The 57,671-nt window shown below is 66.6% G+C and carries 55 protein-coding genes and 4 tRNA genes (2 of these 59 cut by a window edge); 13 read left to right on the top strand and 46 right to left on the bottom strand.

Translation table 11 applies throughout. The features are described 5' to 3' along the window. Positions 1-60 carry the 5' end (the start) of an FAD-dependent oxidoreductase gene (locus QM693_RS16760; protein ID WP_283352890.1) on the bottom strand. Its footprint begins 1,383 nt before the window's first position, so only the first 60 of its 1,443 coding nucleotides appear in the window; its start codon is at positions 58-60; its stop codon lies beyond the left edge, outside the window. A gap of 106 nt (positions 61-166) precedes the next feature. On the opposite strand from QM693_RS16760, the gene QM693_RS16755 reads away from it, so the two are divergent. Beyond that, positions 167-727 carry a TetR/AcrR family transcriptional regulator gene (locus QM693_RS16755; RefSeq protein WP_280779948.1) on the top strand — a complete coding sequence of 187 codons (561 nt, stop codon included), beginning with the start codon at positions 167-169 and terminating at the stop codon, positions 725-727. Here the strand turns inward: QM693_RS16755 and QM693_RS16750 are convergent. Both QM693_RS16750 and QM693_RS16745 read right to left on the bottom strand, forming a co-directional pair. Continuing rightward, complete coding sequence (locus tag QM693_RS16750; protein WP_283331073.1) at positions 703-1,035, bottom strand: hypothetical protein; 333 nt, start codon at positions 1,033-1,035, stop codon at positions 703-705. The two genes, QM693_RS16755 and QM693_RS16750, sit on opposite strands and share 25 nt — an antisense overlap. Before the next feature lie 82 nt (positions 1,036-1,117). After that, positions 1,118-2,320: an adenylate/guanylate cyclase domain-containing protein gene (locus tag QM693_RS16745; protein ID WP_283331307.1), complete on the bottom strand. Its 1,203-nt coding sequence runs from the start codon at positions 2,318-2,320 to the stop codon at positions 1,118-1,120. A gap of 89 nt (positions 2,321-2,409) precedes the next feature. On the opposite strand from QM693_RS16745, the gene QM693_RS16740 reads away from it, so the two are divergent. From QM693_RS16740 to QM693_RS16730, 3 genes are read left to right on the top strand one after another with little or no spacing between them, the layout of a single operon-like run. After that, positions 2,410-2,973, top strand: a complete 564-nt coding sequence (locus tag QM693_RS16740) for a TetR/AcrR family transcriptional regulator (RefSeq protein ID WP_283352889.1) — start codon at positions 2,410-2,412, stop codon at positions 2,971-2,973. Positions 2,974-2,977: 4 nt separating this feature from the next. Beyond that, entirely contained in the window at positions 2,978-3,406 is a 429-nt protein-coding gene (locus tag QM693_RS16735; protein ID WP_005258207.1) for a PaaI family thioesterase, read from the top strand. A 31-nt stretch (positions 3,407-3,437) separates the two neighbouring features. Then, a complete protein-coding gene (locus QM693_RS16730) occupies positions 3,438-4,382 on the top strand; it encodes a serine/threonine dehydratase (RefSeq protein ID WP_105418824.1) in 945 nt (314 codons plus the stop codon). 12 nt (positions 4,383-4,394) lie between these two features. Here QM693_RS16730 and QM693_RS16725 read toward each other — a convergent pair whose 3' ends face one another. From QM693_RS16725 to QM693_RS16695, 7 genes are all read right to left on the bottom strand, one after another. After that, the gene (locus QM693_RS16725; protein WP_283352888.1) at positions 4,395-5,372 is read right to left on the bottom strand and encodes a pirin family protein; all 978 of its coding nucleotides are present in this window, start codon (positions 5,370-5,372) and stop codon (positions 4,395-4,397) included. A 19-nt stretch (positions 5,373-5,391) separates the two neighbouring features. Continuing rightward, the gene (locus QM693_RS16720; RefSeq protein WP_283331070.1) at positions 5,392-5,838 is read right to left on the bottom strand and encodes a MarR family winged helix-turn-helix transcriptional regulator; all 447 of its coding nucleotides are present in this window, start codon (positions 5,836-5,838) and stop codon (positions 5,392-5,394) included. Then, positions 5,822-6,919 (bottom strand): LLM class flavin-dependent oxidoreductase, encoded by a 1,098-nt coding sequence (locus QM693_RS16715; RefSeq protein WP_283352887.1) that lies wholly within the window; start codon positions 6,917-6,919, stop codon positions 5,822-5,824. The genes QM693_RS16720 and QM693_RS16715 overlap by 17 nt, the downstream gene beginning before the upstream one ends. 145 nt (positions 6,920-7,064) lie before the next feature. Then, entirely contained in the window at positions 7,065-8,594 is a 1,530-nt protein-coding gene (locus QM693_RS16710) for a DHA2 family efflux MFS transporter permease subunit (RefSeq protein ID WP_105418818.1), read from the bottom strand. Further along, the gene (locus QM693_RS16705) at positions 8,591-9,061 is read right to left on the bottom strand and encodes a MarR family winged helix-turn-helix transcriptional regulator (protein ID WP_005574387.1); all 471 of its coding nucleotides are present in this window, start codon (positions 9,059-9,061) and stop codon (positions 8,591-8,593) included. The genes QM693_RS16710 and QM693_RS16705 overlap by 4 nt, the downstream gene beginning before the upstream one ends. Positions 9,062-9,168: 107 nt before the next feature. After that, on the bottom strand, positions 9,169-10,134 hold the full coding sequence (locus QM693_RS16700; protein WP_283352886.1) for an NADPH:quinone oxidoreductase family protein: 966 nt from the start codon (positions 10,132-10,134) through the stop codon (positions 9,169-9,171). Between the two features lie 37 nt (positions 10,135-10,171). Further along, entirely contained in the window at positions 10,172-11,833 is a 1,662-nt protein-coding gene (locus QM693_RS16695; protein ID WP_283352885.1) for an FAD-dependent oxidoreductase, read from the bottom strand. 153 nt (positions 11,834-11,986) lie between these two features. Here QM693_RS16695 and QM693_RS16690 point away from each other — a divergent pair, with 153 nt between their 5' ends. Continuing rightward, positions 11,987-12,766: an acyl-[acyl-carrier-protein] thioesterase gene (locus tag QM693_RS16690; RefSeq protein WP_283352884.1), complete on the top strand. Its 780-nt coding sequence runs from the start codon at positions 11,987-11,989 to the stop codon at positions 12,764-12,766. Here the strand turns inward: QM693_RS16690 and QM693_RS16685 are convergent, their stop codons facing one another. Then, the gene (locus tag QM693_RS16685; RefSeq protein ID WP_283331066.1) at positions 12,767-13,603 is read right to left on the bottom strand and encodes a helix-turn-helix transcriptional regulator; all 837 of its coding nucleotides are present in this window, start codon (positions 13,601-13,603) and stop codon (positions 12,767-12,769) included. Between the two features lie 134 nt (positions 13,604-13,737). Here QM693_RS16685 and QM693_RS16680 point away from each other — a divergent pair, with 134 nt between their 5' ends. Both QM693_RS16680 and QM693_RS16675 read left to right on the top strand, forming a co-directional pair. Continuing rightward, positions 13,738-14,751, top strand: coding sequence for an aldo/keto reductase (locus QM693_RS16680; protein ID WP_283352883.1), 1,014 nt, complete (start codon positions 13,738-13,740; stop codon positions 14,749-14,751). A 9-nt stretch (positions 14,752-14,760) separates the two neighbouring features. Continuing rightward, positions 14,761-15,273 (top strand): SixA phosphatase family protein, encoded by a 513-nt coding sequence (locus QM693_RS16675; protein ID WP_280779936.1) that lies wholly within the window; start codon positions 14,761-14,763, stop codon positions 15,271-15,273. A 5-nt stretch (positions 15,274-15,278) separates the two neighbouring features. Here the strand turns inward: QM693_RS16675 and QM693_RS16670 are convergent, their stop codons facing one another. Continuing rightward, positions 15,279-15,479, bottom strand: coding sequence for a hypothetical protein (locus QM693_RS16670; RefSeq protein ID WP_005258232.1), 201 nt, complete (start codon positions 15,477-15,479; stop codon positions 15,279-15,281). Positions 15,480-15,596: 117 nt separating this feature from the next. Here QM693_RS16670 and QM693_RS16665 point away from each other — a divergent pair, with 117 nt between their 5' ends. After that, positions 15,597-16,157, top strand: a complete 561-nt coding sequence (locus QM693_RS16665; protein WP_283352882.1) for a TetR/AcrR family transcriptional regulator — start codon at positions 15,597-15,599, stop codon at positions 16,155-16,157. On the opposite strand, the gene QM693_RS16660 is transcribed toward QM693_RS16665, so the two are convergent. The 3 genes from QM693_RS16660 to rpoB all read right to left on the bottom strand — a co-directional run bounded on the left by QM693_RS16660 (position 16,154) and on the right by rpoB (position 25,114). Next, positions 16,154-17,386, bottom strand: coding sequence for a M23 family metallopeptidase (locus QM693_RS16660; RefSeq protein WP_349307502.1), 1,233 nt, complete (start codon positions 17,384-17,386; stop codon positions 16,154-16,156). The genes QM693_RS16665 and QM693_RS16660 overlap by 4 nt on opposite strands. Before the next feature lie 146 nt (positions 17,387-17,532). Beyond that, a complete protein-coding gene (locus QM693_RS16655; protein WP_280779933.1) occupies positions 17,533-21,489 on the bottom strand; it encodes a DNA-directed RNA polymerase subunit beta' in 3,957 nt (1,318 codons plus the stop codon). Positions 21,490-21,607: 118 nt separating this feature from the next. Then, positions 21,608-25,114: a DNA-directed RNA polymerase subunit beta gene (gene rpoB / locus QM693_RS16650; protein WP_011594854.1), complete on the bottom strand. Its 3,507-nt coding sequence runs from the start codon at positions 25,112-25,114 to the stop codon at positions 21,608-21,610. A gap of 409 nt (positions 25,115-25,523) precedes the next feature. Here rpoB and QM693_RS16645 point away from each other — a divergent pair, with 409 nt between their 5' ends. Beyond that, on the top strand, positions 25,524-27,686 hold the full coding sequence (locus QM693_RS16645) for an MMPL family transporter (protein WP_283352880.1): 2,163 nt from the start codon (positions 25,524-25,526) through the stop codon (positions 27,684-27,686). Positions 27,687-27,794: 108 nt separating this feature from the next. On the opposite strand, the gene QM693_RS16640 is transcribed toward QM693_RS16645, so the two are convergent. The 13 genes from QM693_RS16640 to rplJ form a co-directional block, all read right to left on the bottom strand. Continuing rightward, positions 27,795-28,658 (bottom strand): hypothetical protein, encoded by an 864-nt coding sequence (locus QM693_RS16640; protein WP_317570098.1) that lies wholly within the window; start codon positions 28,656-28,658, stop codon positions 27,795-27,797. A gap of 79 nt (positions 28,659-28,737) precedes the next feature. Next, positions 28,738-29,334 (bottom strand): hypothetical protein, encoded by a 597-nt coding sequence (locus tag QM693_RS16635; protein WP_317570186.1) that lies wholly within the window; start codon positions 29,332-29,334, stop codon positions 28,738-28,740. 134 nt (positions 29,335-29,468) lie between these two features. Then, positions 29,469-30,716 carry an MCE family protein gene (locus QM693_RS16630; RefSeq protein WP_037233524.1) on the bottom strand — a complete coding sequence of 416 codons (1,248 nt, stop codon included), beginning with the start codon at positions 30,714-30,716 and terminating at the stop codon, positions 29,469-29,471. Further along, complete coding sequence (locus QM693_RS16625) at positions 30,713-32,014, bottom strand: MCE family protein (protein WP_283331060.1); 1,302 nt, start codon at positions 32,012-32,014, stop codon at positions 30,713-30,715. Before QM693_RS16625 ends, QM693_RS16630 begins: the two co-directional genes overlap by 4 nt. After that, complete coding sequence (locus QM693_RS16620; protein WP_280779927.1) at positions 32,011-33,267, bottom strand: MCE family protein; 1,257 nt, start codon at positions 33,265-33,267, stop codon at positions 32,011-32,013. The genes QM693_RS16625 and QM693_RS16620 overlap by 4 nt, the downstream gene beginning before the upstream one ends. After that, on the bottom strand, positions 33,267-34,262 hold the full coding sequence (locus QM693_RS16615; protein ID WP_283331059.1) for an MCE family protein: 996 nt from the start codon (positions 34,260-34,262) through the stop codon (positions 33,267-33,269). The genes QM693_RS16620 and QM693_RS16615 overlap by 1 nt, the downstream gene beginning before the upstream one ends. Continuing rightward, positions 34,259-35,338 carry an MCE family protein gene (locus QM693_RS16610; RefSeq protein WP_164060599.1) on the bottom strand — a complete coding sequence of 360 codons (1,080 nt, stop codon included), beginning with the start codon at positions 35,336-35,338 and terminating at the stop codon, positions 34,259-34,261. Before QM693_RS16610 ends, QM693_RS16615 begins: the two co-directional genes overlap by 4 nt. Next, a complete protein-coding gene (locus QM693_RS16605; protein WP_280779926.1) occupies positions 35,335-36,693 on the bottom strand; it encodes an MCE family protein in 1,359 nt (452 codons plus the stop codon). The genes QM693_RS16610 and QM693_RS16605 overlap by 4 nt, the downstream gene beginning before the upstream one ends. Next, a complete protein-coding gene (locus QM693_RS16600) occupies positions 36,690-37,550 on the bottom strand; it encodes an MlaE family ABC transporter permease (protein ID WP_025433123.1) in 861 nt (286 codons plus the stop codon). The genes QM693_RS16605 and QM693_RS16600 overlap by 4 nt, the downstream gene beginning before the upstream one ends. Positions 37,551-37,554: 4 nt before the next feature. Next, positions 37,555-38,349, bottom strand: a complete 795-nt coding sequence (locus tag QM693_RS16595) for an MlaE family ABC transporter permease (RefSeq protein WP_005252107.1) — start codon at positions 38,347-38,349, stop codon at positions 37,555-37,557. Between the two features lie 9 nt (positions 38,350-38,358). Then, the gene (locus QM693_RS16590) at positions 38,359-39,453 is read right to left on the bottom strand and encodes an ABC transporter ATP-binding protein (RefSeq protein WP_005258257.1); all 1,095 of its coding nucleotides are present in this window, start codon (positions 39,451-39,453) and stop codon (positions 38,359-38,361) included. A 303-nt stretch (positions 39,454-39,756) separates the two neighbouring features. Next, positions 39,757-40,143 (bottom strand): 50S ribosomal protein L7/L12, encoded by a 387-nt coding sequence (gene rplL, locus QM693_RS16585; RefSeq protein ID WP_005252104.1) that lies wholly within the window; start codon positions 40,141-40,143, stop codon positions 39,757-39,759. Between the two features lie 78 nt (positions 40,144-40,221). Continuing rightward, positions 40,222-40,782, bottom strand: a complete 561-nt coding sequence (gene rplJ / locus QM693_RS16580; protein WP_283331058.1) for a 50S ribosomal protein L10 — start codon at positions 40,780-40,782, stop codon at positions 40,222-40,224. A gap of 460 nt (positions 40,783-41,242) precedes the next feature. Here rplJ and QM693_RS16575 point away from each other — a divergent pair, with 460 nt between their 5' ends. After that, the gene (locus QM693_RS16575; protein WP_283352877.1) at positions 41,243-42,862 is read left to right on the top strand and encodes an MFS transporter; all 1,620 of its coding nucleotides are present in this window, start codon (positions 41,243-41,245) and stop codon (positions 42,860-42,862) included. A 65-nt stretch (positions 42,863-42,927) separates the two neighbouring features. On the opposite strand, the gene rplA is transcribed toward QM693_RS16575, so the two are convergent. From rplA to QM693_RS16520, 11 genes are all read right to left on the bottom strand, one after another. Then, positions 42,928-43,644: a 50S ribosomal protein L1 gene (gene rplA, locus QM693_RS16570; RefSeq protein WP_005252097.1), complete on the bottom strand. Its 717-nt coding sequence runs from the start codon at positions 43,642-43,644 to the stop codon at positions 42,928-42,930. Positions 43,645-43,801: 157 nt separating this feature from the next. After that, complete coding sequence (gene rplK / locus QM693_RS16565; protein WP_005252095.1) at positions 43,802-44,236, bottom strand: 50S ribosomal protein L11; 435 nt, start codon at positions 44,234-44,236, stop codon at positions 43,802-43,804. 59 nt (positions 44,237-44,295) lie between these two features. Further along, positions 44,296-45,165, bottom strand: coding sequence for a transcription termination/antitermination protein NusG (nusG, locus tag QM693_RS16560; protein ID WP_283352876.1), 870 nt, complete (start codon positions 45,163-45,165; stop codon positions 44,296-44,298). A gap of 58 nt (positions 45,166-45,223) precedes the next feature. Beyond that, complete coding sequence (secE, locus tag QM693_RS16555) at positions 45,224-45,676, bottom strand: preprotein translocase subunit SecE (RefSeq protein WP_157951354.1); 453 nt, start codon at positions 45,674-45,676, stop codon at positions 45,224-45,226. Between the two features lie 31 nt (positions 45,677-45,707). Then, positions 45,708-45,780, bottom strand: a tRNA-Trp gene (locus QM693_RS16550). Positions 45,781-45,964: 184 nt separating this feature from the next. After that, complete coding sequence (gene hadB / locus QM693_RS16545; protein ID WP_005252091.1) at positions 45,965-46,390, bottom strand: (3R)-hydroxyacyl-ACP dehydratase subunit HadB; 426 nt, start codon at positions 46,388-46,390, stop codon at positions 45,965-45,967. After that, the gene (gene hadA / locus QM693_RS16540) at positions 46,377-46,940 is read right to left on the bottom strand and encodes a (3R)-hydroxyacyl-ACP dehydratase subunit HadA (protein ID WP_009474668.1); all 564 of its coding nucleotides are present in this window, start codon (positions 46,938-46,940) and stop codon (positions 46,377-46,379) included. The genes hadB and hadA overlap by 14 nt, the downstream gene beginning before the upstream one ends. A gap of 89 nt (positions 46,941-47,029) precedes the next feature. Beyond that, positions 47,030-47,197 carry a 50S ribosomal protein L33 gene (gene rpmG / locus QM693_RS16535; protein WP_005252089.1) on the bottom strand — a complete coding sequence of 56 codons (168 nt, stop codon included), beginning with the start codon at positions 47,195-47,197 and terminating at the stop codon, positions 47,030-47,032. A gap of 61 nt (positions 47,198-47,258) precedes the next feature. Further along, positions 47,259-47,331: transfer RNA gene (locus QM693_RS16530), tRNA-Met, on the bottom strand. A gap of 45 nt (positions 47,332-47,376) precedes the next feature. Then, a tRNA-Thr gene (locus tag QM693_RS16525) sits at positions 47,377-47,449 on the bottom strand. Between the two features lie 215 nt (positions 47,450-47,664). After that, a tRNA-Tyr gene (locus QM693_RS16520) sits at positions 47,665-47,747 on the bottom strand. 199 nt (positions 47,748-47,946) lie between these two features. Between QM693_RS16520 and QM693_RS16515 the strand changes: the two genes are divergently transcribed. Beyond that, the gene (locus tag QM693_RS16515; RefSeq protein ID WP_007298080.1) at positions 47,947-48,438 is read left to right on the top strand and encodes a YajQ family cyclic di-GMP-binding protein; all 492 of its coding nucleotides are present in this window, start codon (positions 47,947-47,949) and stop codon (positions 48,436-48,438) included. A gap of 70 nt (positions 48,439-48,508) precedes the next feature. On the opposite strand, the gene htpX is transcribed toward QM693_RS16515, so the two are convergent. Together htpX and QM693_RS16505 are read right to left on the bottom strand one after the other, a co-directional pair. Next, positions 48,509-49,369, bottom strand: a complete 861-nt coding sequence (htpX, locus tag QM693_RS16510; protein ID WP_005252087.1) for a zinc metalloprotease HtpX — start codon at positions 49,367-49,369, stop codon at positions 48,509-48,511. 144 nt (positions 49,370-49,513) lie between these two features. Then, positions 49,514-50,569 carry a polyprenyl synthetase family protein gene (locus QM693_RS16505; protein WP_016882791.1) on the bottom strand — a complete coding sequence of 352 codons (1,056 nt, stop codon included), beginning with the start codon at positions 50,567-50,569 and terminating at the stop codon, positions 49,514-49,516. A gap of 129 nt (positions 50,570-50,698) precedes the next feature. Here QM693_RS16505 and QM693_RS16500 point away from each other — a divergent pair, with 129 nt between their 5' ends. Further along, positions 50,699-51,961: a geranylgeranyl reductase family protein gene (locus tag QM693_RS16500; RefSeq protein WP_283331054.1), complete on the top strand. Its 1,263-nt coding sequence runs from the start codon at positions 50,699-50,701 to the stop codon at positions 51,959-51,961. Positions 51,962-51,964: 3 nt separating this feature from the next. Here QM693_RS16500 and QM693_RS16495 read toward each other — a convergent pair whose 3' ends face one another. From QM693_RS16495 to menD, 5 genes are all read right to left on the bottom strand, one after another. Further along, a complete protein-coding gene (locus QM693_RS16495) occupies positions 51,965-52,663 on the bottom strand; it encodes a demethylmenaquinone methyltransferase (RefSeq protein ID WP_005252082.1) in 699 nt (232 codons plus the stop codon). A 62-nt stretch (positions 52,664-52,725) separates the two neighbouring features. Next, a complete protein-coding gene (locus QM693_RS16490) occupies positions 52,726-54,102 on the bottom strand; it encodes an NAD-dependent succinate-semialdehyde dehydrogenase (protein ID WP_283352905.1) in 1,377 nt (458 codons plus the stop codon). Between the two features lie 56 nt (positions 54,103-54,158). Next, complete coding sequence (locus QM693_RS16485; protein WP_283352875.1) at positions 54,159-55,304, bottom strand: glycosyltransferase family 4 protein; 1,146 nt, start codon at positions 55,302-55,304, stop codon at positions 54,159-54,161. A gap of 72 nt (positions 55,305-55,376) precedes the next feature. After that, positions 55,377-55,817 (bottom strand): DUF3592 domain-containing protein, encoded by a 441-nt coding sequence (locus QM693_RS16480; protein ID WP_283352874.1) that lies wholly within the window; start codon positions 55,815-55,817, stop codon positions 55,377-55,379. Next, positions 55,814-57,439: a 2-succinyl-5-enolpyruvyl-6-hydroxy-3-cyclohexene-1-carboxylic-acid synthase gene (gene menD, locus QM693_RS16475; protein WP_009474677.1), complete on the bottom strand. Its 1,626-nt coding sequence runs from the start codon at positions 57,437-57,439 to the stop codon at positions 55,814-55,816. Before menD ends, QM693_RS16480 begins: the two co-directional genes overlap by 4 nt. Before the next feature lie 93 nt (positions 57,440-57,532). On the opposite strand from menD, the gene QM693_RS16470 reads away from it, so the two are divergent. Next, positions 57,533-57,671 carry the 5' portion of a flavin reductase family protein gene (locus QM693_RS16470; RefSeq protein WP_283352873.1) on the top strand. It continues 458 nt past the right edge of the window, so the window shows 139 of its 597 coding nt (coding positions 1-139); it begins with the start codon at positions 57,533-57,535; its stop codon lies beyond the right edge, outside the window.

Here is a 57,671-nt window from a genome sequence, read left to right as displayed (position 1 = left end):
TCCCGCGAGCATGCATCCGGTGGGTCCCGCGCCGATCACCACCACGTCGATGTGCGTCATGACGTTGCCTCCGATCGAAAGCGTCCCGACTAAGTCAACAACCGTTGACTTCCACGGTAGGCGCATCCCTGCGCGAGGTCAACAGCTGTTGACTTACACTCTGGGAATGCCCGACCGCCGCGCCCGCTCCGCCGTCGCCACCCGCGCCGCGATACTCGACGCCGCCCGCGCCCGATTCGGCACCGACGGCTACGAACGCACGACGATGCGCGCCGTCGCGTCCGATGTGGGCGTCGACCCCGCACTGGTGGTCCGGTACTTCGGCAACAAGGAATCACTGTTCGCCGAGGCCGCCGAATTCGATCTGCACCTGCCCGACCTCCACGACGTTCCCGCGAAGGACCTCGCGGCCGTGCTCATGCCGCGCTTCTTCGCGGTGTGGGAGAACGACGGCGCGTTCCTCCCCCTGCTCCGCGCGGCGGCGAGCAGCCCGCGGGCCGCCGAGGCGATGTTGCAGGTCTTCGCCCGCCAGGTAGCGCCCGCGCTGGCCGTGGTCACGGCGGACCGCCCGGACGAACGCGCGGCCCTCGTCGGGTCGCAGGTCCTCGGACTCGCCTTCTCGCGCTACGTACTCCGGGTGCCCCCCGTGGCGAACATGACGCACGAGCAGCTGATGCGCTGGGTCGGGCCGGTGCTCGAGTACTACCTCACGACGGAACCGCGGTAGCCCTGCCGGTGATGCCTGCCGCCGTTCAGCATCCAGCGGACGTCGAGCTCACTCGTGCTGCGGCTGTGCCGCCTGATCGTGAACGACGTGATCGGCAACCGCTCGACGACGCTCGCCTCGGCACGCGGATCACCCGCGATGCCCTGTTCCAGAACCGAATACGCGGTGTGGTTGACCGAATGCACGGCAAGCCGGAGCGCGTCGAGCGCCGTGGGTCGCGGCCCGAACGCGGCGAGCGTGTGACCGCCGTCCACCGCGGTTTCGACCACCGCGTAGAAATGCCAGTCTGCGCCCGAATCGCCAGTCATGATGCGCCTCACTCGATGTGCTTCTGTGAGCTGTGCCATGACGATATCGCGGGGGTACGACACGTTTTTGGAGCCGCGCCACTCAGGCGACGGATCGGCGGCCGATCCCGAACAGCTCCTGGGGGACGTCGATCCCCTTGAGCCGGTGACTGCCCGCCGGTTCGCCCCAGAACTCGTCGGTGTCGAGTTCGTCGTAGAACTCGCCGGTCACGACCACCTCGTGAGACGGCGCGACCGCGACGACGCGGCTGGCCATGTTCACGGGCCTGCCGAACCAGTCGCCCGCGCTCGGCACGGCTGTGCCCCAGGCGATCCCGGCCCGCAGCGGCGGAAGCCCCTCGGCGCGGGCGGCCTGCACGAGGTCGAGCGCGGTGTACGCCAGCGCGTTGGGATCGGCCGAGACCAACATGACGGCGTCGCCGATCGTCTTCACCAGACGCACCGGCGGAAGCACCAGATCGGTGGCCATCCCATCGAGCCGCTCGGCCACCCGCCCCAGATCGGCGGGCGCCACCTGCTCACCGAGCAGCGTGAATCCGACGAGGTCGGCGAAACAGACGCCGATCTCCTGCGCCCCCCGAACCTGCAGGTTCGAGTCCCTGGCGATACCCACCGCATCGGAGCGCAGTTGGTGGCGCAGAGTGGTGGCGATGAGATGAGCCAGGATCTGCGCCTCGAAATCCGCTATGCGCCGCACCTCCACCGCATACCGCAGGGCCACCTCGGGGTGATCGCGCGTCGCCTCGAGCCGCTCCTGCAGGAGCGCGTCCGCGGCGTCGGCGACCGTCCAGAGGTTGCGGCCGAGGACCCGGGCGGCCGCGAAGATTCCGCTCTCGTCGAGCCCCAGATCCCGGTACTGCTTGAGTCCGCGCGCGAGGTCGAGGTCGCCGTCGTCGTAGAACGTCCCGTCCTCCGACGCACCCCGGCCGATCGCCCGGAACCACCGACGGGCATCCTCCACGGTGACGCCGGTCTTCTCGGAGATCTCGTCGATGCCGTACCGGCCCTTCGGCGCCAGCGCGTGCTCGAGCAGCAGGTGCGCGAGCCGATTGGTCCGCGAGGCGGCGCGGAGTTCGTCGATCGACACCCCGTCCTCGATCAGGGTGTTCAGGACCCCCATGCGCGCAGAGCGATCCGATCCGCTGAGTCCGTCGAGGAGGCCGGCGGCCTCGAACTCGTGGAGTTGCGTGGGCGGCGGACCCGGGCGTCGGAGCGGGCGAGGCGGCGGGGACACCAGACGTCCCGTTCGGGGCGTGATCCGTCGGGGCTGTCGCGGGTTGCGCACGTCCTCATCGTCCCAGGAACGACGTCGCCCTTCGCCGTAAACCTGCGAACTCGCTTCCCCCGCGACCATGACCGAACTATATTCGGTATGTGCCGATTCAAAGTCTGTTGCTGGATGCGGCGGAGGGCCACTTCGCCCGCCGCGGCGTCCTCGCGACCCGGCTCGCCGACATCCGGCACGAGGCCGGTGTCAGCGTGGGAGCCGTCTACCACCACTTCCCGAACAAGGAAGAGCTGTACCTCCAGGTCTGGTTACGCGCGCTCGCCAACTATCAGGACGGATTCCGGGCCGCGCTCTCGGAATGCGCCGATGCGCGGTCGGGAGTGGAAGGCGCTGTCGTCCGCCACCTGCAGTGGGTGTCCGGCAACCCGCAGCGGGCCACCATCCTCGCCGCGCCCCGGCCCCCGGGCATCGACGGGCGGGCCGATTCCACCAACGCGGCGTTCTTCCGCGACGTCACCCACTGGTGGCGGGTCCACGAACACTACGGAACGGTCCGCCGGTTCGACTTCGACGTGCTCTACGCGTTGTGGCTGGGCCCGGCCCAGGAGTACTCCCGCCAGTGGCTCGCGGGCGCCATGACCACCGACCCCACCGCGGTGGCGCCCGAACTGGCGCGCGCCGCGTGGAATTCGCTACGGAACCAGGAGTAGAGGCATGACAGTGGACGTCGCACTCACCGCCGACACCGCGCAGGCCGTGCTGGCGGCCCAGCCGTTCAGCATGCTGGTCGGCGCCCGCATGACCCAGTTCGGCGAGGGCGGCGCCACCCTCGAGATCCCCGTCCGGGACGAACTGCGGCAACAGAACGGCTTCGTGCACGGCGGCGTCCTGTCGTACGCCGCCGACAACGCTCTGACGTTCGCCGCGGGCACCGTACTCGGCGCGAACATCATGACCGCGGGCTTCACGATCACCTACCTCCGCCCCGCCCAGGGCGTGCTGCTGCGGGCGGACGCCCGAGCCGACGCGTCGACCCGGCGGCAGGCGTTGTGCCGGTGCGACATCTACGCGGTGCAGGACGACGGCTCGGAGGTACTGTGCGCCGCCGCCCAAGGCACGGCGACGGTCAAGCAGCCGCGGTAGTCGCGGCCGCACGGGATGGAACGATGGGACCATGGCTGAATCCGTCGACCGCGCATCCGTGGACAGGGCGCGTGAGCGCATCACCGGCCTGATCCGCCGGACACCCACGTTCCGTGCCACCGTCCCCACCGTGCGCGGCGCCGTACCGGTGATCTTCAAACTCGAGTTCCTGCAGTACGGTGGCTCGTTCAAGGTGCGGGGCAGCCTCAACGCGCTGCTCCACGCAGAGGAGGACGGGCGGCTCGACGATGCGGGTGTCGTCATCGCGTCCGGCGGGAACGCCGCCATCGGCGCGGCCTGGGCGTCACGGCTGCGGGGCGTGAAGTGCACGGTGGTCGTCCCCGTCACGGCACCCGACGTCAAGATCGACAAGCTGATCGCGCTCGGCGCGGACGTGCGCAAGGTCGGTGCCCGATACGCCGAGGCGGCCGAGTACGCGGACGAACTCGCGACGTCCTCGAACGCCCTCGCCCTGCACGCCTACGATCTCCCCGACATCGTCGCCGGGGCAGGCACCATCGCCCTCGAGATCCAGGACGACGTCGCTGAGCCGCTGTCCTACGTGATCGCCGTCGGCGGCGGCGGACTGCTCTCCGGTGTCGTCGCAGGCAGCGGCGAGGACGACAGCATCTACGGCGTGGAACCGAGCGGAGCGGCGACGCTGCACTCCGCGGTCGCCGCCCGGCAGCCCGTGGACATCGACATCGACAGCATCGCCGGCGATTCCCTGGGCGCCACCAAGATCGGTTCCATCGCCTGGGACACCGTCCGGTCGCGGCCCGTGTCCAGCCTGATCGTCGACGACGACGCCCTCATCGACGCGCGAACACTGCTGTGGGAGGAGTTCCGGATCGTCGTCGAGCACGGCACCGCCGCGGCTCTCGCTGCGATCGTCACCGGACAGCTCGCCCCCGCCGACGACAAGCCGCTCTGTGTGGTGCTCTGCGGCGCCAACACGTCGATGACCAGCTACTGATTCGCCGACGTCTCAGCCACGCGGTTTCAGCCGGCTGTTCGGCAGTTCGGGTGCGGGCAGCGGATCGCCGTCGTAACCCTCGACCGTGCCGAACCGGGGGTCGGCGGGCGCCGAGCCCCGGAGCTCGGACTGCCACTCGCGGCGGTAGCCGACAATGTCCTCGTGGCTTCGGCCGAGGAAGTTCCACCACATGATCACCTGTTCGCCCAGCGGCTCACCACCGAGCAGCAGCAGCCGGGCCCGGGTCCCGCCCGTGTTGCGCAGCGCCACCAGCGATTCCCCGGGCGGCTGATAGCCGAGTTCCGCCCACCGCAGCGTGGTCCCGCGCAGCTGCACCTCACCCTCGTCGACGAGCACCCCGACCTCGAAGCCGCGCTGGATGTCGAGGGTGACGTCGGCGCCCGGCTCCAGGAGGATCTCCGCGCCGAGCAGCGGCGTGAACGTGCGGACCGGCGAGGTGGAGCCCGCCGTGCTGCCGAGGAACACCCGCACGGTCGCGCCGTCCAGTTCGACCGGGTCGGGTGCGTACGTCTCGAACGCCGGATCCGCGTCCTGCGCCGACGCCGGCAACGCCACCCACAGCTGCGCGCCGTGCAGGATGCGCGTCTGCGGGGTCGAGACCTCGGAGTGCGCGATCCCCCGACCCGCGGTCATCAGGTTGACCTCACCGGGACGCACCATCGCGTGCGAACCGATGCTGTCGCGGTGTTCGATCTCGCCGGTGAACAGCCAGCTCACCGTCTGCAGTCCGGTGTGCGGGTGCGGCGGAACGTTCATCCCGCCCGTGTTCCCGACGTCGTCCGGACCGTAGTGGTCGGCGAAGCACCAGGCTCCGATCAGCGACCGCTCCCGCTGCGGGAGGGTGCGCCGCACCGGCATCGCGCGGGGACCGCCGAGCGGAACCTCGCGCGCGCCGAGCACCTGGATGCCCCCGCCGTCGGGGTGCGACTCGCACCGCTCTTCCACCGAATTCGTCTCCAGATTGCTCACTGTTCCATCGTGCCTTCCGTCAGTCCTGTGCGCCGCGCAGTTTCGCGCAGAGTTCGGTGAGTGTGTCGAGTTCGTCGTCGGACAGTGCCGGGCCGACGTGCCGCCGGATGCTCGCCGCGTGCCTGCGTCCGACGGACTTCTGCACACGAGCACCCTCGTCCGTCAAAGCGACGACGGTCCCCCGGCGGTCGCCGGGATCGCACTCCCGCGTGACGAATCCGGACCGGGCCAGTCGCTCGACGAGCCGGCTCAGCGACGGTTGGCTGAGCAGGATCTCCCGATTGAGATCGTGCAGGCGCAGTCTGTGTCCGGGTGCCCGGGCGAGGGTGAACAGCACGTCGTATTCGCGCATGCTCACCTCGTCCCACACGTCGTCGGCGGCGAGGTTGCGCATCACCGCGACCTGGGCGCGGAAGAGTGCCTCCCACGCCTCGGCCGCGCGTTCGGTCCTACTGACGGGCGGCATCGACCGGCTCGCGATCGGCCTTCATCGACGCGTGCGTCGGCGGGTTGTCCGGCACGCCGGCAGGTCGCCGGGCAGCGAATTCCCTGCGCAGCACGGGCACGACCTCGCCGCCGAGCAGATCCAGCTGCTCGAGCACCGTCTTCAGGGGTAGTCCCGCATGGTCGACGAGGAACAACTGCCGCTGGTAGTCGCCGAAGAAGTCGGCGAACGCCAGGGTCTTCTCGATCACCTGCTCCGGTGTGCCGACGGTCAGCGGGGTCTGCTCGGTGAAGTCCTCGAGGCTCGGCCCGTGGCCGTAGACGGGGGCGTTGTCGAAGTAGGGCCGGAACTCGTCGACGGCGTCCTTGGCGTTCCTGCGCATGAACACCTGCCCGCCCAGTCCGACGATCGCCTGGTCCGCGCGGCCGTGACCGTAGTGCTCGTACCGCTCGCGGTAGAGGTTGATCAGGGCGATGTAATGCTCCTTCGGCCAGAAGATGTTGTTGGCGAAGAAGCCGTCACCGTGGAACGCCGCGATTTCGGCGATCTCCGGGCTGCGGATCGAGCCGTGCCACACGAAGGGCGGGATGCCGTCGAGCGGACGCGGCGTGGACGTGAACCCCTGCAGCGGGGTGCGGAACTGGCCCTGCCAGTCCACGACGTCCTCGTCCCACAGCCGGCGCAGCAGCCGGTAGTGCTCGAGCGCCAGCGGAATCCCCTGGCGGATGTCCTGACCGAACCACGGGTAGACGGGGGCCGTGTTTCCGCGACCCATCATGAGATCCACCCGGCCCTCCGCGAGGTGCTGCAGCATCGCGTAGTCCTCGGCGATCTTCACCGGGTCGTTGGTGGTGATCAGCGTCGTGGACGTCGACAGGATGATCTTCTCGGTCTGCGCTGCGAGGTAGCCGAGCATGGTGGTCGGGGAGGACGGCACGAACGGCGGGTTGTGGTGCTCGCCGGTGGCGAACACGTCGAGCCCGACATCCTCGGCATGCGTGGCGATGGTCGTCATCGCCTTGATGCGCTCGTGCTCGGTGGGGGTGCGGCCGGTGGTGGGATCGGGGGTCACGTCGCCGACGGTGAAGATTCCGAACTGCATAGCTGTTCCTCTCGCGCCAGAACTCCATGCATTTGCATGAACCTATTACAACATTCAACCACTTCGCTCTATTCCGGAAACGGCCGAGGGCGGCAAGCGCAGTGCGCTTGCCGCCCTCGGCGACGATCGGATCGAACGAGCCCGATCAGTGCATCATGACAGTCGGGGCACCTTCGGCCTCGAGCTTCGGGTTGACCGACTTCTTCCGCGGCAGCAGGAACGCCGGGATGAGCGTCAACGCGATCAGCACGGTGGCGACCAGGAACGTGTTGCCGAACGCATCGGCGGCTTGGCTCAGGACCTGATCCACCATTCCGGGAGGCTCCTGCGCGGCAACCTCGGGCACGTGCTGCATCGCGACCGTCTGGCTGTCGAGACCGCGATCGAGCAGCTGGTTGGTGAGGACCACCGACATGACGGCGGTACCGATCGAACCGGCGGTCTGCTGGACGATGTTCATCAGCGTGGAACCGCGCGCGACCTGCTCGTTGGACAGCGTGACGATGGCTGCGGTCATCAGCGGCATCATGGTGCAGCCCATGCCCATGCCCATCACGAACAGCGCACCCATCAGCAGCCAGGTCGGCGAGTCCGACGCCACCTGCGTGAAGACGCCCAGACCGATCAGGATCAGCGGCAGACCCGTCAGCACGATCTTGCCGGGCCCGATCTTGTCGACGAGACGTCCGGCCACCGGCATGGTCAGCATCGCGCCGATACCCTGCGGAGCCATCAGCAGACCGGCCGCGAGGGTGGTGTGCCCGCCCACCTGGATGAAGTAGCTGGGGAACAGCAGACCGGCCCCCATGAACGCGACGATGAACAGCGACGTCGTGATGACCGCGACCGACAGCTGCCGGTTCTTGAACAGGTGCAGATCGATCAGCGGGTGATCCTTGCGGAGCGCGTGGAACACGAACGCGACGATCAGCGCCAGGCCGACCGCACCGGGCACGAGCACGCGAGCCGAAGCAACGGTCCCCACCTCCGGGATGGACGACACACCGAACAGGAACAGAGCCAGACCCGGCGACAGCAGCAGCATGCCGAGGAAGTCGAAGGACTCGGACGGCGACGCGTTGTCGGACGGCAGGATGATGAACGCGGCGGCCAGGGCGATGATGCCGATGGGCAGGTTGATCAGGAAGATCCAGTGCCAGCTCGCCGCCTCGATCAGCCAGCCACCGAGGATCGGACCACCGATGGGGCCGAGCAGCATGGGGATTCCGAGAACCGCCATGACCCGGCCGACACGGTCGGGGCCGGCAGCCTTCGTCATGATCGTCATGCCGAGCGGCATCAACATGCCGCCGCCGAGGCCCTGCAGGACGCGGAAGCCGATGAGCGACGTGATGTCCCACGCGAAGCTACACAGCACCGAGCCGAGCACGAACAGCACGAGCGCCGTCATGTAGAGGCGCTTGGTGCCGAATCGGTCGGCCGCCCACCCGGTGACGGGGATGACGGTGGCCAGGGCGAGCGTGTACGCGGTCATCGTCCACGCGACGGTGGCGTACGTGGTGTCGAACTCCGTGGCGAACGTCGGCAACGCGACGCTGACGACGGTGACGTCGAGGATCGACATGATGGCACCGAGCACCACCACGGACGCGATCTTGAGGACCGTGCCGTCGAGCTTGTCGGGCGCCGCGTTCGCGGCGGTCGGCGATGTCATCCGAGTATCTCCTGGTTGAGTTCTCGCAGGGACTCCCCCGCGAGGATCGGTTGTAGTGCCTCGATCAGCCGAGTCCGCTCGATCTCCGGAACCCGCCATGCGAACCGTCGCAACTGATCACGCTTGCATTCGATGTGCTGGGTAGCGACCTTATGTCCGGCCTCCGACAGGGAGACCCGCTTGACCCGCCGGTCGCGTTCGTCCTCCCGGCGAACGACCAGACCCAGTTTCACGAGTTGATCGACGTTCCGACCCGCTGCGGCCACCGAGAGCCGCAACCGCTCGGCCACCTCGTTGATCGGAAGTGGCTCACCGTGCTGAACCAGCGCGAAGAGCATGCGCACCTGCGAAAACGTGAGGTCCAGTTCGATGAGGTTGTCCATCGACTCCGACTCCCCCGCACTCAACAGTTGGGTGAAGAAATCGTTGAGTAGTTCGAAGAGAAGATCAGGAGATTTGTCGGGCACCCTCGAATGCTAGCGCTCATGCAACTATTGCCCAAGGGCAACTATGGCGCAACCGAATAAATGGTGTCAGGTATCACATCCCCCGGCGGCAGCCTGGACCTGCGGATTCAGTCCTGGACGAGCACCGCTTTACCCAGCACGAGGCCTGCCTCGAGGTCACGCAGTGCGTCCGCGGCCCGCTCGAGGGGATACCGCGAGGTGACCACGGGACGCAGTCCGCGTTCGACGTGCCGGATCAACGCGGCATGCACCTCTTCCAGCGCAGTCGGTTCGGTCCGGATGAACTCACCCCACGCCGCACCCACGATGCTGATGTTGCGGAACAGCACCCGGTTCACCTTCACCTCGGGGATCGTCCCGCCCGCGAAACCGATCACAACCAGCCGGCCTTCCGGGGCCAGCACCCGGACGGCCTCGTCGAACGCGTCGCCGCCAACCGGGTCGACCACGATCTGCGCGCCGCGGCCGCCGGTCAGCTCACGGACCCGGGCGCCCCAGCCGTCGTCGAGGCGGACGACCTCGTCAGCCCCCAGTTCGCGCAGGAAGTCGTCGGCGCCGTCCCGGCGCACCACCGCGATCACGCGGGCGCCGTGCGCCTTGGCCAGCTGGATGGTGGACGTCCCCACCCCACCCGCCGCGCCGAGGACGACGACGGTTTCGCCTGCCCGCAGCCGGGCCCGGCGCTCCAGCGCGAATTCCATCGTCTGGTAGTTGACGATCAGCGACGCCGCTTCGTCGAAATCAAGAATCGACGGACTGGGCAGCACCTGCGCCGGCGGCACCGCGACCCGTTCGGCGTAACCGCCGACCTGCGACGCCGCGAGCACCCGCTGTCCGGGCTCGAATCCGCTGTCGACCGGTGCCGACACCACGACACCCGCAACTTCGGCGCCGGGAACGAACGGCAACTCGGGGCCGAGCTGATACTTGCCGTAGCTGATCAGCAGGTCGGGGAAGCACACGCCGCTGGCCTTGACGTCGATCAGGACGAGCCCCTCGGCCGCCGGTTCGGGTACGTCCTGCAGCGTCATGCCGCCCGGCCCCGACAGCTCCGTCACCACCACTGCGCGCATGCTCGAAACACTAGACGCGCAGGGGCGGCGAGAGGCGTCAACGAGCGAACAGCCGCTTCCGCTTGCGGGCGACGGACACCAGCTCGACCTTGTCGGTCATCTTCACGCGGGGCCGGCCGGACCCCGCCGCGCGGCCGGTCTCCGCCTTGTCGATCGCCCGCCAGCCCGGGAACCCGATCTGCTCCGGCTGGCGCCGCTCGATCAGCTTCTTCACGTCCTTGCGGGTGCCGACCGTGCCGAGGAGTTTTCCGGCCTCGAAATCTGCGAGCAGCGACGACACCGTCTCCTTCGCGCACGCCTTGTTGGTGCCGATGACGCCGCTGGGTCCGCGCTTGATCCATCCGGTCACGTACACCCGGTCGGTGACCCGGCCGTGCTCGTTGGGGATCACGCCGCGCTTCTCGTCGAACGCGACACCACCGACGGGGTTGCCGCGGTAGCCGATGGAGCGCAGCACGAGCGAGGTGTCCAGCGAACCCTCCTCGCCGCGAGCCCGGGCGGACAACGCGCCGGAGTCGTCGACCACCAGTTCGTTGCGTCCGTAGCGCAGAGCCTCGGCCTTGCCGGAACCGGTGACCTCGAGCGGCGACGTCAGGTAGCGGAACACGATGCGCTTGTGTCCGGGCCGCGGGGCACGCTGCGCGAACTCCCGCGCGAGCCGGACCTTCATCGCGGTGGCCGGATCGTCGAGCAGTGCCTCACTGGCCGAGTCGAGGTCGAGATCGGCGTCGTCGATGACGACGTCCACGTTCTCGAGGTCGCCGAGCGCCAGGAACTCGGGGTTGCTGTAGGCGGCCTGCGCAGGCCCGCGGCGGCCGAGCAGAACGACCTCCTCGATGTTGCTGCGCCGCAGCGCGTCGAGAGCGTGATCGGCGATGTCCGTCCGTTCCAGCTCCTCGACGTTCATCGTGAGGATGCGGGCCACGTCGAGCGCGACGTTGCCGTTGCCGACGATCACCGCGCGCTTCGCGGACAGGTCGAACGTGCGCTCCGCGTAGTCCGGGTGGCCGTTGTACCAGGCCACGAACTCGGTGGCGGCGTGCACGCCGGGAAGATCCTCACCCGGGATCCCCAGACGCCGGTCGCTCGACGCCCCGACGGCGTAGATGACGGCGTGGTGATTCTCCAGCAGCTCGTCGTGGGTGACGTGTTTGCCGACCTCGACGTTGAGGTGGAACTCGAAGTTCGGCCGGTCGAGGCTCCACTCGAACATCCGGGTCACCTCCTTGGTGCCGGGATGGTCGGGTGCGACACCCGCGCGGACGAGTCCCCACGGGGTCGGGAGCTTCTCGAACATCTCGACCTCGACGTCGGACCGTTCGAGCAGTTCACCGGCGGCGTAACAGGCCGCCGGGCCGGCGCCGACGACGGCGACCCGGAGCTTGCCGAGGTCGCGGCGCGGCGGGGTCGCGGGTGTGAGGGGGATCCACCCGGTCGGCATGGGGTTGGTCGTGTAGTACTCGGCGTTGATGTCCTTGTAGCGCGTGAGCGAGCCGATGAGCTTGTCTTCCGGGAAGATCGCGTCGACCGGACACGCGTCGACGCAGGCCCCGCAGTCGATGCAGGTTTCCGGGTCGATGTGCAGCATCTCGGTCTGCGCGAATTCCCGCTCCTCCGGTGTCGGATGGATGCAGTTCACGGGGCATGCGGAGACGCAGCTCGCGTCGTTGCAGCACGCCTGGGTGATGACATATGCCATTGCGGTTTCCTCACACCTGTCCGGACCATCGAACTCGTTTGTGTTACACGTAGTAACAGTTATATGAACTGTACTGAGAATCGCGTCCGCAAACAAGCACCGGCGCCGGGATGGAAGAATCGGGGCTCCGTCCACGAGCGAAGGAACCGCATCTTGGCACTCGACCGACCCCTCGCCGCTGTCCCCGCACGCGGCCGCTTCTTCGAGACGTCCTGGCCGGTCCGCACCGGCGACATCGATGCCGTCAAGCGCCTGCGCCTCGACGGGATCGCGCGGTATCTGCAGGACGCCGGACTGGACAACCTCGACGCGGTCGACGCCGCCGACAGTCACCCGCTGTGGATCGTCCGGCGCACCGTCATCGACGTCGTACGACCGGCGGTATGGCCCGAGCGGGTGCACCTCCGGCGCTGGTGCTCCGCGCTCTCTACCCGCTGGACGAACATGCGGGTCCAGATCGAGGGTGAGGCGGGCGCCCTCATCGAGACCGAAGGTTTCTGGATCCACATCAGCGGCGAAACGGGAATGCCCACCCGCATCGACGACGGGTTCATCGAACGCCTCGGCGAGTCGGCGGAGGAACACCGGCTCAAATGGAAGCGCTGGCTCGTCGAGAATGCGCCGGCCGCCGAGGAGGACGGCATCGTGGATACCGAGTTCGTTCTACGCCGCACCGACATCGACCCGTTCGACCACGTCAACAACGCCGTCTACTGGCAGGCCGTCGAAGAACTGCTCGCCGACCACGAGCATCCGGGCGGCGGTCGCCTCGTCGACAATCCCCATCGCGCCGTGCTCGAATACCTTTCGCCCATCGTGTCGACGGACCGGATCGTCCTGCGTTCGAGGCGGGACGAGACGTCGCTGACCGTGTGGTTCCTGGTCGACGACGCCCTGCGGGCCGTGGCCCGGGTCGGGCCACTCACCACCTGATCAGACCATCTGCTGGGTGCCGATCACCCGCAACAGGTCGAGCCGGGCCCGCGCGTCGGAGCCCGGCTGCGGCATGTACACGAGCAGATGCTGGTAGGCGCTCGGGGTCAGCAGCGTCTCGCAGACGAGGTCGATGCGTCCGACCTCGGCGTGGAGGACGGTCTTGGTGTCGGAGCGGCGGACGGCTACATCGTGCCTGTCCCAGAGCGCCGCGAACTCGGCGCTGCTCTCGTAGAGGCGGTCCACCAATTCCGTCACGTCGGCGTCACCGGCCCGCCGGGCAGCCGTCGCCCGCAGATCCGCGACGTGGTTTCCGGCGAGCCGCTCGTGATCGTCCTCGGGGAACATTCCGCGCTCGCCGGGGTGCGCGAACCACCGCCACGGCACGTACCGGTCGAGACCCGAATACCGGGTCGCGTCGCCGAACAGGATCACGTGCATGCGGTTCTGGACCAGCACCTCCCCGAGGTCCGAGATGACGCAGCCCGGGGTGTCGTCGAGCTTGTCGAGCAGGTGCAGCAGTCCCGGTCCGACGTGTTTGTTGCCCGCGGCCCGCATCGGCGGCACCTGACCCGACAACAGGTAGAGATGGTCTCGCTGATCGTCGGTCAGCCGCAACGCCCGCGCGATCGACGCCAGGACCTGCGTCGACGGATGCGGGCCGCGGGCCTGCTCGAGTCGGGTGTAGTAATCCGTCGACATTCCCGCGAGCATCGCCACCTCGTCGCGCCGGAGCCCCGGCGTCCGCCGGCGTACACCCGGTGGCAGTCCGACGTCGGCCGGAACCAGCTGTTCCCTGCGACGGCGGAGGAAGTCGGCCAACTCGGAGCGGTTCATGCATCAACTGTGCCGGACCCACCGGGACGCTGCCAGGGATCGCCGGTCCCCCGATGAACGGTCTCTGGTTGCCGCTCCCGGCGACGGCGACGCTGGTGTCAGTCCGGAACAGACACCGACAATCGGAGCAGAACATGATCAGCACCACCGCACTCGGAACCACCGGTCCCACCGTCAGCCGGCTCGGCCTCGGCGCCATGGGCATGTCCGGGATGTACGGCAGGACGGACGACGTGGAGTCCATCGCCACCATCCACGCGGCGCTCGACGCCGGGATCGATCTCGTCGACACCGGGGACTTCTACGGATCGGGCCACAACGAGTCCCTGATCGGCAAGGCCCTCGCCGGCCGTCGACGGGAGGACGTGACCCTCAGCGTCAAGTTCGGCGGACTGCGCGGCCCCGGCGGCACGTGGGCCGGAGTGGACACGCGACCCGAGTCGATCCGGAACTTCCTCGCCTACTCGCTGCAGCGTCTCGGCGTCGACTACATCGACATCTACCGCCCCGCCCGTCTCGACCCCGACGTGCCGATCGAGGACACCGTCGGAACGATCGGCGAACTCGTCGAGGCCGGCTACGTGCGCCACATCGGCCTGTCCGAGGTGGGCCCCGAGACCCTGCGCCGCGCGGCGGCCGTGCACCCGATCGTGGACCTGCAGATCGAGTACTCGCTCATCTCGCGGGGTATCGAGGCCGAGATCCTTCCGCTCTGCCGGGAACTCGGGATCGGCGTGACGGCCTACGGCGTACTTTCCCGGGGTCTGCTCAGCGACTCGCTGCGCACCGATCAGACCCTCGCGGCCGACGACTTCCGCGCACACAGCCCCCGGTTCCAGGGCGACAACCTCCGGCAGAACCTCACCCTCGTCGACTCGCTCGCCGCCGTGGCCGCGCAGCACGGGGTGAGCGTCGCGCAGCTGGCGATCGCGTGGGTTCTCGCCCAGGGCGACGACATCGTGCCCGTCGTCGGAGCGCGCACCGTCGCCCGGCTCCAGGAGACGCTCGGCGCACTCGACGTCCACCTCGCCGCCGGTGACCTCGCCGCCATCGCCGCAGCGGTTCCCGACACCGCAGTCGCCGGGGACCGCTACGCGCCCGCGCAGATGGCCCAACTCGACAGTGAACGCGCCGGTGTGGGGCGCTAGCGTCTAGCCATGGCCTCGCACAGCTCCTCGCGGAATCGCACCCTGATCCTGATGCGCCACGGCAAGTCGGCGTACCCGGAGGGGGTCGCGGATCACGAGCGGCCGTTGGCGCCGCGCGGACGGAAGCAGGCGGGTCTGGCCGGTGAGTGGCTGCGGTCCACGCAGCCGCCGATCGACGCCGTGCTGTGTTCGACTGCTCGCCGCACCCGGGAAACGCTGGAGGCGACCCGGGTCGGCGCTCCCGCCCGGTTCGCCGACGAGTTGTACGGCGCGTACCCGTCCGAGGTGCTCATGGAGATCGTGCGGGTCGAGCCGTCGGTGCGCACGCTGCTCGTGGTCGGACATGTTCCCGGCATGCCGTCGACGGCACTGGATCTGGCGGGCAACCCCGACACCGGGGAAGCCGACCTGATGCGGGAGAAGTTCCCGACGTCCGCGCTCGCGGTCCTCACGGTGCCGTGCGACTGGGACGAACTCACGTCGAGTGCGGCGTCACTCGCCGCGTTCCACGTCCCGCGGTAGGGGCCTCAGAACAGCTTCCGGCCGACGACGGCGACGACACCCAGAATCAGGACCAGCACGAGGGCCGACCAGAATCCGAACAGCCACCAGACCACCCCGAAGACGACCAGTGCCGGTGCCACGGTGATGAGTGCGATCGTGGGGCTTTCCCGCAGCACTTCGAGTGCCGACTCCGTCTTGACGCGATCGATCTTCTTCTCGGACATCTCGTCTCCGTTCAGCGAACCACGCATATCGGACAGGTGTGGTCGAGGATAGTCTTCACGGGACGAGAACCCGCTCGAGCGAGGGCAGACCAGCGGCGAGGGAGATGGGAAACCGCAGTGACCACCCGACAGGAGAAGGCCGCCCAGACGCGCCGGGACTTACTCGACGCAGCCAGAGTGGTCTTCGAACGCAAGGGTTACCTGAACGCCACCATCACCGACATCACGACCGAGGCCGGCAAGGCGGCGGGTTCGTTCTACAACCATTTCGATGGCAAGGAAGCGCTGCTCCTCGCGCTCGCGGACGACATCGGCGACGACGCGGATGCACTCGTCACCACCTCCCCCGACGATCTGCGGAACCTCGGTCCGCATCTCGCCGTGTTCTGGCAACTGCAGTCGCGGCATCGCACCGTGATGGCCGCGCTCCGCGACGCAGCCCTCGTCGATCCCGAGTTCGCGCAGCGGATGCACGACTTCGGGATCGAGCAGATGAAGCCGTGGGCCGAACTCCTCACGACACTCTCCGCGGACGGCGCACACCTCCCTGCGAGCCCCGACGTCAGTGCCCGGTTGCTCGCCGCGGTGGCGACCGCCTTCGTCGGCCTGTGGGACGGCGACGACGATGCGGGCATCGCCGCACTCACCCGGTTCGTCGAGCGCGGGCTCCTTGGCTAACTGCCCGGGAACGTCACGACGTCGAGGTACAGCGGCATCTCGTCGGTGCGCGATCCGGTCTGCGTTCCCGCCTCGTCGACCACCGGGGCGCCGGCGGTCGCAGCAGCTTCGAGGCTCTCCCCCGTCACCCGCCCGTCGAGGTCGAAGTTCTCGAACTCGAACGGAATGCCGTTCGACGCCAGGTAGTCCGGCCCGTCCATCAGATGGAAGTGCAGATGCGGTGCGTCGGTGTTACCGCTGTTGCCCAGCAACCCGAGCTGGTCGCCCGCCCGCAGGTCCTGGCCGACGCTGATGTCGTCCACGCTGCCGGGCTGCAGGTGCGCGTAGAACGCGTACCGCCCGTTCCCGATGTCCTGGACGACGTGGTTTCCGCCGTACTGGTCGAGGGGCAGTCCTTGCGGACTGGCACCCGGAACCTGTTCGGACAGGTCGCCCACGACGGCGATCACCTTGCCGTCCGACACCGCACGGACCGGTGCGCCGTAGTACTCGTAGCTCGACAGCTGAGTCTTGTCGCCGACGTAGATGCGTCCCTGCTCGTCGAGTTGGACGAAGTCGATCGCGAAGCGCTCGGCCGTGAGCATCCGCCCGTTGATCGGCAGCACGGCCGCGCGGTGGGACGTGACCGTGCAGCAGCCGGTGCCGTCGAGCCACCGCGGACCGTCGAGGGGAGCGCGGATCCGGACGGCGTCGCGGGTGTCGACTTCGGTGTCCGCCACGTTCTCGGCGAGCTGCGACGGCACGAGTGACGTCGCCTGCGGAAAGTTGACGTTCACGACGTGGCCGAGACTGGTGGGCACGTCGTCGGGACTGTTCAGTGTCGCGTCGATCCACACCAGTCCCTGCTGTCCGGGGACGAGGACGGTGCCGGTCTTCGGGCCACCGCCGAGTGCCTGGAACCAGGGCGTCAGCGCATCGCCGCTCAAATCCACCAGCGTGCGGCCGTCGCCCTTCACCTGCAGCGACGTGATCGTCGCCGGCTGCGAACCGGTGTTCGTCAGCCGCAGTTCGTAGACCAGGTGCACGCGACCGTCGCTGCCCGTCACCGGGATCGGTGCGGCCACCACATCCGCGACCACCGGAGTGAGCACCGCGGGACCGGCGGACGCGGCAGGCGCCGCCGACGACGTCGCCTCGCTCTGCTGGGTGTCCGAGGCCGTGCAGGAGGTCGCGGCCCCCACGACGACGGCGAGTAGGAGCGCGATGGCGAACCTCGACCGGGCCATCATCCGACGCTAGCAACGGCGAACACCCGGCGACAAGGCATGGAAACAGATGAAGGCCCCACCCCCGAAGAGAGAGGGGTGGGGCCTTCGTCCTTGGTGAGTGCCCAGCGAGTCCTGGGACTCGTCAACCGCTCACGGGCGCGGAGCGCCTACCGGTAATCGTTGCTGAAGCCGTAATCGTCCAGCGGCACCGCGGCACCGGTGTTCTGGCCGAAGCCGTCCGGGCTGTAGTACTGGTCGTCGTAGGACGGAACCGCGTACGCAGCAGCGCGAGCTTCTTCGGTCGGCTGAACCTGGATGTTGCGGTAACGGTTGATACCGGTACCGGCGGGGATCAGCTTTCCGATGATCACGTTTTCCTTCAGACCGATCAGCTTGTCCGAGCGGCAGTTGATCGCCGCATCGGTCAGCACGCGAGTGGTCTCCTGGAACGACGCCGCGGACAGCCACGAGTCGGTCGCCAGCGATGCCTTGGTGATACCCATCAGCACCGGACGTCCGGCTGCCGGCTCGCCACCCTCGGCGACGACCCGGCGGTTGGCCGCTTCGAAGTCCGCACGCTCGGTCAGCGAACCGGGCAGGAACTCCGTGGCGCCCGAGTCGATGATCGTCACGCGACGCAGCATCTGGCGCACGATGACCTCGATGTGCTTGTCGTGGATCGACACACCCTGGCTCCGGTACACCTCCTGGACCTCGTTGACGAGGTGGATCTGCACCTGACGGGGGCCCATGACACGCAGCACCTCGTGCGGATCGGCAGCACCTTCCATGAGCTGCTGACCGACCTCGACGTGGTCACCGTCGGCCAGAAGGCGTTCGGTGCCGTCGTCGTGCTTGAAGACACGCAGACGCTGACGCTTCGAGAGCTTGTCGTAGACAACCTCTTCGCCACCGTCGTCCGGGACGATGGTGATCTTGTAGAAGCGGTCGCCGTCCTCGAGTTGCACGCGGCCACTGACGTCGGCGATCGGGGCCTTGCCCTTGGGGACGCGGGCCTCGAACAGCTCCTGAACACGCGGCAGACCACCGGTGATGTCGTCTCCGGCGACACCACCCTGGTGGAACGTACGCATGGTCAGCTGGGTACCGGGCTCACCGATGGACTGTGCGGCGACGATACCGACGGCCTCACCGATGTCGACGAGCTTGCCGGTGGCCATGGAGCGGCCGTAGCAAGTGGCACAGACGCCGGTGCCGGTGGTGCAGGTGAGCACCGAGCGGACCTTGACCTGCGTGATGCCTGCTTCGAGCAGCGCGTCGATCGCCGGGTCGCCCAGGTCGTGTCCACGCTCGACGATGACGTTGCCGTTCTCGTCGACCGCGTCGGCGGCCAGGGTGCGGGCGTACGTGCTCGTCTCCACGTGAGCGTCGCGGATCAGCGTGCCGTCGGCCTGCTTCTCGGCGATCGTGGTGACGATGCCGCGCTCGGTTCCACAGTCGACCTCGCGGACGATGACGTCCTGCGAGACGTCCACCAGACGACGGGTCAGGTAACCCGAGTCGGCGGTGCGGAGCGCGGTGTCGGCCAGACCCTTACGGGCACCGTGCGTGTTGATGAAGTACTCGAGAACGGTCAGGCCTTCCTTGAAGGAAGACTTGATCGGACGCGGGATGAACTCACCCTTCGGGTTGGTCACCAGACCCTTCATACCGGCGAGCGAACGAACCTGAGTCATGTTGCCGGCGGCGCCGGACTTCACGATCATCGGGATCGGGTTGTCGTCGGGGAAGTGGGCCTCCATGGCCTTACCGACCTCGTCGGTGGCCTCGGACCAGATCTTGACCAGGGCGCTGTTGCGCTCGGTCTTGTTCAGAGCACCACGCTGGTACTTCTTCTCGATCTGGTCGGCCTGAGCCTCGAAGGACTCCATGATCTGAGCCTTCTCCGGCGGCACGAGGACGTCGGAGATCGAGACCGTGACACCCGAACGCGTGGCCCAGTAGAAACCGGCGTCCTTCAGCTTGTCGACGGTCTGCGCGACCACGATCATGGGGTAGCGCTCGGCGAGATCGTTGATGATCGTCGCCTGACGCTTCTTCGGCATCTGCTCGTTGACGAACGGGTAGTCCGCGGGCAGCAGCTCGTTGAAGAGCACGCGACCCAGCGTCGTCTCCGCGGTCCAGCCGTCACCGTAGTTCCAGCCTTCGGGGAACAGCTCAGACTCGATGTCGCGGGGCGGGCGCTGCTGCGTGAGCCGCACCTTGATCTTCGCCTGCACGACGAGCGCGCCACGATCGACGGCCATCTGAGCCTCGGCAGGCGAGGAGTACACGCCCTGCTCCGCCTCTTCGCTGGTCGACGCTTCGAGCTCGCCGATCGCACCCTCGTCCAACCGGGTCAGGTGGTACAGACCGGTGACCATGTCCAGACGGGGCATGGCGAGCGGACGACCCGACGCGGGCGACAGGATGTTGTTCGACGACAGCATCAGGATGCGAGCCTCGGCCTGCGCCTCCGCGGACAGCGGAAGGTGCACGGCCATCTGGTCACCGTCGAAGTCGGCGTTGAAGGCCTCACACACCAGCGGGTGGAGCTGAATGGCCTTACCTTCGACCAGCTGCGGCTCGAAGGCCTGGATGCCCAGGCGGTGCAGCGTCGGTGCACGGTTCAGCAGCACCGGGTGCTCGGCGATGACCTCTTCGAGGACGTCCCACACCTGTGCGCGCTGACGTTCCACCATGCGCTTGGCGGACTTGATGTTCTGCGCGTGGTTCAGGTCGACCAGACGCTTCATCACGAACGGCTTGAACAGCTCGAGAGCCATCAGCTTCGGCAGACCGCACTGGTGCAGCTTGAGCTGCGGGCCGACGACGATGACGGAACGACCCGAGTAGTCGACGCGCTTACCGAGCAGGTTCTGACGGAAACGACCCTGCTTGCCCTTGAGCAGGTCGCTCAGGGACTTCAGCGGACGGTTACCGGGACCCGTGACGGGACGGCCACGACGGCCGTTGTCGAACAGCGCGTCCACGGACTCCTGCAGCATCCGCTTCTCGTTGTTGACGATGATCTCGGGGGCACCGAGGTCGATCAGTCGCTTGAGGCGGTTGTTGCGGTTGATCACGCGGCGGTACAGGTCGTTCAGGTCGGAGGTGGCGAAGCGGCCACCGTCGAGCTGAACCATCGGGCGCAGCTCCGGCGGGATCACCGGGACGGCGTTCAGAACCATGCCCATGGGCGAGTTCTGGTTGACCTGGAAGGCCGCGACGACCTTGAGACGCTTCAGTGCGCGGAGCTTCTTCTGCCCCTTGCCGCTGCGGATGGTCTCGCGGAGGTTCTCGGCCTCGGCGTCGATGTCGAAGCTCTCCATGAGCTTCTGGATCGACTCGGCACCCATGGCGCCCGTGAAGTACTCGCCGTAGCGGTCGACGAGCTCGCGGTACAGCAGTTCGTCGACGATGAGCTGCTTGACGCTGAGCTTGGTGAACGTGGTCCAGATCTCGTCGAGACGATCCAGCTCGCGCTGCGCGCGGTCACGGAGCTGACGCATTTCGCGCTCGCCGCCGTCCTTGACCTTGCGGCGGACGTCGGACTTGGCGCCCTCTGCCTCCAGCTCGGCGATGTCGGCTTCGAGCTTCTGAGCGCGGGCCTCGAGGTCGGCGTCACGCTGATCCGCGACGGACTTCTTCTCGACCTGCATCTCGGCTTCGAGAGTGGACAGCTCGTTGTGACGCAGTTCCTCGTCGACACCGACGATGACGTACGCGGCGAAGTAGATGATCTTCTCGAGATCCTTCGGCGCCAGGTCGAGCAGGTAGCCGAGACGGCTGGGCACGCCCTTGAAGTACCAGATGTGCGTGACCGGGGCGGCCAGTTCGATGTGGCCCATACGCTCACGCCGAACCTTGGCGCGGGTCACCTCGACGCCGCAGCGCTCACAAATGATGCCCTTGAAGCGGACACGCTTGTACTTACCGCAGTAGCACTCCCAGTCCCGGGTGGGGCCGAAGATCTTCTCGCAGAAGAGGCCGTCCTTCTCGGGCTTGAGGGTGCGGTAGTTGATGGTCTCCGGCTTCTTGACCTCGCCGTAGGACCAATTGCGGATGTCCTCTGCACTGGCGAGGCCAATGCGGAGTTCATCGAAGAAGTTGACGTCGAGCACGTAACTTCCTTTCCCCAGAGGGATTGTGGATCAACGGTCACCCGCCGATACCTGACTGCCAATTCAAATGTGAACTACGCCCCCGGATCCTGATTTCTCAGGACCCGGGGACCGAAACCTAGTTCGCGAGGTCGTCGACCGTCGCCGCTTCGTTCCGGGACAAGTTGATGCCCAGGTTCGCTGCGGCCCGCTCCAGGTCCTCGTCGTCGCCGTCGGCCATCGCGATGGCCGCGCCGTCCGAGGACAGCACCTCCACGTTGAGGCAGAGCGACTGGAGCTCCTTCAGGAGCACCTTGAACGACTCGGGGATGCCCGGCTCGGGGATGTTCTCGCCCTTGACGATGGCCTCGTACACCTTGACTCGACCCACCACGTCGTCCGACTTGATGGTGAGCAGCTCCTGCAGCGTGTATGCCGCGCCGTAGGCCTGCATCGCCCAGCACTCCATCTCACCGAAGCGCTGGCCACCGAACTGGGCCTTACCGCCGAGCGGCTGCTGGGTGATCATCGAGTACGGACCGGTCGAACGAGCGTGGATCTTGTCGTCGACCAGGTGGTGCAGCTTGATGATGTACATGTAGCCGACCGAGACCGGGTACGGGAACGGCTCGCCGGAACGGCCGTCGAACAACGTGGCCTTTCCGTCGGACGCGACCATGACCTCGCCGTCGCGGTTCGGCAGCGTCGAACCGAGGAGACCGGTGAGCTCGTCTTCCTTGGCGCCGTCGAACACCGGGGTAGCGATGTTGGAGTCGGCAGGTGCAGACAGCATCTCCTCCGGCAGCTGCTCCGCCCAATCGGGACGGGAGCCGTCGCCGGCGATCTGAACGTTCCAGCCGGTCTTGCCGATCCACCCGAGGTGGGTCTCCAAGATCTGACCGATGTTCATACGACGCGGAACACCGTGGGTGTTCAGAATGATGTCGACCGGAGTGCCGTCGGGCAGGAACGGCATGTCCTCCTGCGGGAGGATCTTGCCGATGACGCCCTTGTTGCCGTGGCGGCCGGCGAGCTTGTCGCCGTCCTGGATCTTGCGCTTCTGTGCCACGTAGACGCGGACCAGCTCGTTGACACCGGGGGGCAGATCGTCGTCGTCGTCGCGCGAGAACACGCGAATGCCGATGACCTTGCCGGTCTCACCGTGGGGAACCTTCAGCGACGTGTCGCGAACCTCGCGAGCCTTCTCACCGAAGATGGCGCGCAGCAGGCGCTCCTCGGGGGTCAGCTCGGTCTCGCCCTTCGGCGTGACCTTTCCGACCAGCACGTCACCGTCACGAACCTCGGCACCGATACGGATGATGCCGCGCTCGTCGAGGTCGGCGAGGACCTCGTCGGAGACGTTCGGGATGTCGCGAGTGATCTCCTCGGCACCGAGCTTGGTGTCGCGGGCATCGATCTCGTGCTCCTCGATGTGGATCGAGGTCAGGACGTCCTCTTCCACGAGGCGCTGCGACAGAATGATCGCGTCCTCGTAGTTGTGGCCTTCCCACGGCATGATCGCGACGAGCAGGTTCTTGCCGAGCGCCATCTCACCGTTCTCGGTGCAGGGGCCGTCGGCGAGGACCTGTCCGAACTCGACACGCTGTCCCTCGTCCACGATCGGACGCTGGTTGGCGCAGGTGCCCTGGTTCGAACGCGCGAACTTGCGCATCCGGTAGGTCTTGCGGCTTCCGTCGTCGGCCATGACCGTGACGTAGTCGGCGGAGACCTCTTCCACGACACCGGTCTTCTCGGTGACGATGACGTCGCCCGCGTCGACGGCGGCACGCAGTTCCATGCCGGTACCGACCAGCGGAGCCTCGCTGCGAACGAGGGGCACCGCCTGACGCTGCATGTTCGCACCCATCAGGGCACGGTTGGCGTCGTCGTGCTCGAGGAACGGAATCATCGCGGTCGCGACGGACACCATCTGTCGCGGCGAGACGTCCATGTAGTCGATCTCGGCGGACGAGACGAACTCGACCTCGCCACCCTTACGACGGACCAGAATGCGATCGTCCGTGAAGTGACCGTTGGCGTCGAGGGCCGAGTTGGCCTGGGCGACGACGTGGCGGTCCTCTTCGTCCGCGGTCAGGTAGTCGACCTGGTCGGTGACCTGGCCGTTCTCGACCTTGCGGTACGGCGTCTCGATGAAGCCGAACGGGTTGACCCGTGCGTACACCGACAGCGAACCGATCAGACCGATGTTCGGACCCTCAGGGGTCTCGATCGGGCACATGCGGCCGTAGTGCGACGGGTGAACGTCTCGCACCTCGAGGCCGGCGCGTTCACGGGACAGACCACCGGGGCCGAGGGCGGACAGACGACGCTTGTGCGTCAGCCCCGACAGCGGGTTGTTCTGGTCCATGAACTGCGACAGCTGGGAGGTTCCGAAGAACTCCTTGATCGCAGCCACGACGGGCCGGATGTTGATCAGCGTCTGCGGCGTGATCGCCTCGACGTCCTGGGTGGTCATGCGCTCACGAACCACTCGCTCCATGCGGGACAGGCCCACGCGGATCTGGTTCTGGATGAGCTCACCGACCGTGCGCAGACGACGGTTACCGAAGTGGTCGATGTCGTCGACCTCGACGGGCACCGCACTGCCGCCGGGGGCGGTCATCTCGGTGTCACCGGCGTGCAGGCGCACCAGGTACTCGATGGTGGCGACGATGTCTTCCTCGGTGAGGGTCGACGCGACGATCGGCTGTCCGAGGTTCAGGCCCAGCTTCTTGTTGATCTTGTAGCGACCCACGCGAGCCAAGTCGTAGCGCTTGTCCTTGAAGAACAAGTTCTCCAGGAGCGTCTGCGCGCTCTCCTTGGTCGGCGGCTCGCCCGGACGCAGCTTGCGGTAGATGTCGAGCAGCGCCTCGTCGGTGCCGGCGGTGTTGTCCTTCTCGAGCGTCGCCATGAGGATCTCCGAGAAGCCGAAGCGCTCGGTGATCTGCTCGGTGGTCCAGCCGAGGGCCTTCAGCAGCACGGTGACGGGCTGGCGGCGCTTGCGGTCGATGCGGACGCCGACCGTGTCACGCTTGTCCACGTCGAACTCGAGCCATGCACCACGGCCCGGGATGACCTTGACGCTGTGCAGGTCCTTTTCGGTGCCCTTGTCGACGGAGTGGTCGAAGTAGACGCCGGGGGAACGCACCAGCTGCGAGACCACGACACGCTCGGTGCCGTTGATGATGAACGTGCCCTTGTCGGTCATCATCGGGAAGTCGCCCATGAAGACCGTCTGGCTCTTGATCTCACCGGTGTTGTTGTTGATGAACTCCGCGGTCACGAACAACGGCGCCGCGTAGGTCATGTCTTTGTCTTTGCACTCGTCCGTCGAGGCCTTCACCTCGTCGAAACGCGGGTCCGAGAAGGACAGAGACATCGAGCCCGAGAAATCCTCGATCGGAGAAAGCTCCGCGAGAATGTCCTCGAGACCTCCGGAGATTGCGCTGTCGCCACGAGCGGCGGCGCGTTCGCGCCAGCTCTGCGCACCGATCAACCACTCGAACGAATCGGTTTGTACATCAAGAAGCCCGGGAACTTCGAGGGGTTCGCGAATCTTTGCGAACGAAACCCTCTTCGGGGCTCCGGGGATTCCGGAAACTGCCTTGGTCTGGCTAGAGACTGCCAAGATGCGTCCTTCCAGCACCTCACGCGGGCCGCTCTTGCTGTTGCGACCGCCGCTGTATCTGCTTCGAATTTCGCTGGTCACAACCCGAACGAAACTCGTCACAGTTGCTGAAGAGTGAATCACTTCGCAGCGGTGCGGACGAGGGGTGGACAGGAGGCAGCCAGCGCAACGTCCAAAAGTACACCCAAACTCAGTAGATGTCGAGTCGGGCACCCGAAACAGCACCCAGCCGGGCGCTTGGCCACGCGTCACTGCGCATGTTCACGCATCAGAGTGACGCGTGATCATCGCGGCGTCAAGAGTTAGGGGGCGTGTCGCGTCGTTTCGCGAGGCCCGGGACAGTTCACGCCGCCCCTTCCCAGCCGCTGACGGGCGGTGAACAATATGCGCACGCGATCGCCGTCGATTTCTCGAGGGAAGCAGAGCCGTGACGCGCTGGAGTTCGTTCGTCGTCGCCCGTCCGAAGCTGGTCCTGGCCGCCACGGTGCTGCTGGTGCTGCTCGGTGGGGCGTGGGGATCGGGCGTGTTCGACCGCCTGAGCCTCGGCGGGTACACCGATCCGGGCAGCGAATCCGCGGCCGTCGAGCGCCTGATCGAGGGGACGTTCGGACGGCAGACCCCCGATCTGGCGGTCACCTACCACGCACGTCCGGGTGCGACGATCGAGGATCTCGGTCCCGAGGTGGCCGCCCACCTCGCGCAGATCGACCCCGGAGTGCTCGCCAACACTCCCCTGTCGTACTGGTCGGCGCCGCCGCAGGCGAAGGAGTTCCTGCGGTCCACCGACGGCACCGAGGGACTGGTGGTGCTGTCGCTGAGCGGCGACGAGAACACGCGTATCGCGGCGTACCACGTTCTCGAACCCCTGCTGGTCATCGACGGCGCTGACGCGGAGTTCAGCGGCTTCAGCGCGGCAGCCAACGCCTTCAACGAGGTGTCCGAAAGTGATCTGCTGCGAGCCGAGGCGGTGTCATTCCCGCTTCTGCTGCTCCTTCTGCTCGTCATCTTCGGCGGCCTCGTCGGCGCAGCCGTCCCGCTGTGCGTCGGCGGTCTCGCGATCCTCGGCGCCCTCGGCGCCCTGCGCGTGATCTCGTACTTCACCGAGGTCAGCGCATTCTCGGTGAACATCGCGAGCCTCGTCGGGCTCGGCATGTCCATCGATTACGGATTGTTCGTCGTGACCCGGTTCCGCGAGGAGCTGCGGTCCGGCTCCCGCACCGACGACGCCGTCCGCCGGACGCTCGCCACGGCCGGCCGGACCGTGGGGTTCTCCGCCCTCCTCCTCGTGTGCGGTTTCGTGGGCATGCTCGTGTTTCCCCAGGCCATCGTCCGGTCGTTCGCCTACGGCGGGATGGCAGCCATCGGGATCGCCGCCGTGCTGTCGCTGTCGGCGCTGCCCGCGGCACTCGCTCTGCTCGGGCCGCGCATCAACTCGCTGACGTGGCGACCGGGAGTGGTCGAACGCGGCGAAGACCGGGCGCACCGGTTCTGGGGCGGCGTCGCCGCCCGCGTCATGCGGCGGCCCGTCCCGATCGCGACGGCCATCGTCGCGGGGTTGCTCGTGCTCGCCGCGCCCCTCACAGGCGCATCACTGGGTGATCTCGACCACACCGGACTGCCCGCGGCTCACCCGCTCCGGCTCGCCGTCCAGGATCTCGCCACCGACTTTCCACTCGCCAACAACGGGGCGACTCTCGTCCTGCAGGGCAGCGACGGCAAGGCCCCGCCGCCGGCCGCCACGGCGGAGTTCTTCCGGGCGACGGCCGCGGTCGACGGCGTCCAGCGGGTGGTCCCGGTCGGCGCCACCGACACGTTCGTCGCCATCCGGGCCATCTTCGGCGACGCCGACCGCACGACGGGGGCCATGGCGACGGCCGCCGCACTGCGCGACCTCCCGCCCCCGGAAGGCACCGAGAAGATGCTGGGCGGGCTGAACGCCCTCACCGCCGACGGACTGGACGCGATGGCCGCGGGACTGCCGTGGATGATCGGGATCATGGTGGGCGTCACCTTCGTGCTGATGCTGCTGGCGTTCCGTTCCGTGGTGCTGCCCCTGAAGGCGATCGCGATGGCCACTCTGAGCCTCGCCGCCTCGTTCGGCGTGCTCACGTGGATCTTCGAGGATGGTCACGGGGCCGAATTTCTCGGCGTGACGCCGGGACCGCTGCCCGCGACGATGGTCGTGCTCATCATCGCGGTGGTGTTCGGGCTCTCCACCGACTACGAGATCTTCCTGATGTCACGGATGGTCGAGGCCCACGACAACGGTGCGTCGACCGAGGAGGCCGTGCGGATCGGCACCGCACATACGGGGCGCATCGTGACTGCGGCCGCCGCGTTGCTGATCGTCGTCACCGGCGCGTTCACGCTCTCGGAACTGACGATGATGCGATTCATCGGGCTCGGCATGATCGTCGCGCTGCTCATCGACGCCACCGTCATCCGCATGATGCTGGTGCCCGCCCTGGTGAAGCTGATGGGTGAGGCCAACTGGTGGGCGCCGGGATTCCTGGCACGGAAAACACCTACCCCCGGTTCACCAGAGCATCCGAAACCGACACCGCAGCAACAGATTCCCATCCAATCGTGAAGACGATCGGATGCGAATCGGTTTACTCTGCCGGAGAGGGCAATTCAGCACTCACCCGTCCGGAGCGCACGGATCCCGTTCCAGCTCAAATCTTTCCGGGCGGCAGGATCAGCCCTCGCTGTCGGAGATGTCGGACAGCACCCACTTGCCGTCGATCTTCTCCATCTTGATCGACAGCGGGGTCGCAGCACTGCCCTGAGCCACGGCGTCACCGGTGGCGCTGACGTTCATGTGCGCGAGCAGTTCGGCCCGGTCGCCGTCGAGCATCGTGACCCCGATGTCGGTGACGGAGGCCTGGGTGGCCGTCTTGGTCTGAATGGCGGCCTCTTTGGTGGTGCCGGCGGTCGAGTCGAATTCGTCACGCTTGGCGTCGTTGAGGTAGCCGCGCGCCTTCTCGAAGTCCTGATCGATGCTCTCATAGCTGTACGTGTACAGCGTCTCGATCGCCTCCGTTCCCGCCTTGGTCACCTCGGCGGTACCGCCTTCGTCGACCCAGGCGGTGTTCGTGATGTCTGCGCCGGGCTTGAAAGCCGCGACCACCGCGAAGACCCCGAGCACCACCGCCACGGCTCCGAGGATCCCGACGAGCTTCCAGGTGATCCGACTGGACCCGCTGTCGGCCGCCGCGGTCTCGGCGGCGGGGGCCTGCTGCTTGCTGATGCGCGGTTGAAGGTTGGCAACCTTCGCCTTTCCCGCGGACGCGGCCTTCGCCGTCGACACCGGCTTGGCCAACGACACAGTCGTGTCCGTGCCGGAGGTCTTCGCCGTCTCGGTTTCGGCCTTCGCCACCGGTTCCGTCTTCTTCGCCGGTTCCGTCTTCTTCGCCGGTTCCGGCTTCGTCACCGGCTCCGTCTCAGCGACCGGGGTTTCCGGTCGGGGCGGCTTCGGCGTCGACTGACGGGTCCCCGCCACGCGCGGACGCCTGCCCTTTGCAGCGCTGTCCGGCACGTTGTTTCGGCGCTTGGGGGGCATAGTTCACCACTTTCTCATTGCACGACGAGCTTTCGTCGACGTGGACACCGCAGCGACATGCCGCCGCGGCACATCAGGACTACTGACCGCCGCTGTCGCCTTCGGGGGCCTGTTCGGCCGGCGCCTGCTCGGCGGGAGCCGGTTCGGTGGGGGCCGGGGCGGGAGCCGCGCCGTCGGCGGGCACCGGTCCGCTCTCGAGCGGAATACGCCCGCCCACCGGTTCGACCGACGAGGCCTTCCAGACCCCGTCCACGTCCAGGACGTCCATCCGCATCGTCACCTTGGCCTTGTCGAAGCGGTCGGGCCACGTGGTGGTGACTGCCACGACGACCAGTGCCTTCGCGGTGCCGTCGTCGGTGTTCAGTTCCGTGAGTGTGCCCTGGATCAGCTCGGCCTTGCTCGCCGCACCGGATTGACGCATCTGGTCGGTGAACCCGTCCATCGTCGCCTGGAGGTCCTGGTTCATCTTGTCGCCCGTGATCGACGACTTCATGTTCTCGAAGGATCCGTCGAGGTCTTTCGAATCGACCGAGTTGAGGTTGATCGCGGCCTGCTGGGCGCCTGTCAACGCGGAATCGCGTGCGTCGGCGATCGGCTTGTCCACGAAGAGAGCGCGCGCCCACCCGAAGCCAAACCATCCGGCTGCGACAACCGCGATCACCACCAGTGCGGTCACCGCAGCAAACGAGGCCTTCAGAGTTCTGTCCTTCCCCGGAGCCGGTTGTCCCGACTCCGGGGGCGTGGTAATTCGCGTCACACCAATACCCTACTGATTGTTTTCTTCTACTCGCCCTCGGCCGGAACCGAATGCTACTTGGGAGTAACCCCGAGGAGCGGTGCGAGCTGCGTTGCGATGGGATTCAAGTTGAGAGTGTCAGGCATGACCTTCGGCTTGAAATCCCACGGCTGGATCGTGTCCGGATCGGCGAACACGATGCGGTCTGCACTTCGCACACCCGTCACGCTTCCCTGGGGAGCGTCGCAGTTGGCCTTCGTGTTGTACGGGAAGTCCTGCTGGGTGTCGTCGAAGTTCGGGTCCTGCCGCTTCATCTCGGCCAGGATCTCCTGTGTCCCTTCGTAACCGAGTGTGCACGACGGCGGATTGTTGGTTTCCAGGACGATGCCCTGATGCACCGTGCCGTCGCCGGGGGCCACGGTCGACGCGGACGCCGCGATGGCAGGCAAGAACATCAGGATCGGCCGCAGCGCGATCGCCTGCGGAGCCAGCTTGTCGCCGACCGCGGCGAGGTTCGTCAGGTCGGTGGTGAGACTCGGACCGATCTGGTTCACCAGCAGACCGACCTCGTCGCTCGCCGGAATTCCCTTGTCGATAATCGCGCGGAGATCGGGGTCGCTGGTCCGCAGCTGCGCCGCAACCGCGTCGAGATCCGAACTGAACTGGACGATCGCGGAGGACTGATCGGACTGCGTCGCCAGCACCGTCTGGCTGTCCCGGATGAGGGCCAGCGTCTGCGGGAGAACGTCGAGTCCGTCCTTCGTCAGCGTCGACAGAGAGTCCGCGAGCGTCTGCAGATCTTCGCCCTTGCCGTTGAATGCCGTTCCCAGCTGGGTGACGACCGTGCGCAGCGAGTCGACCGGAACCGACCGGACCAGACCGTCGGTGGCCATCAGCACCTGCTCGACCGGAACAGGTGTCGACGTGTCGGCCTCGGTGATCACCGAGCCCTGTTCGAGGAACGGCCCCTGGTCGCTGTCGGGCTGAAGGTCGACGTACTGCTCACCGATCGCGGATCGGTTGGCGACGACGGCCTTGGCCGACGCCGGGATGTCGGGCCCACCCGAGGAGATCTTCAACTCGACGTTGATTCCGTCCGCGGTCAGGGACAAGTCGCCGACACGGCCGACGGGAACTCCGCGGTACGTGACCTCGGCGTTGGTGAAGATGCCGCCGGAGTCCTTGAACTGCGCGTTCACGTCGTACTCACCGAACCCGAGAAGATTGTCGAGGCGGACGTACTTGGCGCCGACGTAAACGAGCCCGAGCATCGCCACGATGGCGAACGCGACGAGCTGGATCCTGACCAGTCGTGACCTCACTGTCCACCCCCTATTCCGAACTGCTCCAGCAGTCCCCCGAGCGGGTTCTGCGGCGGCGGCGCTGCACCGTCCGTCGTGCCGTTCCCTGCGCCACCGTTGCCTGCCGCAGGCGCGGTGCCGGGGAGACCCGGGATCCGCAGGCCCGTCGGGGCGGGGATGATCGGCGGAATCGGCAGCAGCGACACCGTCGGCCATCCCGGCTTGGGCCCGTTGCCGTTGTAGTACGGGTTCGAGGGATCGACGATCGGCTTGGGCTCACCGAACTTCGGCGGCACGTACACCGGGTCGCCCTGACCGACGCCGAGTGCGCTGAGCGCATCGCCGATCTGCAGGTCGACCGTGAGGAACAGGTTGACCGATCCGCCGAGCGCGATCTTCTCGACACCGTCCGGGAACGGGACGGTCGGGATGAACGCGAGCGAGTTGGGCAGGTCGTCGCCGGACTCGGCGAGCGCCTTCAGCGTCGGCCGCAGCGCGAGGAGGTCCGCGATCAGATCGTTCTTCGACCGGTTGATCACGTCCGTGCCGACGGTGCCGAGCCGGTCCAGTTGCGTGAGCATCTGGGTGAGCTGCGGTCGCTGCTCGTTGAGCACTTCGGCGGCGATCGGGAGCTGGTCGAGGATCAGCCCGATCTTCTCGTTCTGTTCGTTCACCCGCGTGGTCAGGGTGTCGAGCCCGTCCAGGGCGCGGGTGATGTCGTCGCGCTGCTGGTTGAGACCGTCGATGAGCGTGTTCGCCTGCTCGAGAAGTCCCCGGACACGATCCTCACGCCCGTCGAGTGCGGTGGTCAGTTCGTGCACGATCGGCTGCAACTGGCCGACGCCGCCGCCATTGAGCAGCAGCGACAGCGCGCCGAGTACCTGCTCGATCTCCGTGGCGTGCCGGGTGCGATCGAGCGAGATCGTGTCGCCGTCCTCGAGCCGCGCGGGATCCTTGTCTTCCGGCGGTTCGGACAGCTGGACGAACTTCTCGCCGAGCAGGTTGGTCTGCTCGATGGCGGCGACCGCGTTGGCCGCGAGATCGACGGACGAGTCGAGGACGACCTCCACATCGGCTGTCCAGCCGTCCGGGGCCACCTTGATCGTTTCGACCCGGCCGACCGGAACACCGTCGACCTTGACAGCGGACTGCGGGACGAGGTCGAGGACGTCGTCGAACTGGATCGTCAGGTGCATCGGGTGGTCACCGACATCCGGGCCGCCCGGCAGCGGAACTCCGTAGATTCCCTCCGACGAGCAGGACGTCACTGCGATGGCGACGGCGCACGCACCGGCGCCGAGGATTACCGACCGCTTCATTCGCCCTCACCACCCGTTGCGCCTTCGAATCGCGGCGACACGACACCCGGCACCGTGCCGGGTGTGACCGTCCGCTGAATGTTGTCCGCACTCATGATCCCGAACGGAAGCACGAGCGACGGCGTCTTCGCCGATTGCGTGATCTGCGACGTGATGTTGGCGCAGTTGTCGATCAGCGGCTGCATCTGACGCCCGAGTTGCTCGAAGCGCGGATCGCCGGGTACCAGCTTGCCGAGGTCGATCAACTTGCACGCGACGCCGGCCGGGTCCTGCAGATCCGGGAACGCCAGGCGCGAGGCCAGGTTGCCGGACTCCGCGTCGTAGGAGTTGGCCAGGTTGCTGATCGCCAGCGGAAGCAGGGTCAGCGAATTGACCAGCGACTCGCGGTTGTCCGCGAGGGTCTGCGTCACCGGAACCAGATCGTCCACGTTCTCGGCGAGGATCTCCCGGTTGTCGGCCACGAACTTCGAGACGTCACCCAGGGCGATCGCCAGCTGGTTCAGGGCGGCACCGAGGTTCTCCCGCTCCCCCGCAAGGAATCCGGACAGGTCGGACAGCTGGGAGTTGAAGTCGCGGACCTGCTGATCGTTGGCCGCCAGCGCACCCACGAACACCTGGAGGTTCTTGACGGTGTCGAACAGATCGCCGCGGCTCTCGTTGAGCGTGCGGGCGGCGTCGGACAGCTGATTGATGCTCTGCCCCAGCGCCTCTCCGTTGCCGTCGAGGTTGGCCGCGCCGGTCTCGACGAACTGTGACAGCGCGCCTTCCTTGTTCGCCCCGTCCGGGCCGAGAGCGGTGGACAGCTTCTCGATGCTCGCGTAGAGCTCGTCCACCTCGACGGGGGTGGCAGTGCGGTCACGCGAGATGACGGCGCCGCTCTGCATCGTGTCGCCGCCCGTGTAGGCAGGCGCGAGCTGGATGTAGCGGTCGGACACCACGGACGGCGTGACCTGGGCTGCCTTGGCGTCGGCGGGGATGTCGACGCCACGGTCGACGCGCAGGTCGACCTTCACCTGGTCGCCCTGCGGTTCGACACCGTCGACGGATCCGACCTTCACACCGAGGATCCGCACGTCGGAACCCTCGTAGATACCCACCGACTTGTCGAAGTACGCGGTGATCTGCGTGGTGCCTGCGCGGGTGAACAACCACCACAGGGCCCCGGCGATCACCAGCGCGACGATGACGATTCCTGCGATGAGGGCGACCCCGCCGCGTCCGCCGCGCTCGGCTCCGTTCTCGACGTCTGCCATCAGTTACCCCCCAACGTGCGGACGGGATCGCGCGGACCGGGAATGTCGGGCAGACCCGGCGGCAGGAGGTTCACCACGACCTGGTCGAACCAGCGACCGTTACCGACCACGTTCGTGTACAGGCGGACGAACGGCTCGTACAGTTTCATCGCCTTGTCCAGGTTCTCGTTATTGGCCTTGAGGATCTCGACGACACCGTCGAGCTGTTCGAGCGCGGGACCGATGGCGGCCTCGTTGTCGCGCACGAGCCCGGTCAGCTGCTGCGACAGCCGCTGAGTTCCGGTGAGCAGCTGGGAAATCGACTGCTGACGGCTGTTGAGCTCACCGAGCAGCAGACCGGCGTCGCTGATCAACCGGTTGAATTCGGCATTGCGGTCGGCGAGGACCTTGGTGGTCTTGCCGGTCGCGTCGAACAGTTTCTGCAGTTCCTGATCGCGGCTGGCGATGGTCTGCGACAGCCTGCTCACACCGTCCAGGGAGGCTCGGATCTCCGTGGGAGTTCCCTCGAACGCCTGCGACAGCGTCACCATGCTCTGTGCGAGCTGATCGGCGTCGATGTCACCCACCGTCTGTGCGGCGGCCGAGAACGCCTCGATCACGTCGTACGGAGACGTGGTGCGGTCCAACGGGATCACGTCGCTCGGATTCAACGTGTCCGAGCCACGGGGGTCGAGGGCCAGATACTTCTGACCCAGGATCGTCTTGATCTGGATGGACGCCGACGTCTCGTTGCCGACCCACGCATCCGACACCTTGAAGGCGACGTCCACATGGTCGCCGTCGAGTTCGACGGACGTGACCTTGCCGACCTTGACGCCGGCGATCCGGACCTCGTTGGAGGGCTTGAGCCCTGCCGCCTCGGTGAATTCGGCGTGATAGGTCGATCCGGCGCCGATGAACGGCAGCGAATCGAGGAAGAAAGCCGACAGGGTGGCCAACAGCACCACGAGAATGCCGAGGGCACCAGCCACTGCCGGGCTGCGACGTCTGCTCATCGTGTCTGCAACTCCTGTAGGCCGTCCTGCGTGCACCGTTTCGCCGAGTTCGTATAGAGCGGCTGGTTGACGGTGGGCAAGCCCGTGGGCAGGTTCAGTTGGGGCGCGGTACCTGGTCCTGCGACGATGTCGACTCCACAGAGGTAGAACTGGAACCAGGATCCGTAACTGGCTGCCCGGCCGAGCTTCTCGAGCTTCACCGGAAGCGTCTGGAGAACGCTGTTGACCGTGTCGGAGTTACGGTTCAACGTCGTCGCCAGCGTGTTCAGCGACGTGATGGATTCCTGGATGGACGGTCGGGTGGGTTCGAGCAGGTCGGCGGTCGCGTCGGTGAGTCCCGCGAGGGACGTCACCGCAGAACCGACAGTTCCCCGCTCGTTCGCCAGGCCCGTGACGAGTTGCTGGGTGTTGACGATCAGCGAATCGAGTTGATCGTCACGCTGATTCACCGTGGCCAGCACGTCGTTGAGGTTGTTGATCACCGCACCGATCACCCGATCCTTGTCGGCGACCGTGTTGGTGAGGCTTGCCGTGTTCTTGACGAGTTCCGTGATGGTTCCCGACTCACCCTGGAACACCTGGATGATCTGGTACGACAACTTGTTCACGTCGTCGGCGCTGAGGGTCTGGAACAGCGGACGGAACCCGTCGAACAGCGTGGTGAGGTTGACGGCAGGCTTCGTCCGCTCCATCGGAATGGTGTCGCCGCCGCTCATCTTCATTCCCTGCTGCCCCTCGCCCTGTTCGAGCGCGATGTAGCGCTGCCCCACGAGGTTCCGGAAGCGGATGGTCGCGGTGGTGCTGGCGGGCAGCCAGTCCCGTTCCGACACCGTGAACTGGACCTCTGCCTCGCGGTCGTCGTGGATCGCGATCTTCTCGACCTGGCCCACGCGCACACCGGCGATGCGGACCTCGTCGCCCTCGTTGAGCGAGGTGACGTCCGAGAAGATCGCGTTGAACTTGGTGCCACCGCCGCCACCGAGGTTGGCGATGGTGGCGGCCAGCAGACCGGTCGCGAGGATGGTGACCACGGCGAACACGATCAGCTTGACCAATGGTGCGGCCAGGCCCCTCACTTGAAGCTCACCTCAGTCCCCCTCATGGTCGGCGCGCCGACGAGTGTCGTCCAACTCGGCACGTCCTCCGGCGCCATGCCCCCGGCCTCGCCGTAGACGACGTCCAACGTGTCCTGCTCCATCTTCGAACCCGCGTAACTCGCGGGTGTGACCTCGGCTCCGTAGCCCGGGACCTGATCGGGGACGCCGGCGGGCGCCGGGAGGAAGTCGATGGTCGACGGGCCGGGATTCCGCGAGGGCACCTGGTAGGCACCGTCGTTGTAGGACGACCCGCCCGGGTACTGCGGGAACTTTCCACCCGGAGCGGTGACGTTGTCATAGCAAGCCGGTCCGCGGTTGTCGAGCAGTCGCGGCTCGTCCTGGTTGGGCACGTAGCGACCCTTCGGATTGACGAACTGCACGCTGGCACGCACGCCCGGGTACGGATCGTCCGGTGCCAGCAGTTCACGGGCGACGGGAGCGGACTTGGCGAAGCCCGCGAACGTGCAGCCGAAGCTCGGCGAGTAACGGCCGAGGATCTGCAGTGCCTCACGCGAATCGGCGGCGATACTGACGATCGATTCGGCGTTGGTCTGCAGGAGATCCGCGGTGCTGGACGCGGTTCCGGTCAGCGACGCAAGCAACGTGGAGATCTCGCCCTGCTTCTCCACCACGGTATTTCCGGTGGTACGCAGGTTGTCGAGGGCGTTGACCAGGTCGGGTGCCGCCTCGGAGTACGTCTGCGAGAAATCTGCCAGACCGCGCAGATCCTCCTGGATGGCGGGAAGTTCAGTGTTCAGCCCGCCGAAGATCTCCTCGAGACGGTCGAGCGTCAGGCCGAGTTCGGCGCCGCGGCCGCTCAGTCCCTGGGACAGCGCGCCGAGCGTATTCGCCAGGTCCTGCGGCGGAATCGCCTGCAGCAGCGGCAGCAGACCGTCGAGAACCTCGCCGACCTCGACGGCGTTGCCGCTCTTGTCCTGACGCAGCGTGTCGCCGGCCTGGATCGGCGGAGCGGTGTCGCCCTCGGGAACGATCAGCGACACATAGCGCTCACCGAACAGCGTCTTGGGCAGCAACCGCGCCGTCGTGTTGGACGGAATCAGCTGCGCCTTGTCGGGCTGGATCGCGAGAGCCAGGGTGACCTCGCCCTCCTGGGAGGATGCCGAGCGCACCTCGCCGACGATGAGGCCACGGACCTTCACGTCAGCGTTGGGCGGCAGGGCATTTCCGGCGGTATCGGTGAGGAGGTCGATCTTGACGACCTTGGTGAACGTCTTGTTGAACATGCCGATGGTGAAGACCAGGAACAACGCGAGGACAAGGAAGAACACCAGCCCCAGCACCCGTCGACCCACAACAGATGTCGTGTTGCTCATCCGGCCACCCTCACTGTGGTCGTCGTGCCCCAGATGGCGAGGCTCAGGAAGAAGTCGAGAACGGCGATGGTGACGATCGCGGTGCGGACCGCCCGACCCACGGCCACACCGACACCGGCGGGACCACCGGAGGCGTGATAGCCGTAGTAGCAATGGATCAGGATCAGCACGAACGCGAAGATCAGCACTTTCGCGAACGAATAGAGGACGTCCTGCGGTGGCAGGAACAAATTGAAGTAGTGGTCGTACGAGCCGGTCGACTGGCCGTTGAACACGGTACTGATGATGCGGGACGCGAGGTAGGCCGCGAGCAGACCGACGATGTACAGCGGGATGACAGCGACGAATCCCGCGATCATGCGGGTGGTGACGAGGAACGGCACACTCGGCACCGCCATGACCTCCAGCGCGTCGATCTCCTCCGAGATCCGCATGGCGCCGAGCTGCGCGGTGAAACCACAACCGACGGTGGCCGAGAGCGCGAGTGCCGCAACGATCGGCGCGATCTCACGGGTGTTGACGTAGGCCGACAGGAAGCCGGTGAGCACCGAGCTGCCCAGCTGTTCGAGCGCGGCGAATCCCTGCAGTCCGACGACGACGCCGGTGAAGCCGGACATCATCGCGATGACGCCGATGGTGCCGCCGATGACGGCGAGCGCGCCGCTGCCGAACGTGACCTCGGCGAGCAGCCGGAGCACTTCCTTGCGGTAGTGCACGAGAGTGTGGGGCGACCAGGCGATTGCCCTGGCGTAGAACGACATCTGCTCGCCGGCCCGGTCGAGCACGTTGAGCGGCGCACGACCGACTCGGCGTGCCGCCATCAGAGTCCGGTCACCACGTCCCTTGGCGATTGTCATGGGGTCACGATCCCTTCGCCGGAACGATCTGGAGGTACACCATGGTCAGGATCAGGTTCGCGAAGAACAGCAGCAGGAACGTGATCACCACCGACTGGTTCACCGCGTCACCGACGCCCTTGGGTCCACCCTTCGGATGGAGCCCCTTGTACGCGGCGATGACACCGGCGATGACACCGAAGACAGCCGCCTTGAGCTCGCCGACCCAGATGTCGGGAAGCTGCGCGAAGGCCGAGAACGATGCCAGGTACGCACCGGGATTACCCCCTTGGAGGATGACGTTGAAGAAGTACCCGCCGGCGATACCGACCACGGACACGAGGCCGTTCAGCAGGATCGCGACGAGAACCATGGCAAGCACCCGAGGCACGACGAGACGCTGAATCGGGTTGATACCGAGAACTTCCATGGCGTCGATCTCTTCGCGGATCGTCCGCGCACCGAGATCCGCCGTGACGGCCGAGCCCGCAGCCCCGGCCACCAGTAGTGCCGTCACCAGCGGGGAACCCTGCTGGATGACGGCGAGCACGCTGGCCGCTCCCGTGAACGACTCTGCACCGAGCTGCTTGATGAGCGATCCGGTCTGCAGTGACACCACTGCGCCGAACGGAATCGCGACCATCGCCGTCGGCAGGATCGTGACGCTGGCGATGAACCAGGCCTGTTCGATGAACTCGCGGAACTGGAACGGCCGCTTGAACGTGTTTCGTGCAACGTCGACAAAGAGCTCGACGATGTTTCCGGCCTGTGTCAGCGCACCGTTGACCGGCCGCAAGACCGAGCTGCGGGTAACCCCCATCCGATATGCCTACCCTTGCCCGTGAGTGGTGTTTTCGTATCCTTCGCCCCGGTATGCGGGGATGACCTGAGTGTCTTCCTGGCTGTATGCGTAGTCGTAGCCGCCGCCACCGTTTCCGCCGGAAGTCTCGTCGAGGCTTTCCTGGATGGCGATCTGGGCATTCTCCGGCAGGGTGTGCATGATGTGCCGGACACGTTCCTGCCGGCGGGCGACGGCCTGCCGGAACGGCATCCCCGGCGTCGCCTTCATCTGCGGGACGATGCCCTCGACGTCGTCGACACCACCGGCATGGTGACCGGCATCGACCATCGCCTGCTCCTGCGCCATGGTGGCCTCGTCCTTCTCCTCGGACATGCCGATCGGACCGATCATGGTGCCGTTGAGGAACTGCTTGACCACCGGCTCCTCGCTGGTGAGCAGCACCTCCCGCGGACCGAACATCACCAGATGACGGCGGAACAGCATGCCGATGTTGTCCGGCACCGTCCGCGCGAGATTGATGTTGTGCGAGACGATCAGGATCGTCGCGTCGATCTCGGCGTTGATGTCGATCAACGTCTGGGAGATGTAGGTGGTACGCACCGGGTCCAGGCCGGAGTCCGGCTCGTCGACGAGGATGATCTGCGGGTCCAGCACCAGGGCGCGGGCCAGGCCCGCACGCTTGCGCATACCACCGGAGATCTCACCGGGCAGCTTGTCCTCGGCCCCGAGCAGGCCGACGAGCTCCATCTTCTCCATGACGATCTTGCGGATCTCGGATTCGGACTTCTTGGTGTGCTCGCGCAGCGGGAACGCCACGTTGTCGAACAGGTTCATCGAGCCGAACAGGGCGCCGTCCTGGAACAGCACACCGAACAGCTTGCGGATCTCGTAGAGCTCCTTGCTGGAGCACTCGAGAATGTTGGTGCCGTCGATCACGATCGAGCCCTGCTCCGGGCGGAGCAAACCGATCAGCGACTTCAAAAACACCGACTTACCCGTACCCGACGGCCCGAGCAACGCACTGACCTCACCGGCGGGAAGGGTCAACGTGACGTCCTGCCAGATCCTCTGCGAGCCGAACGACTTGGTCAGTCCCTCGACGGATACCTCGACTCCCACCATTACCTCCGCGACCGTTCGATGCACTCACCCCGTGTGGGTTGGGTCACTCTATCGCATCGACGTGTTACCTGTGACAAGGGATGCTACTCATGAGTAAGGAAGCATGCCAACAGCGGGTCCCACTATGCAAAACAACGCGTCTGAACTGGGATAACGGTAGCGAAATTTCTGGTCGCGCGTCCAGCTTTCGGCCAGGAATCTCGACACTCCGAAGACGTCCGCGGACACAAAAAGAGGGTCACTCCCCACGGATGGGGAGTGACCCTCTTCGTCTGCTCGGTGAGCAGCGCGGGAGAGACCGTCTTACTTGACGGTGATCTTCGCGCCGGCAGCCTCGAGCTTTTCCTTGGCGGCGTCGGCCGCGTCCTTGGCAACCTTCTCCAGGATCGCCTTCGGAGCACCCTCGACGAGGTCCTTGGCTTCCTTCAGGCCGAGGCCGGAAACGACCTCACGGACGACCTTGATGACCTGGATCTTCTTGTCGCCGGCCGACTCGAGGACGACGTCGAACTCGTCCTGCTCCTCAGCAGCCTCGGCAGCAGCCGGCGCTCCGCCTGCAGCGGCAACGGCGACCGGGGCAGCGGCGGTGACCTCGAAGGTCTCCTCGAATGCCTTCACGAACTCCGAGAGCTCGAGGAGGGTGAGCTCCTTGAACTGGTCCAACAACTCTTCGGTGCTGAGCTTCGCCATTGTGGCGGTCCTTCCTGTAAGTCCCATGTCGCTGATCCGCGACCGGGCGGGGTTATAGCAGTGATGCGCGGGTGCGGATCAGCTTTCGGCTGCAGCCTCGGCGGGAGCTTCGGCAGCTCCGCCTTCTGCGGCCTTCTTTTCCTGCAGTGCAGCAGCCAGTCGGGCCACCTGCGAAGCAGGAGCGTTGAACAGGCCTGCGGCCTTTGCCAAGTTGCCCTTCATCGCGCCGGCAAGCTTGGCCAACAGGATCTCGCGGGACTCGAGGTCCGCGATCTTGTTGACCTGGTCCACGGACAGCGCAGCGCCGTCCATGTAGCCGCCCTTGATGATGAGCGCCTTGTTGTCCTTAGCGAAGTTCTTCAGAGCCTTCGCAGCATCGACGGGCTCGCCCTTGATGAATGCAATGGCGGTCGGACCGACGAAAAGGTCATCAAGGCCCTCGACGCCCGCTTCAGCAGCGGCACGCTTGACCAGGGTGTTCTTGGCGACGGAGTAGGTGGCACCTTCTCCGAGAGCGCGTCGCAGTGTCGTGATGTTGCCCACCGTCAGACCACGGTATTCCGTGATCACAGCAGCGGTCGAACCCTTGAACTGCTCGGTGATCTCCGCAACCGCGGAAACCTTCTCAGGCTTTGCCATACTTCGCCTCCTCTCATGACAGTCGTTATCCCACTTCGGAACCGCTGCGCACCGCCGGAATCCCGGAGCACACAATCCACGACATGCAAAACGCCCCGGTGCAGGGCACACGGGGCGTGAAAGGAAACGACACGGTCAGGGCGCGAGCCCACAACCGATACGCATCCCCCTACCTCGTCCTCCTGCGTGGGCCGCCGGACATTCCCGGACTTTCAATCACACCCTTGCGGGAGTGATCACCAACGGTCTTGGGTAGAACATGATTTGGGGTGAAGTTCAAATACTGCATTGAACTCCGCAGGACAGATTACGGCATGGCCTGCATAACCGCCAAATCGCGGCGGGACTCCACCCATCGCAGTGACCGGCATCACTCGGCATGCGGTGTGTGGTCCATCAGACTGAAGCAGCGTCCATTTACCTGTTACGCGACGTTACATATATGAGCTAGCTTTTCCTCATGACAATCCTCGAAGCCCGGGCCGTCGTGACCGGATCCCGGACACGACGCTTCCTCGCGCTCGCCGTGATCTGCCTGGCCGAACTGCTGGTCGTGCTCGACAACACCATCGTCAACGTCGCTCTCCCGTCGATCGGTGTCGAACTCCGCACCAGTGTCAGCGGCTTGCAGTGGGTCGTCGACGCCTACACGCTGACGTTCGCAGGCCTGCTCCTGGCGTTCGGCAGCCTCGGCGACCGCTACGGTCGTCGACGCGTCATGGTCATCGGTCTGATCGGCGTCGCCGTCATGTCGATCGCCGGCGCCAACGCCGAGAGTCTGGGGGAGGTCATCGCGGCCCGCGCGGCGATGGGTGTCTTCGCGGCCGCAGTCTTCCCCGCGACCCTCGCCCTCGTCATCAACATCTTCACCGACGTGCGGGAACGGGCGCTGGCCATCGCCGCCTGGACCGCGATGGCCGGATTCGCGATCGCCATCGGGCCGATGGCCGGCGGGTGGCTGCTCGAGCATTTCAGCTGGCACTCCGTCTTCTGGATCAACGTGCCGATCGCGGTGGTCGCGGCAGCAGCGACGCTGCTCCTGGTGCCGGAGTCACGCGCCTCCGTCATCGGACGCATGGACCTCGTCGGAATCGCCGCCTCGATCACCGGAATCACCGTCCTCGTGTGGGCCATCATCGAGGCCCCTCACCACGGGTGGACGTCGTTCGTCACCGTCGGCGCCGTCGCCGTCTCGATCGCGGTCCTGGTCGGATTCGTCCGCTGGGAGCTGCGCACCGAGCACCCGGTCCTCGACCTGCGGCTGTTCCGCAACCGTAGGTTCTCCCTGCCCGCCCTCGCGATCGCCATCGGGTACTTCTCGATGTTCGGCTTCCTGTTCCTCATCACGCAGTACTTCCAGGGAGTCCGGGAGTACACGCCGTTCGAGTTCGGTGTCGCGTCGCTGCCGTTCGCGGTGTCGGTGGCGGTCGGCGCCCCCGTCGCCACACTTCTGGCGCAGCGGATCGGGACGACCCCGGTCATCGTGTTCGGTCTCCTCCTCACCGGTGTCGGGCTGTACCTCGGCGGTCAGGTGGCCGTCGACAGCAGCTACCTGACGGATGTCCTTCCGTCGATGGTGTCGATGGCGCTCGGCTTGGCCATCGTGCAGGGGCCCGCCACCGAGTCGATCATGGCATCGCTGCCCCTCGACGAGGCGGGAGCAGGCTCGGCTGTGAACGACACGACCAGGGAAATCGGCGGAACGCTCGGTGTCGCCGTGCTCGGATCGATTGTCGCGTCGTACTACGCGACGACGATGAGTCCGCTGCTCGACCGGATTCCGGCCGCATTGATGAACGACGACGAGAAGGGCTTCGCGCGCGCGACGGTCCTGAGTGTGCTCGAGATCCGGAAACGGGAGATCCCGCCGTTCCTCGAACAGCAGCGTGAGAATCTCATCCTCACCATGAAGACGACGGTGCTGCAGGGGTCGCACACTGCGTCGCTCGTCGCGGCGGGCGCCGTGGTGGTCTGCGCGGTCGTCGTCGCGATCTTCATGCCCTGGGCGCCGGCACGCACCGATTCCGTGATGCTGGCGTGGCGGAAGAAGTCCGAATCGGAAACCGGCGACGAAGACTGACCCCGGAAAAGCAGTTCGGCCGGTACGGAAGATTTCCGTACCGGCCGAACTGTGTGAAGCGTGACTTACGCGTCGGCATCCTCGAGAAGGTTGCGGGTGCGGTTCGGGTCCACCGGGATGCCCGGGCCGGTGGTGGTCGAAACGGTGACCTTCTTGACGTAGCGGCCCTTCGCGGAGGACGGCTTCGCACGCAGGATCTCGTCCAGCGCGGCGCCGTAGTTCTCCACCAGCTTGGCGTCGTCGAACGATGCCTTGCCGATCACGAAGTGCAGGTTGGCCTGCTTGTCGACGCGGAAGTTGATCTTTCCGCCCTTGATGTCCGCGACAGCCTTCGTGACGTCAGCCGTCACGGTGCCGGTCTTCGGGTTCGGCATCAGGCCACGCGGTCCGAGGACGCGGGCGATGCGGCCGACCTTGGCCATCTGATCGGGAGTCGCGATGGCGGCGTCGAAATCGAGCCATCCACCCTGGATCCGCTCGATGAGGTCCTCGGCACCGACGGCGTCGGCTCCAGCTGCCTCGGCCTCGGCGGCCTTCTCTCCGACTGCGAACACGATGACGCGGGCGGTCTTACCGGTGCCGTGCGGCAGGTTGACCGTGCCGCGGACCATCTGGTCCGCCTTGCGGGGGTCGACGCCCAGACGGACGGCAACCTCGACGGTCGCGTCCATCTTGCTCGACGACGTCTCCTTCGCCAGCTTCGCAGCCTGCAGCGGGCTGTACAGCTTGTCGAAGTCGATCTTCTCAGCGGCGGCGAGATACGCCTTGCTGCGCTTTGCCATTTCTTCTGTCCTAACTTCTCACCGCAGTGTGTGTCTTGTCTGCGATGGTGAATGGTTCAGTAGTGGTCTGGGCCTGGCCGGCCCTCCCACGCTTTCTTCGACGGCGGTGCCGTCAGTCGATCTTCGACGGCGGTGCCGCCGATCGATCAGGGCTGACTCAGCCGTCGACCGTGATACCCATCGAGCGTGCGGTGCCGGCGATGATCTTCGCGGCCTGCTCGATGTCGTTCGCGTTGAGGTCTTCCTGCTTGGTCTTCGCGATCTCGCGCACCTGATCCATGGTCACGGAAGCGACCTTGGTCTTGTGCGGCTCGCCGGAGCCCTTCTGCACGCCTGCAGCCTTGAGCAGCAGCTTGGCAGCCGGAGGGGTCTTCAGCTTGAAATCGAAGGTCCGGTCTTCGTAGACCGAGATCTCGACCGGCACCACGTTGCCGCGCTGGGACTCAGTCGCCGCGTTGTAGGCCTTGCAGAATTCCATGATGTTCACGCCGTGCTGACCAAGCGCGGGACCCACGGGCGGTGCAGGGTTAGCCTGACCGGCCTGGATCTGAAGCTTGATGAGCCCTGCGAGCTTCTTCTTCTTGGGGGGCATCTCGATTTCCTAATTCTTGCTGGGTGTGTTTCTTGCTACTGCAGTGCAAGTATGTGGCGCTAGATCTTCGCGACCTGCGTGAAGGACAACTCGACCGGGGTCTCGCGACCGAAGATCGAGACCAGGACCTTGAGCTTCTGCTGCTCGGCGTTGACCTCGCTGATGCTGGCGGGCAGCGTGGCGAACGGGCCGTCCATGACGGTGACCGACTCGCCGACCTCGAAGTCGACCTCGATGAGCGGCTTTGCGAAGCTTTCTCCGCCGGTCTCGCCGGCCGAGACGGTCGCCGCGGCGGCCTGCTTCTTCTGCTCCTGCTGCGGGAGCAGGAACTTGATGACCTCGTTGAGGGTCAGCGGGGACGGGCGCGACGTCGCACCGACGAATCCGGTGACGCCGGGCGTGTTGCGCACAGCTCCCCAGGACTCGTCGTTGAGATCCATGCGGACCAGGATGTAGCCGGGCAGAACCTTGCGGTTGACCTGCTTGCGCTGACCGTTCTTGATCTCGGTGACCTCTTCGGTGGGAACTTCCACCTGGAAGATGTAATCGCCGACGTCGAGGTTCTGGACACGGGTCTCGAGGTTGGCCTTGACCTTGTTCTCGTAACCCGCGTAGGAGTGGATGACGTACCAGTCACCGGGTGCGCGACGCAGAGCGGCCTTGAGTTCCGCAACGGGGTCCTCGGGCTCTTCGGCCGTCACAGCCTCGTCGGCGGGCGCAGCCTCGTCAGCGGTCACAGCCTCTTCTTCGGCGGTCACCTCGTCCTCGACGATCTCGTCGGCCGGGGCGTCCTCTGCACCGTCGTCACCGACGATTTCCGCGGCTTCGGTGCCCTCGTCGGCAGCCTCGACATCCACTTCGGCTGCCGCCTCGGCAGAAACACGCTCTTCGGCCAAAGCCTCATTCGTGTCGTTCTCGGGGGTGCTCACTGGGGCACTCGCTTCCTCTCGTCACTCACATACTTCGGATCCACCGGGGCGGATTCCGTCAACCGAACAACCAGGTGACGCCCTTGATGACCACCAGATCCAACACGCCGATGAACGTCACCATGAACACCACGAAGACCAGGACGACGCTGGTGTAGGTGATCATCTGCTTGCGATTGGGCCAGATGACCTTGCGCAGCTCGGCGATGACCTCGCGGAGGAACCGGCGCAGGCGCTTGAAAATGTTTTCCTTGCGCGGCTTGTCGGCGCGATCCTTCTTCGCCGGCTTGACCTTGGTGGTCGTGTCCGACTTCGAGAGTTCCGGTGACTTCACGGAACTCGCGGCGACCTCGGTACCTGCCTGCGAACGACGGCCCTGGCGCTTACCGCTGGGCTTTCCCGAGGGAGTGGCGGAACGCGTGGTGGTGGCGTCGGCCGCGGTGTCGTCGGCACCGTCCGGGCGCGTCGACCCTGAAGTGTCGCCGTCGCGCTTGGCGCGCTCCTCGCTCACGTCGTTCCTCTCAGTCGCTGGCATCCGGGGGCAGGGGCGACAGGACTTGAACCTGCAACCTGCGGTTTTGGAGACCGCTGCTCTGCCAGTTGAGCTACGCCCCTTTGGTCGGGAGACCTGGTCCGAAACTAGCCTCGGACCAATTCTTGACCGACCTCTCTGTGATTACATGACACGCGCGCCACCCTTGCCGGCCATACAGCACCGTAGGGCAGCGCGCAGCGCTGAGTAATCCCAGAAATCTCAGTGTACTTCAAAGCCCCGGAACAAACCCAATCCACCCGGCTGTCAGGCCAGACGGACCGTTGCGGTGGCGCGACCGAAGATCTTCTTTCCCTCGGAACGCGCCACGATCGCGACTACTGCTGTCTTGCTTTCTTCGTCGAGCGATTTCACCTTACCGGTGTACTCGACCTGCGCGGCCTCGTCCTCACGGACGTAGACCGAGCTCGTGAAACGAACGTTGTATTCCTTGACAGCACCCGGATCTCCGAGCCACGACGTGACGAAGCCGCCGCCGAGACCCATGGTGAGCATTCCGTGCGCGATCACGTTGTCCAGACCGGCGAGCTTGACGACCTCGTCGCTCCAGTGGATCGGGTTGGGATCGCCGGACACGCCCGCGTAGTTGACCAGGTCGCCACGCGTGAGCTTCACGATGCGCTCGGGGAGTTCTTCACCCACCGAGACGTCCTCGAACTTACGAAGCGCCATGCATGATCACGTCCTTGACTGCGTGAGCGATGTTCTCGTCGACCTCGCCACCGGTGCGCGCGACGAGCGTCGTCCACGTGGTCTGGACCAGTTCGTCGTACTGATCGGTGACGATGTTCTTGGTGACGATGATGTCGCTGCCGCCCATCTGACGGAACGACTCCAGGTACACGTCACAGACCAGGCGGTCGCCGACCTTGATCGGCTTGTGGAACTCGAGCCGCTGATCGGTCTGGAGAATCTGGCTCGGGTCGTAGCCCGTGACGATCTCCTTGAAGAGACGTCCCTGGGCGATGATGCCGACGAGCGAGATGAACGTCAGAGGAGCGAGGAGACCGTCGTAGCCGAGGCCCTTCGCGGCTTCCTCGTCGTGGTGAGCGGGGTGCCAGTCCTGCACGGCACGCGCATACTCGCGCACCTTCTCGCGTCCGACCTCGTAGAAATCGTCGACGCGGTAGTGGTGCCCGACCATTGCCAGTGCGTGCGCGGCAGGATCAGCAGGAACAGCCTCGGGCACGTATGCCTCTGTCTCTGTCACAGTGTCAGTCACGCGAAAGAACCTCTTCTACCCTTGACGTCAGCGCGTGAGGGCAGCCTAGAGGACTCCCTTCGCGAACGCAGTCCTAGTTCCGGACCGTGTTACTTGGACTCGCGATGCGACTGGTGAGTTCCGCAGTTCGGGCAGAACTTCTTGATCTCCAGGCGATCGGGGTCGTTGCGCCGATTCTTCTTGGTGATGTAGTTGCGGTGCTTGCATACCTCGCAGGCCAAAGTGATCTTGGGCCGAACGTCAGTCGAGGAGGCCACGGGATGCCTTCTTTCGGGTGAATCTGATTACGAACAATCAGGGTGGATCATGCATATTGTGTAGCGGTGACCGGACTTGAACCGGCGACGCAACGATTATGAGTCGTTTGCTCTACCAACTGAGCTACACCGCCTCGGTGTCGAGTGTCGCGCACTAGGCGCTCCACTTCAATCCAGCGAGCCCCCTAACGGAATCGAACCGTTGACCTTTTCCTTACCATGGAAACGCTCTGCCGACTGAGCTAAGGGGGCGTGCTTCGCTCGCACATCGCTGCGCGCTGAAGCCTTGACGAGATTACACAGAGTTCGCGTCCAGAACCAAATTGCCTGGTCAGCGGCTTTTGTATGTCGCTGCACCCGGCAGTTCGGGTCGGCAGCCCACACAGAGCGGGGTGCCGGCCGGACAACCGGTCCCGGCCACGAACGACAGAACCCCGGTGAGCTGTCGCTCACCGGGGTTCTGTGTGTGGCAGATGTAGGATTCGAACCTACGTAGGCATAAGCCGACGGATTTACAGTCCGCTCCCATTGGCCGCTCGGGCAATCTGCCGGGGTTGCACGAGGAGCGCGAAATCTGTGCGAAATCGCTCTCCGCTGCGGAAAGAAGAATACAACGAACGGCCCCCCGTTTTGCAAACCGGGTGGATACGGGCGGTTGCGAACCGATAGCGTCGAATCTGCTCGTCGGCATTCGGCGGGCCCCCGGCCGGGTCGCGGCGGGGAGAACTAGACGAAACCGGGAGTGTGAAGTGGCTGATTCGTCCTTCGATGTGGTGAGCAAGGTGGAGCGTCAAGAGGTGGACAACGCCCTGCATCAGGCCGGCAAGGAGCTGTCGACCCGGTTCGACTTCCGGAACACGGGAGCATCGATCGAATGGTCCGGCGAGGAAACCATCACCCTGACGGCCGACACCGAGGAGCGACTGCTCGCCGCCCTGGACGTCTTCAAGGAGAAACTGATCCGGCGTGACATCTCCCTGAAGGCGTTCGACGCGGGCGAGCCGGCGCAGTCCGGAAAGATCTACAAGCTGTCGGGCAGCCTCGTCCAGGGCATCACCACGGAGAACGCCAAGAAGATCACCAAGAAGATCCGCGACGAGGGCCCCAAGGGCGTCAAGGCGCAGATCCAGGGCGACGAACTGCGGGTGAGCAGCAAGAAGCGCGACGACCTGCAGGCCGTGATCTCCCTGCTGAAAGGTGAGGACTTCGGGATCGCGCTGCAGTTCGTGAACTACCGGTAGAGGCGCTCCGCACCCGTGCGCCTTTCTGGTCGTAGGAACGACCAGAAAGGCGCACGGGCGGCGAAGCCGCCTACATGCCCGCCATGCGCTCGAGCCGCTCGATCCGGTCGGCCATCGGCGGGTGGGTGGAGAACATCCGGCTCATCTTCTCGCCGGTGCGGAACGGGTTGGCGATCATCAGGTGCGACTGCGCGGCGAGCTGAGGCTCCGGCGGCAGCGGCGCAGCCTGGGTGCCCTGCTCCAGCTTCCGCAGCGCAGACGCCAGCGCCAGGGGGTCGCCGGTGAGTTCTGCGCCCGACTGGTCGGCCTGGTACTCCCGCGACCGCGACACCGCGAGTTTGACGACCGTCGCGGCGATGGGCCCGAGCAGCGACACCAGGAGCAGCGCGATCGGGTTGGCGCCCTGTCCCCCGCCGCGTCCGCCGAACATGTTGGCAAACATGGCGAAGTTCGCGAGTCCCGACACAACGGCGGCCATGGCGCCGGCGACGGAGGAAATCAGGATGTCGCGGTTGTAGACGTGCGACAGCTCGTGTCCGAGCACGGCCCGCAACTCGCGTTCGTTGAGGATCTGCAGAATGCCGCTCGTGACGCACACCGCGGCGTGGCGCGGACTGCGCCCGGTGGCGAACGCGTTGGGCGCGGACGTGGGGCTGATGTAGAGCCGCGGCATCGGCTGGTGCGCGGTGGTGGCCAGTTCCCGGACGATGCGATAGATGACCGGCGCCTGCACCTCGGTGATCGGCTGGGCGTGCATGGCCTTGAGCGCCATCTTGTCGCTGTTGAAGTACACATACGCGTTCATTCCCACCGCGAACACGATCGCCAGCAACAGGATGGTGGGGTTGCGGAACAACGCGCCGATGAACACGATCAGCGCCGACATGCCGACCAACAGAACCAGAGTCTTCGCCCCGTTTGCGTAGCGCACGTCACGCCTTCCTTGTCGTTGTCACCCGATCACGTCACCCGAGTTTCGGGATCTTGATCATTCAACGAAACACGGTGGTGGGACGGTTCCCGCTCGGACGACGAGAAATCGGGTGAAGACGAGTTCGGGTACTGACGATACGGCTCAGCCGACACGCTCGATCGTGTAATCGACGAGCTTCACGAGGGCGTCGTTGGCGGGGCCCTGCGGCAGCTCGGCGAGCTGCGCGCGTGCCTGGACCGCGAACTCCTCCAGCTTCGCCTTGGCGGCGGCCATGCCGGGTGACCGTTCGAGGAGCGCGAGCGCCTCCGCGACGTCGTCGTCGTTGGTGACGGGGCCGTCGAGGAGCACCCGGAGGCGATCGGCGTCGGGTCCCTCGTCGCGCAGCGCGTACAGCACGGGCAGCGTGTGGACGCCCTCACGCAGGTCGGTTCCGGGTGTCTTGCCGGACTGGGCGGACACCGAGGAGATGTCGATGATGTCGTCGGAGATCTGGAAGGCGGTGCCCACGGCGTCGCCGAGGCGTTCGAGCCGCTTCACGTGGTCGGCGTCCGCGCCGGAGAAGGTGCCGCCGAAGCGTCCGCACGCCGCGATGAGCGAGCCCGTCTTCTCCCACACGACCTTGAGGTAGTGCTCGACCGGATCCTGCTCGCCGCGAAGCCCGATCGTCTCGCGCATCTGGCCGGTGACGAGTTCGGCGAACGTCTCGGCGATGATGCGCACCGCCTCGGGTCCCAGCGTCGAGACGAGACGGGACGCGTGCGCGAACAGATAGTCGCCGGCGAGGATCGCAACGCTGTTGCCCCACCGCGAGTTCGCGCTGGGTGCACCGCGGCGCATCGACGCCTCGTCCATCACGTCGTCGTGATACAGCGTGGCGAGGTGGACCAGCTCGACGACGGTGGCCGCCGTGACCACCGACGGGTCGGAGGCCTTCGGTCCGAGCTGGGCGGTGAGCACCGTGAACAGCGGACGGAAACGCTTGCCTCCCGCCTTCGCGAGATGCAACGCCGCCTCCGTGAGGAAGTCCTCCCCGTCGGAGAGCTCACTGACCAGCAGTTCCTCGACTTGCTTCAGTCCTTCACGGACCGTGGCAGCGAGCTGCGGGTCGCCGAGATCGATCCCGGCGACCGTAGTGCCCACTACAGCGTCGGCAGCGGTGTGTGCTGCGCCCTCGGTGCTCACGTTCTCAGTACCCATCCTGTCGTCAGTGACGGCTCGGTTCCCGCGCCGTCGGTGGCGGCTCGGCTACCACGGTAGTGAACCTAGCGGTTCCGCTGCCCGTCGGCCTCGCCGCGGTCGCATAGCGAAGCCTGACAGGATGTAGGTGTGGTCGCAGCAGAACAGTCGCCCGCGGGATCCCCGCTTCCCACCGCCACCGATGTCCTGGTCATCGGTGCTGGTCCGGCCGGTTCCTCGGCTGCCGCGTGGGCGGCCCGCGCGGGACGTGACGTGGTGCTCGCCGACGCGGCGGTGTTTCCCCGCGACAAGACGTGTGGCGACGGACTCACTCCGCGTGCCGTCGCCGAGCTCGACCATCTCGGTCTCGGCGACTGGGTGCGGTCGAAAGGGACCAACCGCGGGCTGAGGCTCAGCGGGTTCGGTCAGGAGCTCGAACTCGAGTGGCCGGGAAGGTCGTTCCCGGCCGTCGGCAGTGCGGTGGCCCGCACCGAGCTGGACGACAAGATCCGTGCGACCGCCGTCGACGCCGGGGCCGTCATGGTGCAGGGCGCCAAGGCGATCGGCGTCGAACGGGACGGTGACCGGGTGACGGCGGTGACGCTGAAGACGTCCGACGGAACCCACACCATCGGCTGCCGGACGCTGATCGTCGCCGACGGCGTCCGGTCCACACTGGGCAAGCAGCTCGGCCGTGAATGGCACCGGGACACGGCTTACGGTGTTGCCGCCCGCGCCTACATCGCCACCGACCGCAGCGCCGACCCGTGGATCACCTCGCACCTCGAGCTGCGGGACGGGGCGGGGACGCTGCAGTCGGGCTACGGCTGGGTGTTCCCCCTCGGCACCGGAGAGGTGAACATCGGGGTCGGCACCCTCGCCACCGCCAAACGTCCGGCCCCGGGTGCGCTGCGACCGCTGCTCGACCTGTACACGGCGCAGCGGCGCGACGAGTGGAAGTGGGACGGCGAGCTCCGCGCGGTGGCGTCGGCGTTGCTGCCGATGGGCGGTGCGGTGTCGCACATCGCCGGCCGGAACTGGGCGATCATCGGCGACGCGGCGGCATGCGTGAATCCGCTGAACGGCGAGGGCATCGACTACGGGCTCGAAGGGGGGCGCCTGGTCGCGGAGATCCTCGACTCCGACGACCTGACGGAGCTGTGGCCCGCGATTCTCCGGGAGCGGTACGGCCGGGCGTTCTCCGTGGCGCGGCGACTCGCCGGGCTGCTGACCGTCCCCCGGGTTCTGCCCGCGTCCGGTCCGGTGGCGATGCGGTCCCGTGCGCTGATGACCATCGCGGTCCGGGTCATGGGCAACCTCGTCACCGAGGAAGACAGCGACCTCACCGCCCGCGCGTGGCGGGCGTCCGGTCTGCTGTCGACGAAGGTCGACTCGCGACCGCTGTTCGGCTGAGGTTCAGCGGGTGGCGCGGTGCAGGGCCACCACACCGCCGGTGAGGTTGCGCCACTGCACGTTCCGCCACCCGGCCGCCTCGATGCGCAGCGCGAGTTCCTGCTGGGTCGGCCAGGCGCGGATCGATTCCGCGAGGTACACGTAGGCGTCGGGATTGCTGCTGACGGCGCGCGCGACCCGCGGCAGGGCCCTCATCAGGTACTCCATGTAGACCGTGCGGAACGGCCCGAACACCGGGGTCGAGAACTCGCTCACGACGAGGCGCCCGCCGGGTTTGGTGACCCGGGCGATCTCGCGGAGACCGGCATCGAAGTCGGAGACGTTGCGCAGCCCGAAGGAGATGGTCGCGGCGTCGAACACGGCGTCGGCGTAGGGCAGGTGCATCGCGTCGCCCGCGACCATCGGGACGTCGCGTCCGCTGCCTGCCTGCAGCATTCCCTTGGAGAAGTCGGTGGCCACGCACCACGCACCCGACCGTCCGAGCTCGACGGTCGACACCCCGGTCCCCGCCGCGAGGTCGAGAACGCGCTCCCCCGGCTTCAGTGCCAGGGCCGAGCGCGTCGCCTTGCGCCAACTGCGGTCCTGACCGAACGACAGGATCGTGTTGGTGAGGTCGTAGCGCTTCGCGACGCCGTCGAACATCGACGCGACCTCGTGCGGATCCTTTTCGAGCGACGCCCGCGAACCGTGTGTAGTTGCCACGCCCGAAACGCTACCAACCGCGCCCGGCGCCGATGTCGGCGCCGGGCGCGGTGGCGAGGCGGTCACTTCTTGGAGACCCGCACCAGCTTCTTGTTGACGAATTCGTCCATTCCCCACGGACCGAGTTCGCGGCCGACGCCGGAACGCTTGACGCCGCCGAACGGCAACCCGGGAAGCGTCGTGCCGTGCTCGTTGACGAAGGCCATGCCGACGTCGAGCCGGTCGGCGACCTCACGTGCCCCGTCGAGGTCGGTGCTCCACACCGAGCCGCTGAGCCCGTAGGAGGAGGAGTTGGCGAGTTCCACGGCCTCGTCGGCGGTGGCGACCTTGTAGACGACGCCGACCGGTCCGAACAATTCCTCGCTGTACGCCCGCATCTCGGGGGTCACGTCGACAAGCAGCGTCGGTTCGACGTACGAGCCGGGGCCGTCGATCTTCTTCCCGCCGGCGAGGAGCGTCGCACCCTTGGCGATGGCGTCCTCGATCTGCTCGATCAGCGAATCCGCGGCGCTCTGCGAAGACAGCGGCCCGAGGACGGTCTTCGCGTCGAGCGGATCGCCGGTCGGGGTGGCCTTGAAGGACGCGGCGAGCTTCGAGACGAACTCGTCGTAGTTCGGCTCGGTCACGATGAATCGCTTGGGCGAATTGCAGGCCTGGCCCGCGTTGGACAGGCGGGCACGGGTCGCGGTCTTGACCGTCGCGTCCATATCGTTGGTGTCGAGGACGACGAACACGTCGGACCCGCCGAGTTCGAGCACCACCTTCTTGAGGTTGCGGCCCGCCGTCTCGGCGACGCTGGTCCCGGCCCGCTCACTGCCGGTGAGAGAGACCCCCTGGACACGCGGATCCGCGATCATGTCGGCGATCTGCTCGTTGGTGGCGAACACGTTGATGTACGCATCCTCCGGGAGACCGGCCTGCCGGAAGATCTCCTCCATCAGCAGTGCCGACTGCGGACAGTTCGGGGCGTGCTTGAGCAGCACGGTGTTGCCGAGCATGAGGTTCGGCGCCGCGAAGCGGGCAACCTGGTAGTACGGGTAGTTCCACGGCATCACGCCGACGAGCGCACCGATCGGCCTGCGGTAGACCACGGATTCGTCCGCGCCCGGCACGTCGAGCCGTTCCGCCTCGAGCAGTGCGGGGCCGTTGTCCGCGTAGTAGCGGTAGATCGCCGAGGAGAGCTTGACTTCGCCCTTGGCCTCGCGGACGGGTTTGCCCATCTCGAGGGCGATCATCCGCGCCAGTTCGTCTTCGCGCTCCGCGTAGAGATCGGCGGTTCGGCCCAGGATCCGGGCGCGTTCCTCGGCGGGGGTGGTCCGCCAGTGGAGATATCCGCTGTGGGCGCGGGAGAGCGCCGACTCCACTCCTGCATCGTCCAAGGTCGTGAATTCCCGGACGGTTTCACCGGTCGCGGGATTGACAGTCTTGTACTTCGCCATACTGCGGGCAACCACGAGACAGCCTCTCGAATTCCCCACCGGAATCGATGCGGTGGTCAGGCCGCCCGGGACTCGCGAAAGTCCTGCCCGCCCACAACCGCCGCGTAGTGACCCAGCAGCTCGTCGCAGATCGCAGGCCACGTGCGGTGCAGCACCGACTGCCGGGCGGCCTCCCCGAAGCGGGCCCGCATGCGGCGGTCGCGCAGCGCCTCGAGGGCGCTCGGCAGCAGTTCGCCGAACCGGTCGACCGGAAGCAGGTAGCCGTTGCGGCAGTGCGCGACCAGATCGCGCGGACCACCGGCATCCGGTCCGATCACCGGCACCCCGCTGGACAACGCCTCCTGCACCGCCTGGCAGAACGTCTCGTGCTCGCCCGGGTGGACGAAGACGTCCAGGCTCGCATAGGCCTCGGCCAGCTCCACACCGCCGAGCTGGCCGGTGAACACCGCATCGGGCATCAACCTCTGCAGGCGCGCCCGTTCCGGACCGTCGCCGACGATCACCAGCCGCACCCGCTGGTCGCCGGCGACTGCCGCCAGCCGCTCGACGTGTTTCTCGGGTGCAAGCCTGCCCACGAATCCGACGACCAGCCGATCCGAGCCGCCCAGCCAGGAGTCCCGCAGACCGGTGCTGCGACGCGACGGCGCGAATCGAGCGGTCTCCACGCCGCGCGCCCAGCGGTGGACCCTCGGAATCCTCTGCTCGGCGAGCGCCTCGACCGCCGACGTGGACGGCGCGAGAGTGCGCGTGCAGCCCCGGTGGATGCGACGGGTCCAGGCCCACGCCGCACGGCTGGTGATGCCGAGGCCGTAGCTCTCGGCGAAACCCGCCACGTCCGTCTGGTACACCGCGACGGTGGGAACGTCGAGCCGGTGCGCCGCACCGAGCCCGCCCGCCCCGAGGAGGAACGGCGACGCCAGATGCACGACGTCGGGGTCGAACGCCCGCAGCGCGGCGGTGAGCCCGGGCTGCGGCAGGCCCACCGGGAGCGAACTGACCTTCGGCACCATCACCGCAGGCACCCGGTAGACGGGTACGCCGCCGTGTTCGGTCGGCGCGGACGTCAGCGATCCGACCGTGTCCGGGGCGACGACCATCGCCTGGTGCCCGGTGCGCTGCAAATGGTCGAGAACCCGCAGCACCGAGTTGGTCACACCGTTCATGTTGGGAAGAAACGATTCCGCGACGATGGCTACTCTCACGCGCTCAGCGTGGCAGTGCTCGTGGTCACAGCAGCGAGATCGACGTGACCGTCGCGCGAAGTTCCGGGAAACTCAGGATGACACTGCCGGCCGGGCCTCCGCCGAACTTTCCCGCCGCCGCAGGTACCAGATCACCGGTCCCGCGATCAGCCAGGTCACGACGATCAGCGAACCGGCGGGGACGACGGCCACGCTGGCGTCGCGTCCGGACACCCGCACCAGGTCGGGGTCGCTGCGCGCGTACTCGACGTCGATCCGCTGCCCCACCGTGAGCTTGGTCGGGTACAACACGCCCAGTTCGGGGTTGTGCGTCACCCCGTCGGGCGTGACGAAGCTGATGGCGGACCTCAGCGATCCCGCCGACAGCACCTCCGCCGTGGCCACGCCCCGGTCGGATTGGATGGTGTGGTCGTTGCGCCAGGCGGCCAGCACGAGAAGCACGGCGAGGACCGAGATGCCGATCGCCGTCACCAGCACCCCCCGCCGGACGCGCCGCGACACCCGCGCATTCACAGTTGTGCCCGCACCGCGGCGTGCAGTTCGCGCAGCCCGGAACGTTCGGTGGTCACCTCGAGCACCCGGATGCCGCGGTCGCCGGGCGCCTCCGGCGCACTCAGCCGTGTCGAGAGCTCACCCAACCCCACCAGGTGATGCTCCACCCGGTAGGCAGCGCAGAGTGCGGCGAGATCCATCCCGTGCGGAGTGCCGAAAACCCGCTCGAATACCCCGGCATACTGGGGATCGCCCTGTTCGAGCAGTTCGAAGATGCCGCCACCGTCGTCGTTCGCGACCACGATGGTCAGGTCCCGGGGACGCGGTTCGCCCGAACCGATGAGCAGCCCGGACGCGTCGTGCAGGAACGTGAGGTCGCCCAGCAGGGCCACCGTCCGCCCCTCCTCGTAGGCCAGGGCCGCCCCGACCGCGGCGGACACGGTGCCGTCGATGCCGGCGACACCCCGGTTGGACAGCACCCGGATCTTCGGCGCCGGATAGCTGACGAGCGCGGCGTCCCGCACGGGGTTGGACGCCCCGAGCAGCAACTGGTCACCGTCGGTCAGGGCGTCCATGACGGCGGCCGCCACGTGCAGTCCCGTCGCCTTCGGGTGTGCGGCGAGCTGCGCGCGCACCGCCTTGTCGGTGTGCTCGGACAGCGTGCGGCACCGATTGATCCAGGCCCGGTCGGGTTCACCGGACACGACCGCGCGGGTGCCGGTGGCCAGCACGTTGCCGGACACGTCGGGCCAGCGGGGGCCGGTGGTGAGCGCGTAGACGGCCACCGACGGATCGGCGAGGACCTTCGACACGGACCGGTGGAGGGTGGGGCGCCCGGTGATGACGGCCTGCCGCGGTTTGAGCTGCGGCAACGCCATCGGATGCACCGGGATGCCGTGCAGCGGCGCGGTCGGCTCGGCGACCGTCGGAAGTCCGGCGAGTTCCGGCCGCAGCGCGGACCCGTGCCCGGAGATCACGATGGTGTCGGGGGTGAGGTCGAGGTCCATCGGCACGTCGAGCGTCGCGTGCTGGGTGGTGGTCCACGCCGCCCCACCCGGTCGTCCCTGCGGGACCGGGCCCTGCGCGTGGACGTCGGGAACGAGCGGTTCCCGGAGCGGGATGTCGAAGTGCACGGGACCGGCGTTGCCCGACCTCGTGCCGCGCGCTGCGGCGAGGACCCGGCACACCGCCGAACGCCACTGGCTGTTCTGCCCGGCATCGTCCTCGGCCAGGCCCAGGCTGATGGTCGCGCGCACCTGGCTGCCGAACAGTCCGAGTTGCTCGATGGTCTGGTTGGCACCCGTGCCGAGCATCTCGTACGGGCGGTTGGCGCTGAGCACCACGAGCGGCACCCGGGCGTAGTTCGCTTCGAGCACCGCCGGTCCTAGATTGGCGACCGCGGTGCCGGACGTCATGACGATCGGGACGGGGCGCTTGCCGGCCACAGCCAGGCCGAGCGCGAGGAATCCCGCGGTGCGTTCGTCGATGCGCATGTGCAGACGCAATCGGCCCTCGAGATCGGCGGCCTGCAGGGCGAATGCCAACGGCGCGTTGCGCGAACCCGGGCAGAGCACGACCTCGCGTACTCCCCCGCGGACCAGTTCGTCGACGACCGCGGTGGCTTGTGCAGTGGACGGGTTCACGACATCAAGAGTGTCAGATACTCCGGCAACCCCGTCCGGCGACCTCGCCGGGTGAGTTCACGGCCACATCGCGGGCGCTGACACCATGAACGCATGCGCACTCTCTTCGATCCCGCCGAGCTTCCCCCACACCGCATGTATCAGGTGCTGACCGCGTCGATCGTGCCCCGGCCGATCGCGTGGGTGTCCACCGTCTCGGCGGACGGGGTGGCAAACCTGGCCCCGTACAGCT

Origin of the sequence: Rhodococcus sp. IEGM 1305 (genome assembly GCF_030058635.1) — a bacterium.
GTDB classification, from domain to species: Bacteria; Actinomycetota; Actinomycetes; order Mycobacteriales; family Mycobacteriaceae; genus Rhodococcus_F; species Rhodococcus_F opacus_D.
This window is presented reverse-complemented; position numbering and strand designations above follow the sequence as displayed.

Bases quoted from the DNA above. Each gene is read 5' to 3' on its own strand.
- QM693_RS16575 (WP_283352877.1), top strand. From the start codon at position 41,243: ATGACAATCCTCGAAGCCCGGGCCGTCGTGACCGGATCCCGGACACGA.
- QM693_RS16700 (WP_283352886.1), bottom strand. From the start codon at position 10,134: ATGCGCGCAGTGGTGGTGACGGAGCTGTCGGGGCCGGGCGGCATGACG.
- rplA (WP_005252097.1), bottom strand. From the start codon at position 43,644: ATGGCAAAGCGCAGCAAGGCGTATCTCGCCGCCGCTGAGAAGATCGAC.
- QM693_RS16605 (WP_280779926.1), bottom strand. From the start codon at position 36,693: ATGAGCAACACGACATCTGTTGTGGGTCGACGGGTGCTGGGGCTGGTG.
- hadB (WP_005252091.1), bottom strand. From the start codon at position 46,390: ATGGCGCTTCGTAAGTTCGAGGACGTCTCGGTGGGTGAAGAACTCCCC.
- rplJ (WP_283331058.1), bottom strand. From the start codon at position 40,782: ATGGCAAAGCCTGAGAAGGTTTCCGCGGTTGCGGAGATCACCGAGCAG.
- rplL (WP_005252104.1), bottom strand. From the start codon at position 40,143: ATGGCGAAGCTCAGCACCGAAGAGTTGTTGGACCAGTTCAAGGAGCTC.
- QM693_RS16720 (WP_283331070.1), bottom strand. From the start codon at position 5,838: ATGCCGCCCGTCAGTAGGACCGAACGCGCGGCCGAGGCGTGGGAGGCA.
- QM693_RS16680 (WP_283352883.1), top strand. From the start codon at position 13,738: ATGATCAGCACCACCGCACTCGGAACCACCGGTCCCACCGTCAGCCGG.
- QM693_RS16625 (WP_283331060.1), bottom strand. From the start codon at position 32,014: ATGAAGCGGTCGGTAATCCTCGGCGCCGGTGCGTGCGCCGTCGCCATC.
- QM693_RS16675 (WP_280779936.1), top strand. From the start codon at position 14,761: ATGGCCTCGCACAGCTCCTCGCGGAATCGCACCCTGATCCTGATGCGC.
- QM693_RS16685 (WP_283331066.1), bottom strand. From the start codon at position 13,603: ATGAACCGCTCCGAGTTGGCCGACTTCCTCCGCCGTCGCAGGGAACAG.
- QM693_RS16590 (WP_005258257.1), bottom strand. From the start codon at position 39,453: ATGGTGGGAGTCGAGGTATCCGTCGAGGGACTGACCAAGTCGTTCGGC.
- QM693_RS16660 (WP_349307502.1), bottom strand. From the start codon at position 17,386: ATGATGGCCCGGTCGAGGTTCGCCATCGCGCTCCTACTCGCCGTCGTC.
- QM693_RS16750 (WP_283331073.1), bottom strand. From the start codon at position 1,035: ATGACTGGCGATTCGGGCGCAGACTGGCATTTCTACGCGGTGGTCGAA.
- QM693_RS16730 (WP_105418824.1), top strand. From the start codon at position 3,438: ATGGCTGAATCCGTCGACCGCGCATCCGTGGACAGGGCGCGTGAGCGC.
- QM693_RS16600 (WP_025433123.1), bottom strand. From the start codon at position 37,550: ATGACAATCGCCAAGGGACGTGGTGACCGGACTCTGATGGCGGCACGC.
- QM693_RS16715 (WP_283352887.1), bottom strand. From the start codon at position 6,919: ATGCAGTTCGGAATCTTCACCGTCGGCGACGTGACCCCCGATCCCACC.
- QM693_RS16670 (WP_005258232.1), bottom strand. From the start codon at position 15,479: ATGTCCGAGAAGAAGATCGATCGCGTCAAGACGGAGTCGGCACTCGAA.
- QM693_RS16695 (WP_283352885.1), bottom strand. From the start codon at position 11,833: ATGGCATATGTCATCACCCAGGCGTGCTGCAACGACGCGAGCTGCGTC.
- QM693_RS16735 (WP_005258207.1), top strand. From the start codon at position 2,978: ATGACAGTGGACGTCGCACTCACCGCCGACACCGCGCAGGCCGTGCTG.
- QM693_RS16620 (WP_280779927.1), bottom strand. From the start codon at position 33,267: ATGGCAGACGTCGAGAACGGAGCCGAGCGCGGCGGACGCGGCGGGGTC.
- QM693_RS16755 (WP_280779948.1), top strand. From the start codon at position 167: ATGCCCGACCGCCGCGCCCGCTCCGCCGTCGCCACCCGCGCCGCGATA.
- QM693_RS16710 (WP_105418818.1), bottom strand. From the start codon at position 8,594: ATGACATCGCCGACCGCCGCGAACGCGGCGCCCGACAAGCTCGACGGC.
- QM693_RS16505 (WP_016882791.1), bottom strand. From the start codon at position 50,569: ATGGGTACTGAGAACGTGAGCACCGAGGGCGCAGCACACACCGCTGCC.
- QM693_RS16595 (WP_005252107.1), bottom strand. From the start codon at position 38,349: ATGGGGGTTACCCGCAGCTCGGTCTTGCGGCCGGTCAACGGTGCGCTG.
- rplK (WP_005252095.1), bottom strand. From the start codon at position 44,236: ATGCCCCCCAAGAAGAAGAAGCTCGCAGGGCTCATCAAGCTTCAGATC.
- QM693_RS16490 (WP_283352905.1), bottom strand. From the start codon at position 54,102: ATGGCGAAGTACAAGACTGTCAATCCCGCGACCGGTGAAACCGTCCGG.
- QM693_RS16615 (WP_283331059.1), bottom strand. From the start codon at position 34,262: ATGAGCAGACGTCGCAGCCCGGCAGTGGCTGGTGCCCTCGGCATTCTC.
- QM693_RS16640 (WP_317570098.1), bottom strand. From the start codon at position 28,658: ATGCCCCCCAAGCGCCGAAACAACGTGCCGGACAGCGCTGCAAAGGGC.